35 protein-coding genes and 1 other annotated feature (1 of these 36 only partly in view) are annotated in these 41,488 nt (G+C 47.3%); of the genes, 32 read left to right on the top strand and 3 right to left on the bottom strand.

What is annotated here, in order from left to right; genetic code table 11:
* From BUA56_RS02565 to BUA56_RS02455, 23 genes are all read left to right on the top strand, one after another.
* Positions 1-897, top strand: an 897-nt coding sequence (locus BUA56_RS02565; RefSeq protein WP_072848726.1) for an ABC transporter substrate-binding protein, incomplete at its 5' end; no start/stop codon positions are given.
* 120 nt (positions 898-1,017) lie between these two features.
* A complete protein-coding gene (locus tag BUA56_RS02560) occupies positions 1,018-2,529 on the top strand; it encodes a sugar ABC transporter ATP-binding protein (RefSeq protein WP_072848725.1) in 1,512 nt (503 codons plus the stop codon).
* Positions 2,529-3,587, top strand: coding sequence for an ABC transporter permease (locus BUA56_RS02555; RefSeq protein ID WP_072848724.1), 1,059 nt, complete (start codon positions 2,529-2,531; stop codon positions 3,585-3,587). The genes BUA56_RS02560 and BUA56_RS02555 overlap by 1 nt, the downstream gene beginning before the upstream one ends.
* Entirely contained in the window at positions 3,587-4,621 is a 1,035-nt protein-coding gene (locus BUA56_RS02550; RefSeq protein WP_455428640.1) for an ABC transporter permease subunit, read from the top strand. Before BUA56_RS02555 ends, BUA56_RS02550 begins: the two co-directional genes overlap by 1 nt.
* Positions 4,622-4,805: 184 nt before the next feature.
* Positions 4,806-5,069, top strand: coding sequence for a metal-sensing transcriptional repressor (locus BUA56_RS02545; RefSeq protein WP_072848723.1), 264 nt, complete (start codon positions 4,806-4,808; stop codon positions 5,067-5,069).
* Between the two features lie 31 nt (positions 5,070-5,100).
* Entirely contained in the window at positions 5,101-7,662 is a 2,562-nt protein-coding gene (locus tag BUA56_RS02540; protein WP_072848722.1) for a heavy metal translocating P-type ATPase, read from the top strand.
* A gap of 48 nt (positions 7,663-7,710) precedes the next feature.
* Positions 7,711-8,009: a binding site (T-box leader), on the top strand.
* Between the two features lie 196 nt (positions 8,010-8,205).
* A complete protein-coding gene (gene ilvB / locus BUA56_RS02535) occupies positions 8,206-9,924 on the top strand; it encodes a biosynthetic-type acetolactate synthase large subunit (protein WP_072848721.1) in 1,719 nt (572 codons plus the stop codon).
* A gap of 13 nt (positions 9,925-9,937) precedes the next feature.
* On the top strand, positions 9,938-10,435 hold the full coding sequence (gene ilvN / locus BUA56_RS02530) for an acetolactate synthase small subunit (RefSeq protein WP_072848720.1): 498 nt from the start codon (positions 9,938-9,940) through the stop codon (positions 10,433-10,435).
* 141 nt (positions 10,436-10,576) lie between these two features.
* Positions 10,577-12,562 (top strand): sodium-translocating pyrophosphatase, encoded by a 1,986-nt coding sequence (locus BUA56_RS02525; RefSeq protein ID WP_072848719.1) that lies wholly within the window; start codon positions 10,577-10,579, stop codon positions 12,560-12,562.
* Between the two features lie 501 nt (positions 12,563-13,063).
* Positions 13,064-14,179 carry an alanine dehydrogenase gene (gene ald / locus BUA56_RS02520; protein WP_072848718.1) on the top strand — a complete coding sequence of 372 codons (1,116 nt, stop codon included), beginning with the start codon at positions 13,064-13,066 and terminating at the stop codon, positions 14,177-14,179.
* 22 nt (positions 14,180-14,201) lie between these two features.
* Positions 14,202-15,692: an alanine/glycine:cation symporter family protein gene (locus BUA56_RS02515; protein WP_072848717.1), complete on the top strand. Its 1,491-nt coding sequence runs from the start codon at positions 14,202-14,204 to the stop codon at positions 15,690-15,692.
* A gap of 23 nt (positions 15,693-15,715) precedes the next feature.
* Positions 15,716-16,972 carry a serine hydroxymethyltransferase gene (locus tag BUA56_RS02510; RefSeq protein ID WP_072848716.1) on the top strand — a complete coding sequence of 419 codons (1,257 nt, stop codon included), beginning with the start codon at positions 15,716-15,718 and terminating at the stop codon, positions 16,970-16,972.
* 155 nt (positions 16,973-17,127) lie between these two features.
* Positions 17,128-18,582 carry a histidine kinase gene (locus tag BUA56_RS02505; protein ID WP_072848715.1) on the top strand — a complete coding sequence of 485 codons (1,455 nt, stop codon included), beginning with the start codon at positions 17,128-17,130 and terminating at the stop codon, positions 18,580-18,582.
* A gap of 23 nt (positions 18,583-18,605) precedes the next feature.
* Positions 18,606-19,745 (top strand): alanine racemase, encoded by a 1,140-nt coding sequence (alr, locus tag BUA56_RS02500; protein ID WP_072848713.1) that lies wholly within the window; start codon positions 18,606-18,608, stop codon positions 19,743-19,745.
* 16 nt (positions 19,746-19,761) lie between these two features.
* Positions 19,762-20,463 (top strand): response regulator transcription factor, encoded by a 702-nt coding sequence (locus BUA56_RS02495; protein WP_072848711.1) that lies wholly within the window; start codon positions 19,762-19,764, stop codon positions 20,461-20,463.
* 206 nt (positions 20,464-20,669) lie between these two features.
* Positions 20,670-21,425 (top strand): exodeoxyribonuclease III, encoded by a 756-nt coding sequence (locus BUA56_RS02490; protein WP_072848710.1) that lies wholly within the window; start codon positions 20,670-20,672, stop codon positions 21,423-21,425.
* Between the two features lie 65 nt (positions 21,426-21,490).
* On the top strand, positions 21,491-22,537 hold the full coding sequence (gene selD / locus BUA56_RS02485) for a selenide, water dikinase SelD (RefSeq protein WP_084067575.1): 1,047 nt from the start codon (positions 21,491-21,493) through the stop codon (positions 22,535-22,537).
* 64 nt (positions 22,538-22,601) lie between these two features.
* The gene (gene selA / locus BUA56_RS02480) at positions 22,602-24,011 is read left to right on the top strand and encodes an L-seryl-tRNA(Sec) selenium transferase (RefSeq protein WP_072848706.1); all 1,410 of its coding nucleotides are present in this window, start codon (positions 22,602-22,604) and stop codon (positions 24,009-24,011) included.
* The gene (gene selB / locus BUA56_RS02475) at positions 24,008-25,918 is read left to right on the top strand and encodes a selenocysteine-specific translation elongation factor (protein WP_072848704.1); all 1,911 of its coding nucleotides are present in this window, start codon (positions 24,008-24,010) and stop codon (positions 25,916-25,918) included. The genes selA and selB overlap by 4 nt, the downstream gene beginning before the upstream one ends.
* The gene (locus BUA56_RS02470) at positions 25,918-26,823 is read left to right on the top strand and encodes a selenium metabolism-associated LysR family transcriptional regulator (RefSeq protein ID WP_072848702.1); all 906 of its coding nucleotides are present in this window, start codon (positions 25,918-25,920) and stop codon (positions 26,821-26,823) included. The genes selB and BUA56_RS02470 overlap by 1 nt, the downstream gene beginning before the upstream one ends.
* 138 nt (positions 26,824-26,961) lie before the next feature.
* Positions 26,962-28,095, top strand: coding sequence for an aminotransferase class V-fold PLP-dependent enzyme (locus BUA56_RS02465; protein WP_072848699.1), 1,134 nt, complete (start codon positions 26,962-26,964; stop codon positions 28,093-28,095).
* A gap of 55 nt (positions 28,096-28,150) precedes the next feature.
* The gene (gene yedE / locus BUA56_RS02460) at positions 28,151-29,242 is read left to right on the top strand and encodes a YedE family putative selenium transporter (protein WP_072848696.1); all 1,092 of its coding nucleotides are present in this window, start codon (positions 28,151-28,153) and stop codon (positions 29,240-29,242) included.
* Positions 29,243-29,272: 30 nt separating this feature from the next.
* A complete protein-coding gene (locus BUA56_RS02455; protein WP_072848694.1) occupies positions 29,273-29,479 on the top strand; it encodes a sulfurtransferase TusA family protein in 207 nt (68 codons plus the stop codon).
* A 9-nt stretch (positions 29,480-29,488) separates the two neighbouring features.
* Here BUA56_RS02455 and BUA56_RS02450 read toward each other — a convergent pair whose 3' ends face one another.
* The gene (locus tag BUA56_RS02450) at positions 29,489-30,751 is read right to left on the bottom strand and encodes a DNA polymerase Y family protein (RefSeq protein WP_072848692.1); all 1,263 of its coding nucleotides are present in this window, start codon (positions 30,749-30,751) and stop codon (positions 29,489-29,491) included.
* Between the two features lie 45 nt (positions 30,752-30,796).
* Positions 30,797-32,278, bottom strand: coding sequence for an aldehyde dehydrogenase family protein (locus BUA56_RS02445; RefSeq protein ID WP_072848690.1), 1,482 nt, complete (start codon positions 32,276-32,278; stop codon positions 30,797-30,799).
* A gap of 312 nt (positions 32,279-32,590) precedes the next feature.
* Here BUA56_RS02445 and prdC point away from each other — a divergent pair, with 312 nt between their 5' ends.
* The 6 genes from prdC (at position 32,591) to BUA56_RS02410 (ending at position 38,307) form a co-directional block, all read left to right on the top strand.
* Positions 32,591-34,051, top strand: a complete 1,461-nt coding sequence (prdC, locus tag BUA56_RS02440) for a proline reductase-associated electron transfer protein PrdC (RefSeq protein ID WP_084067573.1) — start codon at positions 32,591-32,593, stop codon at positions 34,049-34,051.
* 31 nt (positions 34,052-34,082) lie between these two features.
* A complete protein-coding gene (prdA, locus tag BUA56_RS02435; protein ID WP_072848688.1) occupies positions 34,083-35,930 on the top strand; it encodes a D-proline reductase (dithiol) proprotein PrdA in 1,848 nt (615 codons plus the stop codon).
* A gap of 5 nt (positions 35,931-35,935) precedes the next feature.
* The gene (locus BUA56_RS02430) at positions 35,936-36,232 is read left to right on the top strand and encodes a CBO2463/CBO2479 domain-containing protein (RefSeq protein ID WP_341443335.1); all 297 of its coding nucleotides are present in this window, start codon (positions 35,936-35,938) and stop codon (positions 36,230-36,232) included.
* The gene (gene prdB / locus BUA56_RS22535) at positions 36,229-36,954 is read left to right on the top strand and encodes a D-proline reductase (dithiol) protein PrdB (RefSeq protein ID WP_084067571.1); all 726 of its coding nucleotides are present in this window, start codon (positions 36,229-36,231) and stop codon (positions 36,952-36,954) included. The genes BUA56_RS02430 and prdB overlap by 4 nt, the downstream gene beginning before the upstream one ends.
* A 103-nt stretch (positions 36,955-37,057) precedes the next feature.
* The gene (gene prdD / locus BUA56_RS02415) at positions 37,058-37,819 is read left to right on the top strand and encodes a proline reductase cluster protein PrdD (RefSeq protein WP_072848680.1); all 762 of its coding nucleotides are present in this window, start codon (positions 37,058-37,060) and stop codon (positions 37,817-37,819) included.
* Positions 37,820-37,842: 23 nt separating this feature from the next.
* Positions 37,843-38,307, top strand: a complete 465-nt coding sequence (locus tag BUA56_RS02410; protein ID WP_072848678.1) for a glycine/sarcosine/betaine reductase component B subunit — start codon at positions 37,843-37,845, stop codon at positions 38,305-38,307.
* 917 nt (positions 38,308-39,224) lie between these two features.
* Here BUA56_RS02410 and BUA56_RS02405 read toward each other — a convergent pair.
* Entirely contained in the window at positions 39,225-39,980 is a 756-nt protein-coding gene (locus tag BUA56_RS02405; protein WP_072848675.1) for a MerR family transcriptional regulator, read from the bottom strand.
* Positions 39,981-40,171: 191 nt separating this feature from the next.
* Between BUA56_RS02405 and BUA56_RS22895 the strand changes: the two genes are divergently transcribed.
* The 3 genes from BUA56_RS22895 to BUA56_RS02395 all read left to right on the top strand — a co-directional run.
* The gene (locus tag BUA56_RS22895; RefSeq protein WP_158640969.1) at positions 40,172-40,321 is read left to right on the top strand and encodes a hypothetical protein; all 150 of its coding nucleotides are present in this window, start codon (positions 40,172-40,174) and stop codon (positions 40,319-40,321) included.
* A gap of 32 nt (positions 40,322-40,353) precedes the next feature.
* Positions 40,354-40,977 carry a hypothetical protein gene (locus tag BUA56_RS02400; protein ID WP_207650893.1) on the top strand — a complete coding sequence of 208 codons (624 nt, stop codon included), beginning with the start codon at positions 40,354-40,356 and terminating at the stop codon, positions 40,975-40,977.
* 78 nt (positions 40,978-41,055) lie between these two features.
* A protein-coding gene (locus tag BUA56_RS02395; RefSeq protein WP_072848670.1) for a hypothetical protein crosses the window boundary here: on the top strand, positions 41,056-41,488 show its 5' end (the start). The gene runs 716 nt beyond the window's last position; 433 of the gene's 1,149 nt are visible here — the first part of the coding sequence; its start codon is at positions 41,056-41,058; the stop codon falls past the right edge of the window.

Below are 41,488 nucleotides of genomic sequence, written 5' to 3'. Positions count from 1 at the left end.
GATTTAATCGTAGTTGGTTATGCACAGGTTGGTGCAGAGTCTGACTGGAGAACTGCGAATACAGAATCCTTCAAATCTACTTTTACAGAAGAAAACGGATACAAGCTCATCTTTGATGATGCACAGCAGAAACAGGAAAACCAGATTAAAGCAATCAGAAGCTTTATTCAGCAGGATGTAGATTACATAGTAGTAGCACCTGTAGTAGAAACCGGATGGGAGACAGTACTTCAGGAAGCAAAAGAAGCAGGAATCCCTGTTATTCTTTCTGACAGACAGATGGATCTTTCCGATGACTCTCTGTATACCTGCTGGGTAGGCGGAAACTTCGTAAAAGAGGGTGAGGACGCAGGAGACTGGCTGGCACAGTATCTGGAGTCTAAAGGTAAAGGCGAAGAAGATGTAAACATTGTAACCTTACAGGGAACCATCGGAGCATCTGCTCAGGTTGGACGTACCGAAGGCTTTGGAAACAAACTGAAAGAACACAGCAACTGGCATATGTTAGATATGCAGACCGGAGAATTTACACAGGCAAAGGGCCAGGAAGTTATGGAGTCCTTCCTGAAATCCTATGATGATATTGATGTAGTAATCGCAGAGAATGATAATATGGCATTCGGGGCAATCGACGCTATCAAAGCAGCAGGAAAGACCTGCGGACCTGACGGGGACATCACAATCATCTCCTTTGATGCAGTAAAAGCAGCATTCGAAGCAATGATCGCAGGCGACTTAAACTGTGCAGTAGAGTGCAACCCGTTACACGGACCCCGTGTTGAGGAGATTATTCAGAAGTTAGAAGCCGGCGAAGAAGTAGAGAAGATTCAGTATGTGGATGAAAGCGTATTCCCGGCAGATACAGCAGCTGATTTCATTGACGGACGTGCTTATTAATCTTTAAAAAGCATTCGCAACGATAGAAGGCCAAGGGCGATGAGGCAGGGGAGCCTTATGTAAGGCTCCCCTCTCACGCCTTAGAATAACAGTGATGAAAACAGGAAAGGCGGAGATGATATGGAGCAGGATATCGTATTAACCATGCGAAATATTGATAAAAACTTCCCAGGCGTAAAAGCTCTGCAGAATGTGGATTTTACTCTTAGAAGGGGTGAGATTCATGCACTTATGGGAGAAAACGGAGCAGGTAAATCTACTCTGATTAAAGTATTAACAGGCGTTGAAGAATTCGAAACAGGTGAAATAAAGATTGAGGGCATTGACCATCCCATCATCAACAAATCCCCCCAGGAGGCTCAGATTCATGGAATCAGTACTGTATATCAGGAAGTTAACTTATGTCCGAATCTGTCAGTAGCTGAGAACCTGTTTATCGGCAGGGAGCCCAAAAAGGGAGGCATGATTGACTGGAGAACTATGAACAAGAAGTCTAAGGCTTTACTGGAAGGTCTGGATATTCATATTGATGTAACTGCGGCACTTGAAAATTATTCCTTAGCCCTTCAGCAGATGATTGCTATTGCCAGAGCGGTGGATATGTCGGCTAAGGTTTTAATACTGGATGAACCTACGTCATCTCTTGACGACGGTGAAGTGGAAAAGCTCTTCCACCTGATGAACCGTCTGAAAGAACAGGGCGTTGGAATTATCTTTGTTACCCATTTCCTGGAACAGGTATATGCGGTATGTGACAGAATTACTGTACTCAGAAATGGTACGCTTGTCGGTGAATATAAGATTGAAGATCTGCCGAGAGTACAGCTGGTTGCAAAAATGATGGGTAAAGATTTTGATGATTTGGCAGCTATTAAGAAAGAAGGGGCATCAAGCGTTAAAGATGAAGTCATTATAGATGCCAGACAGCTGGGTCATAAGGGTACTATTAAACCATTCGACCTGAAGATTAATAAGGGAGAGGTGATCGGTCTTACCGGTCTGCTTGGCTCCGGGCGTTCCGAGCTTGCCAGAAGTATCTACGGAGCGGATAAGCCAGACTCCGGAGAATTGTATGTAAAAGGAAGCAAGTTCCATGCAAATACACCGCTGGATGCTATGATGCAGGGAATGGCATATCTGCCGGAGGACAGAAAGGCAGAGGGAATCATTGCAGATCTTTCTGTGAGGGAGAATATCATCATTGCCCTTCAGGCTAAGCGCGGTATGTTCAAATTGCTGAGCAAAAAGGAGCAGGAAGAATTTACCGACAAATACATAGATCTGCTGCAGATTAAGACTGCTGACCGGGAAACCCCTATTAAACAGCTCAGCGGCGGTAACCAGCAGAAGGTAATCCTGGGCAGATGGCTTTTGACCAATCCGGATTTCCTGATTCTGGATGAGCCTACCCGCGGTATTGATATCGGTACTAAGACCGAGATTCAGAAGCTGGTGCTTCAGCTGGCAGACGAGGGTATGTCTGTGATGTTCATTTCTTCCGAGATAGAAGAAATGCTTCGTACCTGCAGCCGTATGGCTGTACTTCGTGACGGCTCCAAGGTTGGAGAACTCAAAGAAGAGGAACTCTCTCAGGATTCCATCATGAAAGCAATCGCAGGAGGTGCAAATTAATGGAAAAATTAAAGAAGATTACAAGCTATCGCCTGTTTCTTCCACTGCTGTGTCTGGCTATTGTGTTAATGATTAATATTATTACAACACCTACCTTTTTCCAGATCAGTGTGAAAAACGGGGTATTATATGGTTATATTATTGACGTTATCAACCGTGCCAGCGAGCTGGTAATTCTGGCCGTAGGTATGACACTGGTTGTATCCTCATCCGCAGGAACCGACATTTCTGTGGGTGCGGTTATGGCTGTGGCGGGAGCTGTATGCTGTTTTGTTCTGGCCGGAGGCCAGCAGGCAGTAAACGCTTACTCTAATCCTTACATTCTGGGATTTTTGGCGGCTCTTGTTGTGGGTGTTATCTGCGGATGCTTTAACGGCTTTCTGGTAGCCAAGATGAAGATACAGCCTATGGTTGCCACGCTGATTTTATTTACCGCCGGCCGCGGGATTGCACAGCTGGTAACAAAGGGACAGATTACATACATCCGTGTTGACAGCTTTAAGTTACTGGGCGCTAATATTCCGGGACTGCCTCTGCCTACTCCCATATTCATCGCAATCGCAGTTGTAATTATTACCGTAATTATTTTGAAGAAGACGGCTCTTGGCATGTATATACAGTCTGTAGGTATTAACTCCAGGGCATCCCGGCTGGTGGGCCTGAAATCCACTATGATTATCTTCCTTACCTATGCATTCTGCGGATTATGTGCAGGTATCGCAGGTATGATTGCAACCTCCCGTATCTATTCAGCGGACGCGAATAATATCGGTCTGAACATGGAGCTGGATGCCATCCTGGCTGTTGCCTTAGGCGGCAACTCACTGGGCGGCGGTAAGTTCTCTCTGATGGGAAGTGTTATCGGAGCTTACACCATTCAGGCACTGACCACAACATTATATGCCATGAGTGTATCTGCAGACCAGATTCCGGTATATAAGGCAATCGTAGTTATCGTAATCGTAGCACTGCAGTCACCGGAATTTGCTAAGATTAGAAAGAAAATTGCAGGTAAATTCCACTCAGAAAAAGCAGAATCCAAAAAGGAGGTGGCATAATGGGTAATAAGAAAATGAAAAGCAAGAAGAATATAGACGGTAATGCATTCTTACTGCTGATTACCATCGTGCTGTTCTTCGCTATGTACATCATTGGAGTCATTGCATTCCATCAGCAGGGATTCGGTAAAACCCAGAACTTTTTAAATCTGTTTATATCCAATGCCGGTCTGATTGTCATTGCTGCCGGTATGACGGTAGTCATGATAACAGGAGGAATTGATATTTCTGTTGGTTCCGTGGTTGCTCTGACTTGTATGATGCTGGCCTGGATGATGGAGAATAAAGGCATGGGAGCAATCCCGGCGGCTGTCATTGTACTGGTAATGGGACTGGTATTCGGTTTTGTACAGGGATGGCTGGTGGCCTATCTGAAGCTGCAGCCCTTTATCGTAACACTGGCGGGAATGTTCTTTGCCAGAGGTATGACGGCTATTATCAGCCAGGACATGATCAGTATCAAAAATGAAATGTTCCTAAGCTGGGCAAAGTATAAAATATACCTTCCCTTTGGAGGATATGTTAACAGAAAAGGGGTAATGATATATCCTTATATTTATCCAAGCGTTATCATCGCACTGTTAGTGCTGGTAGTCGTGTTTATCATGCTGAAATACACCAAGTTCGGACGTTCCATCTACGCTGTGGGCGGTAATGAGCAGTCTGCTCTTCTCATGGGTCTGAACGTAAGAAAAACAAAACTGAAAGCTTACATACTGGCCGGATTCCTCACAGGCCTGGGCGGATTCCTGTTCTGCCTGAATACCTGTTCCGGATTCGTAGAGCAGGCAAAAGGATTCGAGATGGATGCCATTGCATCTGCCGTAATCGGCGGTACACTGCTGACCGGCGGTGTCGGTAATGTCTTCGGAAGTCTCTTTGGGGTATTAATCAAGGGTACCATCGAGGCATTTATTACCTTCCAGGGTACACTTTCCTCCTGGTGGACGAAGATTACCATTGCAGCGCTGCTGTGCTTCTTCATTATCCTGCAGAGTATCTTTGCATCTGCAAAAGCAAAGAAGAAAAAATAAATGTTAAAAAGGGGACGTGTTCTTTCTAAAAGGAACACGTCCCAAAATCGATCAGAGGTGTCCCCAATTGAGGTAAATTAAAATTGTCCGGTTACGCTTGACAGTTTTATTTTTTTGTTTTATAGTATGACTATACCCCCGGGGGGTGTATGAGGGCGATGCAAATGGGGAAAGGAGTTTGGATATGCAGGCTGATAAGAAAAAAATCACCCGTCTGTTAAAAACTGCAAGGGGTCAGATGGACGGTATCTTAAAAATGGTGGAAGAGGACAGGTATTGTATTGACATTTCACAGCAGCTGATGGCCACAGAGGCTATTTTAAATAAAGCGAATAAGGAGATACTAACGGCACATCTGAAGTGCTGTGTGGCGGACGCGAAGAGCGATGAGGAAAAAGAGGCTAAAATTGATGAATTAGTCTCTATGCTTGGTAAGATACTAAAGTAGTAGAATACGATGTAACGAAAGGAGAACGCAGATGAAAGAAAAATTTGATGTAACTGGCATGACCTGTTCTGCATGTTCCTCCAGGGTAGAAAAAAGTGTGGCAAAGTTAGAGGGGGTCCAGTCTGTGAGTGTCAATCTGCTCACTAACAGTATGCAGGTTGAATTTGATGACGGCAGACTGTCTCCGGGCGGTATCGCGGAGGCAGTGGTAAAAGCAGGTTATGGCGCCAGCGTGCATGAGGAAAAAGCAGGCAGTGTCCGGAAGACTGAAAAAACAGAGGCAGGGGAGAATCCTGTTGAGGCACAGCTGAAGAATATGAAGTTTCGCCTGTGGGTCTCTTTTGGATTTCTGATCCCGCTGATGTATGTATCCATGGGACATATGGCAGGACTGCCCCTGCCTCCCTTCCTGGCCGGACTGGAGAATGCGGTGGGATTTGCGCTGACCCAGTTTCTGCTGTGCCTGCCGATTGTCTATGTGAACCGGGTATATTATATCAAGGGCTACAAGACGTTATTCCACATGGCTCCTAACATGGACAGCTTAATCGCCATTGGTTCCACGGCTGCCCTGGTTTACGGCATTTTTGCTATCTATCGGATGGGGTACGGTCTGGGCAGCGGGGATATGGAGCTGGTAGGACAGTACCATATGGACCTATACTTTGAATCGGCGGCTATGATTCTTGCACTGATCACCCTGGGCAAATATCTGGAAACCAGATCCAAGGGAAGAACCAGCGAGGCCATTACCAAGCTGATGGATCTGGCACCTAAGACAGCTGTTGTGCAGCGGGAGAGCGGTCCGGTGGAGATCCCTGTTGAGGAAGTTGTGGTGGGTGACACGGTTCTTGTGAAACCAGGTCAGAGCATCCCTGTGGACGGGGTGATTCTTGAGGGAAATACCAGTGTTGACGAGGCAGCCATTACAGGAGAAAGCATCCCTGTGCAGAAGTCGGAAAAGGATGCTGTCATAGGGGCAACGATTAATAAAACTGGTTTTATCAGTATCCGGGCTTCGAAGGTAGGGGACGATACGACCTTCTCCCAGATTATCCGGCTGGTGGAAGAGGCCAGTTCCAGCAAGGCCCCCATTGCTAAGATAGCTGACAAAATTGCGGGGGTATTTGTCCCGGTTGTTATGGGGATCGCTCTGCTTACTGCAATTGTCTGGCTGGCATCCGGGGCGACCTTTGAATTCGCCCTGTCTTCAGCCATCTGTGTGCTGGTTATATCCTGCCCCTGCGCACTGGGTCTTGCAACCCCGGTGGCGATCATGGTGGGAACCGGCAAAGGTGCGGAGAACGGTATTCTGATTAAGTCCGGAGAGGCGTTGGAGACAGCACACAGTATACAGAGTGTGGTGATGGATAAGACGGGTACCATTACCCAGGGCAAACCAGTGGTTACCGATATTGTTCTCTTATCCGGGGACAAGGACAGACTTCTTCAGGCGGCTGCAGGTCTGGAAGCAAAGAGTGAGCATCCTCTGGCTGAGGCGATTATGGAATATGCTTCCCGGGAAGGGATTGCGGTTCCTGGGGTTACAGAGTTCCAGTCCCTGCCCGGAATGGGAGTGGAAGGCAAGGTGGAGGGAGAGCTTTACTACGCGGGGAATCTTCGGATGATGCAGGAAAAGGGAATCAACATCCAAAAGTGTGAGGAGCAGCTGTCCAAACTGGCCGACGAAGGAAAGACCCCTCTTCTGTTTGCAGACAGTAAAAAGGCAGTTGGAATTATTGGTGTGGCAGATGTTGTGAAGCCAACCAGCAAAGAGGCGATCCGCCGGTTTACGGAGATGGGAATCGAGGTTGTAATGCTTACCGGTGATAATAAGAGAACAGCTCAGGCTATTCAAAAGCAGCTGGGAATCCAGAAGGTTATCGCCGAAGTACTTCCCCAGGATAAGGAGAGGGAGATTGCCAGACTCCAGGAGGAAGGCAAGACAGTGGCAATGATCGGGGACGGCGTGAATGATGCCCCTGCCCTGGCAAGGGCTGATGTAGGGATGGCAATCGGTGCGGGTACCGATGTGGCTATTGAAAGTGCTGATGTAGTGTTGATGAAAAATGATTTATTAGACGCGGTAACGGCAGTCCGTCTCAGCAAGGCTGTAATCCGGAATATAAAGCAAAACCTGTTCTGGGCCTTTTTCTATAACAGCCTGGGAATTCCTCTGGCAGCGGGAGTCTTCTACCACTGGCTGGGCTGGAAGCTGAATCCCATGTTTGGAGCTGCGGCGATGAGCTTAAGCAGCGTGTTTGTAGTATCCAATGCCCTTCGTCTGAAGCTGTTTAAAAGCAGCAGCAAAACTTGGGAGTCTGCGGGGCAGCCGGCAGAGGAAGGGACGGAAATAATAGAGAATGAAAAGGAGAGTAAGGTCATGAAAAAAACAATTAAGATTGAGGGAATGATGTGTCAGCACTGCAGAGGTGCTGTAGAGAAAGCGCTGAATGCCATGGATGGAGTCAATGCGCAGGTAAGTCTGGAGGATAAGGCGGCTTATGCGGAGATCTCAGGTGACGTCACTGATGAAATGCTGAAACAGGCAGTCACAGAGGCCGGCTACGAGGTAGTGGAGATTTCAGACTAAAATCAACTTGACAAATACAGATATAGACTGTATACTATAAAAAATAAAATAAATGCGATGACAAGGAGGAGTACATACTCGCCAAAGTCCCAGAGAGAAGATGGATGGTGTGAATCTTCACGGAGGAAGTATGGAAGTAGCCTTTGAGCAGTGAGACGAACAGGCGGCAGGCCCAAGTAGCACTCAACGTATCTTTCCTACGTTACAGGGAAAACGGTATCGATAGCAATGTCCGTACTGATAAGTGTGAAACTGTCAGGAGGTATACTATCCGTACTGGCAGAGTGCGGGAAGCAGCAGTCTTCCTGAATTTAGGTGGTAACACGGATGAGATATTCGCCCTAAGCTTTTCAAAGCTTAGGGCTTTTTTATTACTTAGGAAACTTTGTTCCTTATGTAATAAAAAAACCTCCGGGGGATCACACTGCGGCGGAAAGGAGGATGCTGTCCGCGACAGCCCGCCGCAGGCGGAGATTGCGCTTTCGCGCAATCTTTCTTGTTGCAGTTATCAAGAAAAAACACATAAAAGGAGGGTCATTTTAAATGAAAGGAACAGAATTATTTGTAAAAGCATTGCAAAAAGAAGGTGTTGATTATCTGTTTGGCTACCCGGGCGGTTATGCCATTGATATCTTTGATGAACTCTATAAGCAGGACTCCATTCAGATGATCCTGCCCAGACATGAGCAGGGGTTGATACATGCAGCAGACGGGTATGCCCGGGCCACAGGCAGGGTAGGCGTCTGTCTGGTAACCAGCGGGCCGGGGGCTACCAATCTGGTAACCGGAATAGCTACAGCAAATTATGACAGTGTTCCTCTTGTGTGCTTCACTGGACAGGTACCCACCAATCTGATTGGAAATGACGCTTTTCAGGAAGTTGACATTGTAGGGATTACCAGAAGTATCTGTAAATATGCAGTGACAGTACGACGGAGAGAGGATCTGGGGCGGATTATCAAAGAGGCCTTTTATATTGCCAATACTGGGAAAAAGGGTCCTGTAGTAGTAGACCTTCCAAAGGATATTATGCTGGAAGAGGGAGACAGCTTATATCCGAAGCAAGTATCCATCAGAGGCTACAAACCCAGTCAGGGGGTTCACATCGGTCAGATAAAAAAGGCTACGGATCTTCTGAAAAAAGCAGAGCGTCCTCTGTTTTTAATGGGCGGAGGCGTTACGATCGCCAGGGGACAGGCGGAAGCAAGAAAGCTGGCAGAGCACACAGGGATCCCTGTAATCACAACTATAATGGGACGTGGGTCATTGCCTACGGACCATGAGCTGTACTTTGGAAATGTGGGAATGCACGGGTGCTATGCGGCGAATAAAGCCATCTCTGACTGTGACCTGCTGTTTTCCATCGGAACCCGGTTTAATGACCGCATCACTGGTAAGCTGGGAGAATTTGCCCCCCATGCAAAAATCATTCACGTAGACATTGATACGGCTTCTATCTCCAGAAACATACAGGTAGATATCCCTATTGTGGCAGATGCCCGGGATGCTATGGAGGCTATACTTAAAAATATGCCGGAGGGTGAGCACAGGGAGTGGGTTGCGCAGCTGAAGGAATGGGATCGGAAGCATCCCATTGATATGCCGGATGGGGAAGGCATCAATCCTCAGAAGATTATCCGTGAGATGAACCGGCAGTTTGAGGAGGCGATTGTAGTAACCGATGTAGGCCAGCATCAGATGTGGGTAACCCAGTATCTGGAGATGACAGAAAAGAAACAGCTGCTCACATCAGGCGGTCTGGGGACTATGGGGTATGGCCTTCCGGCTGCCCTGGGGGCCCAGCTGGGCTCTCCGGACACACCGGTCATCTGTGTGGCCGGAGACGGGGGCGTTCAGATGACCATCCAGGAAATGGCCATGGCGACGGCCTATGAACTTCCCGTGATTCTCTGTATATTTAATAACAGTTATCTGGGAATGGTACGTCAGTGGCAGCAGCTGTTCTACGATAAAAGGTATTCCTCTACCTGCACCCGGAGAAGAAAGTCCTGTGAGGGCAAGTGCAAAGGGCCGGGAACTCAGTGTCCTCCTTATGCTCCGGATTTTATGAAGCTGGCAGAGGGATATGGCGCGAAAGGGATGCGCATTGAGTGTGAAGAGGATATCAGCAGAGCATTTGCATTTGCCAGAGAGAACAGGCAGGGACCGACCGTATTAGAGTTTATAATACAGAGTGATGAGCTTGTGCTTCCCATGGTACAGGGCGGCCAGCCATTAAGCAATATGATACTGGAATGTTAGGAGGGTGAGAGAGATGAAAAAAAGATGGATTTCATTATATGTTGAAAATCAGGTAGGTGTATTGGCTAAAATATGTGGACTGTTCTCCGGAAAATCCTATAATTTGACAAGTCTCACGGTGGGAGAGACTGCAGACAAGACCGTTTCCAGGATGACCATCAGTGTGGACAGCGATGATGCAACCTTTGAACAGATAAAAAAACAGCTGAACCGCTGCGTTGAGGTTATCAAGGTCATAGACTTTACAAACATTCCTATCCACAGAAAAGAAGTGCTGTATATCAAAGTAAAGGATTGTGATGAGAGAGCGAAAACAGAGATTTTCCGGATCGCAGAGGTTTTTGGACTCAATATTGCAGATTACGGCAAAAACGCTGTATTGCTGGAATGCCTGCAGACGGAAACTAAAAATGATGACATTATCCGCCTGATTTCGGCAAATTTCCAGAGTATAGAAGTGGTTCGGGGGGGCAGTGTCGCCATTGAATCTGTTAGTATTCAGGAGAAATAGACAAATTTACTCAGAGAATTGAAATGAAGTGTTGCTTTTTGTGAATAATGTATAGTAAAATGAGAAAGACAAAACTATACACGGGAAGTGCTCCGGGGGGAAAGGGGCACTTCCTGAAAAACAAAAAGGAGTGTTAAAGGTATGGAACAAGTGGTGTATGTAGCAGTGGTTGCTGGTATACTGGCTTTAGTGTTTGCTTTCTATCTGGCCAGCAACGTAAGCCGACAGGAGGACGGCAACGACAAAATGAAAGAAATTGCAAAGGCAATAAGTGAAGGTGCCAGCGCATTTCTCTTCTCCGAATACCGGATACTGGTTATCTTTGTCGCGGTATTATTTGTTGTAATTGGATTTGGAATCGGGAACTGGGTGACAGCGGTCTGCTTTCTGGTAGGCGCGGGTTTTTCAGTTCTGGCCGGCTACTTCGGCATGAATGTGGCTACAAAGGCAAATGTGCGTACGGCCAATGCTGCCAGGACAGGCGGCATGAACAAGGCTCTGACAGTGGCTTTCCACGGCGGAGCAGTTATGGGAATGTGCGTAGTTGGTCTGGGACTGTTAGGATGCAGTCTGATTTACGTGATTACGGGAAATGTGGATGTACTCTCAGGATTCAGCCTGGGCGCGTCATCCATTGCATTATTCGCCCGTGTGGGCGGAGGTATCTATACAAAGGCTGCCGACGTAGGCGCAGACCTGGTTGGTAAGGTGGAAGCAGGGATCCCTGAGGATGATCCCAGAAACCCTGCGGTTATCGCAGACAATGTAGGCGATAATGTAGGCGATGTGGCAGGCATGGGCGCTGATTTGTTTGAATCTTATGTAGGCTCCCTGGTATCAGCGGTTACTCTCGGGATTGTTGTATATCAGGCGAAAGGTGCTGTGTTCCCTCTGGTACTTGCCGCAATCGGTATTATTGCATCCATCATCGGAAGCTTCTTTGTCAGGGGCGGAGAGAACAGCAAGCCCCATCAGGCTCTGAAAATGGGAAGTTACGTATCCGGCGGTCTGGTACTTATCTGTTCTCTGGTTATGAGCAAGGTGTTTTTTAATGATTTTAAGGCAGCTGCGGCCATTATCGCGGGTCTGCTGGTTGGAATTGTAATTGGTATTGTGACAGAGGTTTATACCTCTGATGAGTACAAGTCGGTGAAGAAGATTGCCCAGCAGTCAGAGACAGGGCCGGCAACCACGATTATCAGTGGACTGGCAGTAGGTATGCTTTCTACCTGTGTCCCTATCCTTCTAATCTGTATCGGCATCTTTGTGTCCTATAAAGTATGCGGGCTGTACGGAATTGCTCTTGCGGCAGTGGGAATGCTTTCCACCACAGGTATTACGGTTGCGGTGGATGCCTATGGACCTATCGCAGATAATGCCGGGGGAATTGCTGAAATGTCCGGTCTGGATCACAAGGTCAGAGAGATCACCGACAAGCTGGACTCAGTGGGAAATACTACAGCCGCCATGGGAAAAGGATTTGCCATCGGCTCCGCGGCGTTAACGGCTCTGGCTTTGTTCGCCTCCTATTCTCAGGCTGTGCAGCTTCAGGTAATTGATATTCTGAACTCCAATGTAATTATCGGGCTGTTAATCGGCGGTATGCTTCCGTTCTTATTCTCAGCTTTGACCATGGAATCTGTTTCCAAGGCAGCTTATAAGATGATTGAGGAAGTCAGAAGACAGTTCCGGGAGATTCCCGGCATTATGGAGGGGACAGGAAAACCGGATTATAAGTCTTGTGTGTCTATCTCCACCACAGCTGCACTCAGGGAGATGCTGATTCCCGGCGTAATGGCAGTACTGGCTCCTCTGGCAGTGGGAATTATTCTGGGTACAGAAGCCCTGGGAGGCCTTCTGGCAGGGTCACTGGTGACAGGTGTGCTGATGGCAATCTTTATGAGCAATGCGGGCGGAGCCTGGGACAATGCTAAGAAGTATATTGAGGGCGGCAATCACGGCGGCAAAGGCAGTGAGGCCCACAAAGCGGCGGTTGTAGGCGACACTGTAGGAGATCCCTTTAAGGATACTTCAGGTCCGTCTATCAACATCCTGATTAAATTAATGACAGTTATTTCCCTGGTGTTCGCACCGCTGTTCCTGAGCATCGGAGGACTTTTGGGCTGATAGCCACAAAAAGTATAAAATGTCTTCACGAAACGTTCACAACTTTTACATGGGGAGGTCATAATTGGAAGGTATGATAAATGCATAGTAACAAAACGTTACTGCAATTAATTTTCTTTTTCATACTGCCTTGCAGCAATGTGAGGCATTCCTTCCACTAATAAGTATCATCATACTTTTTATAAAACTCCTCAAAAAGGGTCCTGTTCGAAAGAACAGGGCCTTTTTGTTGTAAACATAACTTGGAAAGACGATTTTTATTGGTGGAATTTGCCAAAACATAACGAATGAAATTGTGAATTATTGACATAAAAAAGTTGACTTTTACTAAAAAGCCCGAAGAAAGTTGGGCATTGTTTTAAAAAGAGTGCAAAATCGGTAAAGAAAATGTCGAGATCAGGGATTTATTTTGCGTATGATTCTTGAGATAATATAAACATATTAAAGCTTTATAAAAACTTAATAAAGGATATCTTAAAAGCTAAGGAGGTTCTAATTGCAATGAAAGTAGGATGTGTGAGAGAAATCAAGAACAATGAGTTCCGCGTCGGTATGACTCCGGACAATGTAAAGAGCTATGTAAATGCCGGTCATGAGGTGTATATCGAAAAGGATGCCGGCGTAGGCTCTGGTTTCATGACAGACGAGTATGTTGCGGCAGGAGCAGTGATTCTTGACACAGCAAAAGAGGTTTGGGATACCGTAGAGATGATGATCAAGGTCAAAGAACCCCTGAAAGAAGAGTATCAGTACTTCCACAAAGATTTAATCCTTTATACCTATCTGCATCTGGCTGCTGACAGAGAGCTGATGGATGCTATGCTTGAGGCGGGAGTAAAAGGTGTTGCTTACGAGACATTGATTGAGCGGGACAGAAGCATTCCGCTGCTGGCACCTATGAGCCAGATCGCAGGAAGACTGAGTATTCAGGAAGGCGCGAAATATCTGGAAAAACCCTTTGGGGGATCGGGTGTGCTGCTTGCCGGCGTTCCTGGAACACCTAAGGCAAATGTTGTAATCCTGGGTGCTGGTACTGTGGGAACCAATGCATGTAAAGTTGCAGTAGGAATGGGAGCTAATGTTACGATTATTGACATCAGCCTTTCCAGACTGGCATATTTAGATGATATCTTCGGCGCAAGAATTCAGACATTGATGAGCACTGACGCTAACATTGAGAATGCAGTTGCACAGGCAGATCTGGTAATTGGTTCTGTATTGATTCCAGGAAAAGCAGCGCCTAAGCTGATGAAGAAAGCTTATCTCAAAAATATGCGTCCCGGCAGTGTAGTAGTGGATGTGGCTGTGGATCAGGGCGGATGCTGTGAGACAACAAAGGTTACATATCACGACGATCCTACCTTTGTAGTGGATGGTGTGGTTCATTACTGCGTTGGCAATATGCCTGGAGCAGTTCCAAGAACATCTACCATTGCACTGACAAATGCCACACTGAAATATGGTCTCCAGATTGCAGGAAGCGGACTGGAAGACGCCTGCAGAAAAAATGATGTATTGTATTCCGCAATTAATACCTATGAGGGTGAGATTACCTGCAAGAACGTGGCTGACAGCTTTGGTCTTCCCCATAAGGAGGCAAAAGAATTAGTTGGTTAAACCATGATGAAGGAGGTAGTATATGGATACTTTTGTAAAGATAGTTACCAAGATTAACGATTTGGTTTGGAGTTTGCCTCTGGTGCTTTTATGTTTGGGTGCAGGCATCTTCTTTACGATTATGCTGAAGGGATGCCAGTTCCGTTTGATAAAAGACATGTTCCGCTTGATCCGTTCCAAGTCTGCAGCTGAAGAGGGCGAAGGCGGAATCTCGGCATTCCAGTCTTTCGCGACTACAGTAGGTTCCCGTGTAGGAATGGGGAATATTGCAGGTGTTGCAACTGCTCTCTATTTCGGTGGTCCAGGTGCGATTTTCTGGATGTGGCTGATTGCGCTTATCGGGGCGGCGTCTTCTTTCGCAGAGTGTACATTAGCGCAGGCTTATAAAGACAAAGTAGGCACTGAGTATATTGGCGGCGCTCAACTGTTTATTACGAAAGGGCTGAAATCAAAGTCACTTGCAAAAGTAATGGCTATGCTTTTTGCAATTGCTGCGGTACTTGGCCCGGGTACTTTAATGCCTGGTCTTCAGATTTATCAGATTGCTTCTACTTTTAAGAGTGCATTTGGCACACCGCAGATGATAGTAGGTATTGTGTGTGTAGTTGCTATTGCTGTTGTTGTCTGGGGAGGAATCAAACGAATCGGAAGAGTGGCAGAGTTATTAGCGCCGGTAATGTGTGTAATCTATATTATTATGGCCATTGTTATCATTGGCATGAATATTACTGCTCTTCCTTCTGTACTGGCTACTATTGTTAGTTCTGCATTTGCGGCAAATTCTATGTTTGCAGGAATTATTGGCTCAGCGATATCCTGGGGGGTAAAGCGTGGAGTATACTCCAACGAAGCCGGTCAGGGATCCGGTGCAATTGTGGCAGCTGCGGCTGAGTGCTCTCATCCTGCAAAGCAGGGATTGATTCAGTCTTTATCAGTTTACATTGATACTATTGTTGTATGTACCGCTTCTACCATGATTATTATGGTTACTGGAAATTATAATGTAATCGATGCATCCGGTAATTTTATTGTGAATAATACAGGAAGTGAATACGGCGCTCTCTGGGCACAGGATGCAATTAATCATTCTTTAGGCGGTTGGGGTGGCAAGCTCTTAGCTATTATGATTGCACTTTTTGTATTCACCAGTCTTATGGGATATTACTATCAGGCGGAGAGCAATATGAAGTTTATTTTCAAAGGTAAGAAAGCAGGAACTTATCTCATGCGTGCAATCTTCCTGATAGCAGTATTCTCTGGGGTTATCGTAGATGGACAGACAATCTGGAGCATGGCAGACTTAGGCGTTGGCTTAATGGCTTGGGTGAATATTATAGGAATGTTGATTTTGTATAAGAAGGTTAAGGCAATCTTAGCAGACTACGAGACACAGAAGAAGGCAGGTGTTGATCCACTCTTCGATCCTGCAAAATTTGGAATCAAAGATGAATCAGGTGCCTGGGATAAATATGCAGGCTTACTGAAAAAGAGAGAAGCAGAATCAGGTAAATAAACAAAGAAAATGGAGGATATTTTATGTTAAAGTATACGAGACAATCTGACCCTGAAATTGCAGCATTGGTGGACGAGGAATTAAACCGTCAGGAGCACAACATTGAGATGATCGCTTCTGAAAGCACTGCTCCCTTAGAAGTTATGGAACTGAGCGGAAGTGTATTTACCAACAAGACTCTGGAGGGATATCCGGGAAGAAGATTCCAGGCTGGTTCTGAGATTGCTGATAAAGTAGAAAAACTGGCTTGGGAGAGAGCAAAAGAGCTGTTCGGTGCAGAGCATGTGAATATTCAGTCCTATTCCGGCTCAACGGCAAACTACAGCGTATTTGCATCCGTATTAAATCCTGGGGATAAGATTCTGGCTATGCGTCTTGATCAGGGCGGACATCTGACTCACGGTTCACCGGCAAACTGGGTTAGCAAGATTTACAACCATGTATTTTATGGGGTAGATAAAGAGACAGAGAGAATCGATTATGACGCGCTTGACAAACTGGCGAAAGAGGAAAAACCCAAAATGATTATCGCCGGTGCCAGCTCCTATCCACGTCTCATCGATTATGAAAGAATTGCAAAAATAGCTGAAGAAGTAGGCGCATACTTTATGGTAGATATGGCTCATATCGCAGGTCTGGTAGCTGCAAAGGTGATCCCGAGTCCTATTCCTTATGCAGACTTTGTAACTTCTTCTACAACGAAAACCTTCTGCAGCGCAAGAAGCGGTATGGTATTCTGTAAAGAGAAATATGCGAAAATCCTGGATAAAGGTACATTCCCCGGAAGCTTAGGCTCCCTGATGTTCCACACCATGGCTGCCAAGACATGGTCCTTCAAATATGCAGCTTCTCAGGAATTCCATGATATTATGCAGCAGGTAGTTGTAAATGCCCAGAAACTGGCAGAAGAACTGTCTGGCTATGGCTTCCGTATTGTCAGCGGCGGCACAGACAACCATCTTCTTGTGGTTGACTTAAGAGGAAAAGGAATTACAGGTACTGTGTTCCAGGATGCACTGGATGCTGTGGGAATTACAGTAAATAAAAATATGATTCCATTTGATCCTGAGAAACCGTCAGTGACAAGCGGTGTGCGTATTGGCCTTACATCCGTGACACAGAGAGGATTAAAAGAGCCTGAGATCGTAGAAATTGCCAGCATTATGAATCAGGTTGCCGAGGCACCTACAGATGAAGCAAACCTGGCAGCATGCAAGGAAAGGGCGGAGGCTCTTATCTCCAAATTCCCTCTGTATCCTGCAGGAGCATTTGAAGACTGATTTGAATCCCCATATAAAGCACCTCCGTTGTACCGGTAATTGCCCAGGCAGTTACAAAGGTTAATGTGCGAGGACATGAGCGCCGCAGCAAGGTGATATTCCCCTGTTGTGGCGCTTGTGCTTTTTGTGGAAGGCGGCTGGAAGGAGGTGTGGCCATGAAGATTCAGAAAACAGACTGGGGGTATATTGAGTGGATTCAAAGGTCTGAGAACCAGCCCTCTATGAATATCGGAAAAGTTGTCTGCTATCCGGGAAAACAGATGTACCCGCACATTCACTATGAAGAACAGTTTATCTATGTGCTGGAAGGATGCGGGACTGGCTGGGCAAACGGAACCCTGCAGAAAATTGAACCCGGCGCCATGTATTTTATGGAGTGCGGGTGCGAGCATTCTATGAAAAATGAAGGGGACGGCCCTATTATTCACCTTTTGGTTTCCAACCCGGTACAGGTAGAGATGGACAGCTTTATTGACAAAGAGGAAACCTACAAAGAGCTAAGCAGCGAGGAACTCATAGTGGCCATAGAGGCGGTCAGAGGGCAGTTTTTGGACAATCTCCACTCAGCATACGTGATTTTTACAGAGAGTGGGAATCTGTTATATCAGGGCAGTTATTTTCCCACGTACTGCAGAAGAACATGTAGCCCGCAGGAGCACCCGGGGGAATGCCGGTGCATGAAGAACTGGATACATTTTCTGGAGACGACAGAACAAACCATAGAATGTCCCTATGGCCTGCTGGTCTACAGAATCCCTATCTTTTTTAATAAAAGAGTGGTAGGATATATACTGGGCGGTTACATCAGGATATCATCGGAGGAAGAAGCACCCATTGAAGGCGTTTATGATACCCCGGAAAGTACCGCGGAGGGTCTGAAAAGCCTTCTGCGGAAAGCCTCCAGAGCGATACGGACCTTCTGTGAATTCAACCAGTTCAAAAATGCACTGTTTGAAAAAGAGGCGCTTCTGGAGGACAGCAAAAATTCCAGGGAGGCGCTTCTGCACAACCTGAAGATGGCGGAGAATACGGTAACGGACCTGAAAATCAATCACCATTTTCTGTTTAATACCCTGAACCAGATGGCATCTCTGGCGCTGGAGGGAGGAGGAGTTCCTCTGTACGAATCCATTATCCATCTGGCCAGAATGTTTCATTACTCGTCTCAGACGCAGGGAAGCCTGGTATCCTTAAGAAATGAACTGAAGTATGTGGATGCCTATCTGCAGCTTCAGAAGTTTCGATATAAAGATTCTCTGGATTTCCGCTACGATATAGATGATGAGGCCCAGGATACTATCGTCCCGTTTAATTTCCTTCAGCCTTTGGTTGAGAACGCTTTTGTCCATGGCTGTGATGAGGAGGAAAGTAAATATCTGGAGATAGAAATCAAAGCCAGAAAGGAATATGTTGACATATGGGTAAAAAACCGGGGGAAATGTCTTACTTCCCAGGACTGTTACCGGATTAATGTAGGTATGAGAGGAAATACAGCCCACGGACTGGGAATGATCTATCATAAGCTGGGGTCTATCTATAAGGGCGGATTTACTATGAAAATAGGCACCAGGGAGAATTCTACGGTTCTGTATGTCAGATTACCAAAATAATTAAGAAAAAGAGGCAGATACAAATGAAGGACAAAGAGCAGCAGCACAGAAGAGTATGCGCGTATGTGGATCTGGATGCCATTGTGTGGAATCTGGAGCAGATACATGCCAATGTAGCAGAGCAAACCCAGGTGGTTGCCGTGGTTAAGGCGGACGGGTACGGTCATGGAGCGGTTCCTATTGCCCGTAAAGTAGAGCATTTACCCTATATCTGGGGATTTGCCTGCGCCACGGTGGAGGAGGGAGTAAGCCTTCGCGAGGCGGGAATCCAGAAGCCTGTATTGATCCTGGGATATACTTTTGAAGAACATTATGATATTATGTGTAGCATGGACATTATTCCTGTGGTATTTGAGACGGATATGGCAAAAAAAATGTCAGATACTGCGGTAAAGCTTGGGAAAAAGATGGAGGTTCATCTGGCTGTGGATACCGGCATGGGAAGAATCGGTTTCCGGGATGATGAATCTTCCATTCCTGACTGTGTAGAGATCTCAAAAATGCCCGGAATACTCATATCAGGCTTGTTTACCCATTTTGCAAGGGCGGATGAGTGGGACAGCACCCCGGCCAAAAGACAGATGGAGCGGTATCTGCACTTTGTGGGATTTTTGGAGGCGGCAGGCATCCGGATCCCTTATAAGCACTGCTCTAACAGTGCAGGGATTATGAATCTGCCGGAGGCTAATATGGATCTGGTGCGGGCAGGCATTATCCTGTACGGTCTGTTTCCCTCCGATCAGGTGTATACAGATAAAATCAAGCTGAAACCGGCGATGTCACTGAAAAGCCATGTGGTTTATGTAAAGGACATAGAGCCGGGTACCCCGGTAAGCTACGGGGGGACCTATGTAGCTGAGAAACCCAGACGGGTTGCTACCATACCTGTGGGATATGGGGACGGGTATCCCCGTTCTCTCTCGAACAAGGGATATGTATTGATCCATGGAAAGAGGGCAGACATTATAGGAAGAGTGTGTATGGATCAGTTTATGGTGGATGTCACAGATATTCCGGATGTTAAGACAGGAGATGAGGTTACTCTGATTGGCACTGACGAGGGAGAAACCATTACGATAGAAAATATGGGAGATATAAGCGGCAGATTTAATTATGAGTTTGCCTGCGATTTGGGAAAACGAATCCCCAGAGTATACTTATAAGAAGGGACGGAAGCGTGTGATTAGATCGGTTATCTGCGATGATGAGGCGGCAACAGTAAATATTATCCGGTATTATATAGAATCCAAGAATTTTCCCCTGGAGATCATTGGAACGGCGGAAAATGGCAGGGATGCATTGGCTTTGATTCAGAAAACCAAGCCCAATCTGGTCTTTATGGATATCCATATGCCGTATATGGACGGATTCCAGGTAATACAGAGTATAGAAAACTGTAAGGTGATCATCGTAACAGCGTATGATTCCTTTGAGTATGCCCAGAAGGCTCTCAGGGCGGGTGTCTGCGACATCATTGCGAAACCGATTGACTTCGAACAGCTGGAACAGGCGATTTACCGGGCGATTGGGTGGAGAGTGACACCCAATGAGAGCGTTAATGCTATCATAGAATTTATTAATTCTCACTATAAGGAAAAGATTGAGCTGGCGCAGCTGGCACAGCTGACCTTCAGTACCCAGAGCTACATTACAAGACTGTTTAAAAAGCATATGAATATGACAATAATTTCGTACGTGCACATGGTGAGAGTGGAAAAATCAATAGAATTGGTGGAAAGTAAGAAGATGAGTCTGCAGGAGGCTGCGGAGGAAGTGGGCTATGGAAATCTGAAAAATTATTATAAGTATTTTAAGCTGTACAAAGGGCAGACACCCGCGGCTTATTTTCGGGAGCTAAACAATAAGGGATTTGAAAAGTAACAAAAAAGGGTACGGGCAGAAGCGCGGGAGCGGCGCTGCTGTCCGTACCCTTTTCCTGTAATTCCCCTATTTTAAGGAAAAAGAATATGATATAATGAGTGTTAGCGAGCCATGGGGAGCTTTGCTCACTTTTGGCGAGCGGCGAATGGCGATCATGCCGAAGGCATGATCTAATGAACAGGATTTAAAATACAAGGAGGACATGTATGAAGTTTATTTCTTGGAATGTGAACGGGCTCAGAGCCTGTGTACAGAAAGGTTTCACAGAGTTTTTTAACGGGATAGATGCTGACTTTGTTTGTATTCAGGAGACAAAGCTTCAGGAAGGACAGATCGATTTGTCTTTGGAAGGATATGAGCAGTACTGGAATTATGCAGTTAAGAAAGGATATTCCGGAACGGCAGTCTTTACCCGGCATACCCCCCTGGAGGTCCGCTATGGAATTGGAATCCGGGAGCATGATCAGGAGGGCAGAGTAATTACTCTGGAATATGAGAACTTTTATCTGGTGACGGTATATACCCCCAATTCCCAGAGTGAGCTGGCCCGCCTGGAATATCGAATGAAGTGGGAGGATGATTTCCGGGCATATCTGGCAGAACTGGATCAGAAGAAGCCTGTAGTGATGTGCGGAGATTTGAACGTTGCCCACAGGGAGATAGATTTGAAAAATCCCAAAACCAACAGAAGGAATGCGGGATTTACGGATGAGGAGAGAAATAAATTTACTGAACTGCTGGAGGCCGGGTTTACAGATACATTCCGCTACTTCTATCCGGAGGCAGAGGGGATTTATTCCTGGTGGTCCTACAGGTTCCGGGCCAGGGAAAAAAATGCAGGGTGGAGGATTGATTATTTCTGTGTGTCAAAGCGGCTGGAGGAGAAGCTGGTCTCTGCGGCAATTCATACCGAGGTTTTCGGATCGGACCACTGCCCCGTGGAAGTACAGATAGACTTGTAAATGGATTGTATTGAGGGACAAGATCTGATAGAATAGAACCATTGAGATGAGAAAGGAGGATCCCCATGAATGGAAAAGAAGATGTAAGACTGACGCAGATGACAAAAACAGCAGGGTGAGCGGCCAAGATAGGTCCTGAGACCCTTGCCCAGGTTTTGGGCAAGCTGCCTAAGTTTTACGATGAGAAGCTGCTGGTGGGGGTGGAAACCTCCGATGATGCGGCAGTGTATCAGATTACAGATGAGATTGCTATGATACAGACGGTAGATTTTTTTACGCCTGTAGCTGACGATCCCTTTATTTTTGGCCAGATTGCGGCGGCCAATTCCTTGAGTGATGTTTATGCTATGGGAGGTGAGCCCAGGATTGCTCTTAATATCGTAGGATTTCCCAATTGTCTGGATTCGGAGATTCTGGGAGAAATTCTGGCCGGCGGAGCCTCTAAGGTGCAGGAGGCCCAGGCTGTGCTTGTGGGCGGTCACTCGATTCAGGATGACGAGCCGAAATATGGTCTGTGTGTGACAGGATTTGTACATCCTGGCAAACTGTGGAAGAATTATGGAGCGATGCCAGGGGATGTGCTTATCCTGACAAAGCCTGTGGGAAGCGGTATCATCAACACTGCTGTAAAAGCGGGAATGGCTTCCGGAGAGGCGGAACAGGCAGTGATCAAGGTGATGACCACACTCAACAAAGCGGCGAAGGAGGTTCTGGAACGGTATCCGGTACATAGCTGTACAGATATTACCGGATTCGGTCTGGGGGGCCATTGCCTAGAGATGGCAAAAGCAAGTGAAGTTACATTGGAAATTGATACCCGGAAGATTCCTCTGATCCCGGAGGCAGATGTGTATGCCCGTATGGGGTTGGTACCCGCGGGGGCTTATCAGAACAGAAACTATGCAAAAGAGGATGTGATGCTGGCGGAACTGCCGGAATATCTGGCGGATCTTGTCTTTGATCCCCAGACTTCAGGGGGGCTTCTGGCATCTGTGGAGGAGAAGTATGCGGAGGACATCCTGCACGGATTTGCACAGCAGGGACTTGCTGCGCAGGCCGCTGTGATTGGACGGGTACTGCCGAAAGATGAAAAGTATCTTCATTTGTTATGACATGAGAGAACCGGACAGCTCCAGTAAGGGGGCGTCCGGTTTTTTAGGAAGTGAGTAAAAGTGTATGGATAAAGGTAAATATTTCCGAAGAATACCTAAAGTAGATATTCTGCTGGAAGAGGCAAAGACGGAAGGACTTTTGACTAAATATGACAGAAATCTGGTTGTGGCGGGTATTCGCCAGGTGACGGATGAACTGCGGAGCTTTCTCGGAGGATGTGAAGATGAGCAAGCGGCGGCAGGAAGACTGGATACGGTTATGGAACAGTTGAAAGAGAGACTTGAGGAACAGGACAGATGCCGGGTACAGAGAGTAATCAATGGTACAGGAACGATCCTTCACACGAATCTGGGAAGGGCCCCTATCGGGGAAAGGCATGCAGAGTACCTGGGGCATGTGGTCACCGGGTACTCAAACCTGGAATATGATCTGGACACCGGGAGACGGGGGGAGCGGTACAGCCATTTTGAGGACTTAGTATGCCAGATTACCGGGGGAGAGGCGGCTGTGGCGGTGAATAACAACGCGGCAGCAGTTCTGCTGATACTAAGCGCTCTGGTAAAAGGAAAGGAAGCCATTGTTTCCAGGGGAGAGCTGGTAGAAATCGGCGGCAAATTCAGAATACCCGAGGTCATGGAGCAGAGCGGGGGAATACTGAGAGAGGTGGGAACCACCAATAAAACACGTCTGGAAGATTACAGAGCAGCCATGGGAGAGAATACAGGGGCGATTCTGAAAGTCCATACCAGCAATTACCGGATTACCGGGTTTACGGAGAGTGTGGGGATTGAGGAACTGGCGGGCCTCGGAGTGGAATTCGGGGTGCCTGTGATTGAAGATCTGGGAAGCGGCGTGATGGTGGACTTGAGCGCTTATGGGCTTTCTCATGAGCCGATGGTACAGGAATCTATACGGCGCGGCGCCGATATTGTCTGCTTCAGCGGTGATAAGCTGCTGGGAGGACCACAGGCGGGGATTATAACAGGAAAAAAAGAATATATTGATAAGATGAAGAGACATCCTCTGATGAGAGCCATGCGGATAGACAAGTTTACAGTGACTGTGCTGGAACAGATTTTTAGGGAATACCGTACTCCCTCAAGGCTGGAACAGAATCTTCCGGTATTTGCCATGCTGTCCCAGAGCGGGAAGCGGCTGAAGGAGAAGGCTGCCCGGCTGGCAGGTTCTCTGCACATTCCCGAGAAGGATGCTGTGATACAGCTGGAGTCCTGCGATTCCCAGGTAGGAGGCGGAGCGCTGCCTGGAGAGGTGATTGAGAGCTGCGGGGTTACGGTACGGGGGAAAACTATTGCCTGTGAGGAACTGGAAGAAAAGCTGAGAAAAGGGAAACCTCCTGTCATCTGCCGTGTGGAGAAAGATAGGATTTGGCTTGACATGAGAACCATTCAGGACGAGGAGATTCCTCAGGTTGCTGAAAGGCTGAATAAAATATTTGGAGACATGCACATATGAAAAATATAATTATAGGGACTGCCGGACATATTGACCATGGAAAGACGACGCTGATCCGTGCGCTGACAGGGAGGGAAACGGATCGCCTGAAAGAGGAAAAAAAGCGGGGAATTACCATTGATTTGGGCTTCACATACTTTGACCTGCCGGATGGAAGCAGGGCAGGCATCATTGATGTGCCCGGCCATGAGAAGTTTGTCCATAATATGGTGGCCGGAGTGGCAGGGATGGATATGGTCCTTCTGGTCATTGCAGCTGACGAAGGAATTATGCCCCAGACAAGAGAACATCTGGATATTCTGGAACAGTTGGGAGTTGAGAACTATATTGTTGTCCTGAATAAATGTGACTTGGCGGAGCCTGACCGGATGAACGAAATAAAAAGTCAAATCCTGGAGGAACTGTCGGATTCCAGAGCTGCCAGTGCACCCATGGTGGAAGTATCGGCCGCCACAGGTTTCGGAATCCAGGAGCTGATCCAGGTGATTCAAAAGACGGCAGCCCTGCTTCCGGAGAGAGACAGAGACACGATCTTCAGGCTCCCCGCGGACCGCGTGTTTTCTGTGGCGGGCTTCGGAACTGTAGTGACAGGAACGGTTCTGTCAGGAACGCTCAGCAGAGGAGAACAGGTGGAATTGTTTCCCAGGGGGACGGTATGCCGGGTCAGAAGTATTCAGGTGCATGGAGAGGACTGCCAAAGCTGCAGTGCAGGGCAAAGGGCGGCCATTAATCTTTCAAATGTAAAGAGGGAAGATGTTGCCAGGGGTAACGTCCTGGCGGCCTGCGGGAGCATGAAGAAGACTATGATGCTGGATGTGCGTCTGCATATGCTGCCTTCCTCTTCGAGAGTTTTGAAAAACAGATCCAGGGTACATCTATTTACGGGAACCAGCCAGGTTCTATGCCGTGTTGTGCTGTTAGAGACAGAGGAACTAAAACCCGGCGAGTCTGCACTGGCGGAACTTCGGCTGGAAGAGGAAATCGCGGTGAGAAAGGAGGACCGGTTTATCATCCGTTTCTACTCACCTGTAGAGACGATAGGGGGCGGCATCGTCATTGAGGCAAATCCCAGAAAAAAGAAGCGGTTTGAAGAGAAGGGACTTGAGGAGCTGAGAGGAAGGGAGCACGGATCTCTGCCTCACATATTGGAGCTTCAGGTGAAAAGCCATTGGGATACGGGAATCACTCTTCAGGAGCTTGCACAGATAGCCGGAATATCGGAGGAGGAGGCGGAGGAGGGAATTTGTGTTCTGGAAAAACAGGGCAGTATCCTCCGGTTTCCTATGAAAAATCAGGTTTATTTGTGGCACAGAAGCTATGCACAAGAGCTTTTGGAGAGGATACAGGATAATTTGCAGGAATTTCACGAGAGGAATCCTTATAAACCAGGGGTGAATAAATCCCAGATAAAAATGAATACGGCTGCTTCTCAAAAAGCTGGAGTGTTTGACTTATTTATTGAGAGAATGGAAGGGGAGAAGCAGCTGGCAAGAGACAGAGAGTTTCTGCGTCTTTATGAGTTTCAGTTGGAAAAGGATTCCAGGTATCAGAGAGTCAGAAGGAAGATGGAGCGTGTTTTTCTAAAGGCACAGTTCGATCTTGTCCGGTTCTCCGAAATTGTGTTTACGGAGACAGATCCTGAGGTAATCGCAGATGTTCTGGCTCAGGAGATGGCAGAAGGGCGCATTGTAAAGGTGGCAGAGAATCTGTATACCTTGTCGGGAATTATGGAGAAGGCCAAGGCGGCAATTCTTGAAAAGCTGGACAGGGACGGAACAGTGACTATAGCGGAGGTCAGGGACCTTTTAAATACCAGCCGGAAAAGTGCTAAGCCTATTCTGGAATATATGGATGCACTTCACATTACAAGAAAAGAAGGCAGGGAAAGCGAGAGGGTGGCTTACTGATGAATCTTATACAACTGGAGGCTTTTATCCGGGTGGCTGACAGCGGCAGCTTTTCCCAGGCGGCAAGAGAACTCTTTCTTACACAGCCTACCATCAGTTCCCACATCTTGGGTTTGGAAAAGGAACTGAACGCCAGACTTTTTGTCAGAACAACAAAAAGTGTTTCTTTGACGGATCAGGGAAGGATTCTATACCGGTATGCATATAAGATATTGGAGCTGGAGAAGAAAATACTGCAGGAGTTTTCTTCCGATGAAGAAGAGAGCAATTCCCTGACCATTGCAGCGTCTACGATCCCGTCTCAGTACATACTGCCCCGGGTACTGCCGGCATTCAGCGCCAAATATCCCCAGGTACAGTTTTCTCTTCTGGAGAATGACAGCGAGGGAGTTGTCAAAAAGATTTTGGGAGATGAGGCTGAGATAGGGATCACGGGAACAAGGCTTCCCGGGTATCCCTGCCAGTATCAGATGCTGTGCCGGGACAGGCTGGTGATTATTACACCTGACACAGAAAGGTTCCGGGGATTGAAGGAAAAGGGGGTTTCTCTGGAAGAGCTGATGAGAGAGCCTGTGATTATGAGAGAAGAGGGATCCGGAACCAGGAAAGAAGCCGAGAACTATCTTGTATCCCAGGGGATCCCTCTTTCTGAAGTCAGAGTGATCGCAAGCATCAGCAACCAGGAGACCATTAAGCAGTCTGTACGAAACGGACTTGGGATTTCTATTATTTCCAGCTGGGCAGCCCGGGAGGATGTACAGGAGAGGCGTATTCTGGAATTCAGTCCCAGAGAAGAGATGTACCGGGAACTTTACCTGGTTCGCAGGAAGGGACGCAATCTGCCCAAAAGTGCCAGGGCGTTCTGGGACTTTATCAGAGATTTTTTTCAAAGTAAAAGTGTATAGAGATATTTATCGATAAAATCTATAAGTGCAGGAGCCTTATAGATTTTATTGATTTTACAATAAATTTGTTTGTTGATATAGTTAGGGATAGAAAAATATTGTCAAATTTAGTAAGAGCAGGGAAGGAACTGTAAAATTATGATATATCTGGACAATGCAGCAACCACTCTTAATAAGCCGGATTGTGTTGTGGAAGCTGTCTGCGGTGCTATGAGCCATATGGGGAATTCCGGCAGAGGCAGCCACGGAGCTTCTCTGGACGCTTCCAGGACAATTTATGAAGCACGGGAGGCGGCAGCCCGTTTTTTTGGATTTGAAGATCCCACCCGCGTGGTGTTTACTTCCAATATAACAGAGAGCCTTAATACAGTGATCGGGGGACTCTTTCGGGCAGGCGATCATATCATTACCACAGCGCTTGAGCACAATTCTGTTCTCAGGCCTTTATACCGTTTGGAAGAGCAGGGACTGAATCTAACCATTGTGCCGGCCGGAAAGGACGGTACTATCTGCTGCGGGGATATTGAGAGGGCGGTACGCCCCGAGACAAAGGCGGTTATATGTACGCATGCCTCTAATCTTACAGGAAACCTTGTGGACATCCAAGAGGTGGGCAACATCTGCAGGAATCATGGCATTCTGTTTATTCTGGATTCTGCACAGACAGCGGGGGTTTTCCCCATTCATATGGAAAAAATGAAGATCGATGTTCTCTGTTTTACCGGGCATAAGGGACTGTACGGTCCCCAGGGTACAGGGGGGATCTGTGTTCGTGAAGGGATAGAGATATGTCCGCTGAAAGTAGGGGGAAGCGGTGTACACACGTATGACAGAAGACACCCCTCTGTGATGCCTACGGCACTGGAAGCGGGAACCTTAAACGGCCATGGAATTGCCGGACTGCTTGCGGCCATACGCTGGCTGGAAGAGACGGGGATAGACAATATCCGTAAAAAGGAAGATGCTCTGATGAGGCGTTTTTATGAGGGGGTACGCTCTATACCAGGTATTAAGATATATGGTGATTTTACGCAAAAAAACCGGGCAGCAATTGTAGCTCTGAATCTGGGGGACTATGATTCCGGGGAAGTGAGTGACGAGCTGTCCTGTCATTACGGAATCTTTACCAGACCGGGGGCCCATTGCGCGCCCCTGATGCATCAGGCCCTGGGGACCGTGGATCAGGGAGCTGTCAGATTCTCTTTTTCTTATTTTAATACAGAAGAAGAAACGGACAGAGCTGTGGAGGCGGTCAGGGAGTTGGCGTGCTAGATGAAGACGGGGATTCCCGATTCATATATATTTTATTTTTTGGAGGAGAAAGAAAATGAATGTATGCAGCTCAAAAAAAACATTGCTGTTCTCAGGAGTGATTCTGGGAGTGATCGCGGCGCTGCTGGCCTATTTTGGAAACCCTAAAAATATGGCTATCTGTGTAGCCTGCTTTATCAGGGACAGCGCCGGAGCTATGAAACTTCACCAGGCACCTATTGTCCAGTACTTTAGGCCTGAGATTGTAGGATTTGCAGGGGGCTCTTTTCTGATTGCCATAGCCACTAAAGAATACCGATCGACAGCAGGATCCTCCCCTATGATACGCTTTTTGTTAGGGATTATTATGATGATTGGGTCTCTGGTGTTTTTAGGATGCCCTCTTCGCATGGTACTGCGTATGGCGGCTGGGGATCTCAATGCTTATGTAGCCCTGGTGGGATTCGTCCTTGGGGTGGCAACCGGAAGCCTGGCGCTGAAGAAGGGCTTTAGCCTGGGAAGAGCTTATGAGACAAAGGCGGCAAGCGGGGCAGTTTTACCCATTGTTCTGGGGGGCCTGCTTATTCTCAGTGTTACCACCTCATTATTTGCAGCCAGTACAGAGGGGCCTGGAAGTATGCATGCTCCAATTCTGGTATCGCTTCTCGGGGCACTGCTTTTCGGGGCTGTGGCCCAGAAGAGCAGGACATGTTTTGCCGGCAGCATCCGGGATATTGTCCTCATGAAGAACTTTGACTTACTTACAATTATCGCGGGTCTTTTTGTTGTCATGCTGCTGTACAATGCAGTCACAGGAAATTTTGTTCTGTCGTTTACCGGACAGCCGGTTGCACATTCCATGCATGTCTGGAATCTTCTGGGAATGTATGTTGTGGGCTTTGCCGCAGTTCTGGCTGGGGGCTGTCCTCTCAGGCAGCTGGTTTTAGCCGGCCAGGGTTCTTCGGATTCTGCCGTTACATTTCTGGGGATGCTTGTGGGTGCCGCCGTCTGCCACAACTTTAATCTGGCGGGAGCAGCGGCAAAGGCAGCCACAGAGACTGAGGCAGCGGCAGCCGGAGGTCCGGCACTTCCCGGCAAGATTGCGGTCATTGGATGTATCGCCGTACTGCTGTTTCTGGGATTCTGCAAAAGAAAAAAACAGGAGTGAGAAGTCTAAGAATAGAAAAGAGGTATTGTTATGATAGAAGTTGATGCAAGAGGGCTATCCTGTCCGGAGCCTCTGATGATGACCCAGGCAGCCCTGAAAAAATGCAAAGGTGAGGCTGTTAAAGTACTGGTAAGTGAGGCGCACACCAAGAGCAATGTGGAAAAATACGGAAGGGCCCAGGGAAAAGAGGTAACGGTTACTTCCGTGGGGAATGAATTTGAGATCGTGCTGAAATAGGGCTGGGGTTTATTCTACAATTTCCCGGGTATAATCTACCTTTCGCTTTTCCTTTGAGATACCGCCGGCCATATGCTCTACCGGCTGCTGCAGGAATGAGGCACGCATCACGGCATCAGTTCCGAACTTTTTTCGTATCTCATCCACTGCCCGGTCCATTTTCTCCAGCTTTTCATAATCCGTATGATCAAACAGGGAGATCTGTCTTGCCGCATCATCTTTGGAGAGTTTTCCGGTATGAATGCCTAGATGACGGATAGGGGTGCCGTCCCACAGCTCATCGAACAGCCGGCAGGCAGCCTGATGTATTTCTGCGGTGATGTTGGTGGAAGAGGGGAGCACCATCTGATGAGATACTGTATTCAATTCAAAATCTTTAATAGCTACAGACACCAGTTCTGCCCGAATACTGTCTCTCCGAAGTCTGGCAGAAACTGTCTCTGCCAGAGAGAGGAGAATCATCCGGGCTGTGCCTCCGTCTGTAACATCAAAGGCTATGGTAGTGCTGTTGCCATAGCCTTTATTATCTTCAGGGACTGCCTCCACCACAGACATATCCCTTCCATTGGCAAAATTCCAGATAACTTCCCCATATTTTTTCAGATGGTGCCTCAGAATATCGGGATCTGTATTGGCCAGCTCTCCTATGGTGTAGATTCCCAGAGTATTTAACTTCCTTTCCGTGGCTCTGCCGATAGAAAACATTTCCTTTACCGGGAGGGGCCACATCTTTTGGGAAATCTCTTCCGGAAAGAGGGTGTGAACCAGATCAGGCTTCTTAAAATCAGATGCCATCTTAGCCAGCAATTTATTGGAGGAAACTCCGATATTCACAGTAAATCCCAGTTCCTCCCGTATACGGTCTTTTAATGCATGAGCAAATTCTGTTAAATCTCCCAGAAGTCCTTCCATTCCTGTCATATCCATGAATGCTTCGTCAATGCTGTACTGTTCCACTGCCGGCGAGTATTCTCTCAGAATGTCCAAAAAGGCTTTGGAACATTTTTTATACAGTTCATAGTGCGGGGGAACCAGCTTCAGCTTTGGACACTTCTTAAGGGCATTCACCACAGGTTCGCCTGTTTTCACACCGTATGCCTTTGCGGGAATGGATTTGGCCAGTATGATCCCCCGGCGTTTTGCCATATCACCTCCTACCGCAGCAGGAATGGTCCGCAGATCCAGCGTCCCTTCCAGATTGCGCAGCCTGTATACTGCCTCCCAGGACAGAAATGCGCTGTTAACATCAATATGAAAAATAACTGTCTTCACTCATACCACCTCTGTTTTGCTCGTTCGATCCCGGAGGGAATTCTTTTAGCTGTTCACATACCATCCCACAGGTCCCGGATTCAGATTCATGTGAATCTGTTTTACCTCCTGATATTCTTCCAAACCGTAGATTCCCAGCTCACGCCCTGTACCGCTCATCTTGTAGCCGCCCCAGGGTGTCTGGTTATACCCCAGATTATAACAGTTGATCCATGTAATGCCGGCACGTATCTCTTTAATGACCCTCATTGCTTTTGCACTGTCGGAAGTGAATACGGCGCCTGCCAGCCCGTAACAGGTATCATTTGCCATGGCAACTGCCTCTTTTTCAGAAGAGAAGGACTGTACTGTGGCTACAGGACCAAAGATCTCTTCCCGTACGATACGCATATCGGGGGAACACTGATCAAAAATGGTGGGAAGGACAAAATATCCGTCTGCGCATTCCCCGTCGGTATACCGTTCCCCTCCGCATACTACCTTTGCACCCTCATCTCTTCCTATTTTAATGTATTCCAGAACACGGTCCATATGTTCTTTTGTCACAAGAGGCCCCATATCCGGATCCTTCATAGGATCACCTAAAGTCAGAGCTTTTGTTTTCTTTACAAACTTTTCCATAAATTCATCTTTCACGGAATCTTCCACAAAGATCCTGGAGCCGGAAGAACATACCTCCCCCTGATTATAAAAGATTCCCATCATGGCCCACTCTACGGCGCCGTCAATGTCAGCGTCGGCAAAAATAACATTGGGGGACTTGCCCCCCAGTTCGAACCCCAGCTTTTTCATATTCCCGGCGGCCAGCCGCTGAAGGCTCTGTCCTACTTTTGTACTCCCTGTAAAGGTCAGCATATCCACGTCCATACTTTCCCCAAGCTCACATCCTATCACGGATCCGCCCAGAACCAGATTGGCCGTTCCTTTCGGAAGTCCTGCCTCCTCTAACAGCTCAAAGAGGCGGATGGTAGTCAGAGGGGTCTTGTGGCTGGGCTTAAACACAACCGTATTCCCCGCGGCGAGGGCGGGAGCCAGCTTCCAGGCAGCCATGGTAAAAGGATAATTCCATGGGGTGATCTGTGCACAGACGCCTACGGGCTCGCGGACAGTGATGGAATGAATCTCTCCCGAGCTCTTGCTGACACTGCAGACACCTCCCTGGGGGGCCTGGATAAGGCCGGCATAGTACCGGAAGGTTCCGGCGCCGTCTGCTATATCAATCAGGGACTCTCTCAGAGGCTTTCCCATGTTCTGTGTCTCCATGGCAGCCATTTCTTCCTGATTTTCCTCTATGAGCTCTGCAACCTTAAGCAGAACCCTGCTTCTTGCCTCCACATCCATATCCCGCCATTCACGGGTGGTGTAAAACGCGTTTTTGGCGGCTTTGATGGCCTCCCTGGTATCTTCAATACTGCTTTCCCAAATCCTGCACAGAATGTCTCCGTTAAACGGATTCACTACATCAGATGTGGTTCCCGGACTTCCCTGGGTCCACTGGCCGTTAATATACATTTTTTTGATCTCCATAAGAATAGTTCTCCTTTTTTACTAATAGTTTCTGTTTAAAAAACCCCGCTTCGTATCTTTTATTGTAACAGAACATCTGTTCCTTGTAAATATGTATTCATAACTAGACTGTATTCTAGACTAAAGTTCACTTTTTTGCCAAAATCTATTGTAATTCGTATGCGTTTCTGCTATAATCTTCAAAGAAACAGGGGATAGGACATTCCCCGGAACATAATTTGGCGAGGGATTTACGAGGATGTAAGTGAATAGTGTCTGAGAAGCGCTATACACTTTTTTTCATATCTAACAAAATACAAGGAGTGAAAAGAAATGAGCATGCAAACAATTTTGCTAAAGCAGCACATTGGCGCACCGTGTGAACCAGTGGTTGCGGCAGGGGATCAGGTGCAAAGAGGAACGCTGATTGCAAAGCCTGCGGGACTGGGAGCCAATATCCATGCAAGTGTGTCCGGAAAAGTAGCAGCTGTCACAGAGACAGCCATTCAGATTGAAGCGGATGCAGAACAGCCGGATGACTTTGTATCCATTGAAGGAGAAACGAATCTTGAACTGCTGAAAGCAGCAGGTCTGGTAGGCATGGGGGGAGCAGGATTTCCAACGGCTGTCAAGCTGAATGTAGATTTGAAAGGCGGCTATATTCTTGTGAATGCCGCAGAATGCGAGCCGGTTCTGGAACATAATATGCAGCAAATCCGGACAAAGGCTGATATGACAGTACGGGGCATCAAGTATATCATGGAGATCTGCAATGCAGATCACGGCGTCATTGCGATTAAAGCAAAACATGAGAAAGAAGTGGCAATCTTAAATGAGGCAATAAAGGGTGATGATAAATTATCCATTCACCTGCTTCCGGACTTATACCCCATGGGAGAAGAGCGTGCGGTTGTCCGGGAAGTCCTTGGAACCTTGTTAGATCCAACCCAGCTTCCGTCAGCCGCAGACGCTGTAGTTATTAATGTTGAGACTGTGCTCAGAGCGGCTGAGGCGATTGAGCTGCACAGACCTGCCATTACTAAAAATATTACGGTAATCGGCAAACTGAAGGGCGGTCCTCAGGCCCATGTGTTTATGGATGTCCCTGTGGGAACTACTGTTGGTGAATTGATTGAACGCGCAGGCGGTATCGACGGAGAGTATGGAGAAATTATTCTGGGCGGGCCGTTTACCGGTTCCGCAACTACACTGGATACGCCAATTACTAAAACCACAGGCGGTATTATTGTGACACAGCCCTTTGAAGATTTAAAGGGAAAGAAAGTTGGACTTCTTGTGTGTGCCTGCGGCGGCAATGAAAACAGAATGCGTGACATTGCAGCAAAAATGAACGGAGAAGTAATTTCCGTGCAGAAATGTAAGCAGGCTGCAGAGATTAAGGGCGCGCTGAAGTGTGAAAATCCAGGCAACTGCCCGGGACAAGCTCAGAAATGTATTAATTTCAAGAAGGACGGATGTGAAGATATTATTATCGGAAACTGCAGTGACTGTACCAATACGGTTATGGGATCTGCACCGAAGCTGGGTCTTGCCGTACATCATCAGACCGACCATGTACTTCAGACTGTGGGCAAGGAAGTGATGCGTTATCTCACTACTTCCAAAAAGCTGGAAGAAGCACCTGCAGAAGCTCCGGCACAGGAGTCTCCCGAGCCACATAAGGCAGAGGCGGAAAAGCCCGCTGTGAAGTATACAGCTACTGTTAACGATGGAATGTTAAGAATTCATATTGAAGAGGGAAAAGACATCAATATTGAATTTCCGTTCCATTGATATATAAAAAAGAAAAAGGAGGATTATCATTATGTCTATTACAGCCGAAACTGCGCAAGAGCATAAGAATGACCCGGCAGTCCTTTGCTGCCGTCTCGAGGCCGGGAATCAGATTCAGCCAGCTAACCTGGAAGATCCTGCTATCTTTGATGACCTGGTAGATTCCGGACTGTTAAATTTAGATGGATGCCTGAAAATTTCCCAGGTATTAGGGGCTACGCTCACCAAAACCTGTGATTCACTCTCACCGATTACCGCGGATGCTGTGGATAAGATACAGGAAGAGGAGGAAGAAGCTCCTGCTTTAGAAGCTGCACCGGAAGAAGCCCCGGCACCTGCGCCTGCTGTATCAGTAGCCGGCCCTGTGAGCGGCGGAACACTGAAAATCCATATCGGAGAGGGAAAAGAAATCAATATTGAAATCCCTATGGGTTTTAGCGGGGGAAATGGCGTGGCGGTGGCTCCTGTGGCGGCACCTGCAGAAATGAAGGATGAGCAAAATGCAGAAGAACCTGCAAAAGTAGTCCGCAGTGTAACAAGAAAGCATTATGCCATTTCCGAGGTAAAAAGAGGCCCTGAGACAAAGATTGACGGAACGGTCCTTTACATCCGGGAGGGAATCGAGGAGGAAGCGGTAGCTTCTCAGGAACTGGTACATGAGTTAAAACTGGATATTATCACCCCTGACAAATACAATACATATTCTGAAACGATTATGGATGTACAGCCCATTGCTGCAAAAGAAGGGGAGGATGAAATCGGAAGCGGTGTTACCCGCGTTCTGGACGGTGTCATTATGATGGTTACCGGTACGGACGATAATGGGGTACAGATCGGAGAGTTTGGTTCTTCAGAGGGTATTCTGGAAGAAAATATTATGTGGAACCGTCCCGGCGCTCCGGATAAAGGCGAAATTTTTATTAAAACAGAAGTTACTATTAAAGAGGGCACCAATATGGAACGTCCTGGTCCTCTGGCTGCACATGCTGCCACAGATGTGATCACACAGGAAATCCGTGAAGCTCTGAAGAAATTAGAAGACGACAGCCTTGTGGTGAATACGGAAACCTTTGAACAGGTACGCCGTCCCGGCAAAAAGAAGGTTGTCATTGTAAAGGAAATTATGGGACAGGGTGCTATGCACGATAATCTGATCCTTCCGGTTGAACCGGTGGGCGTTCTTGGAGCAAAGCCAAACGTTGACCTTGGCAATGTACCTGTTGTAGTATCTCCTGTTGAGGTGCTGGACGGATGTATCCATGCTTTAACCTGTATCGGACCCGCTTCCAAAGAAATGTCCCGTCATTATTGGAGAGAGCCTTTAGTGCTGGAAACACTGCACGATCCGGAAGTTGATTTATGCGGTGTTATCCTGGTGGGCAGTCCGCAGATTAATTCTGAAAAATTCTATGTGTCCAAGCGTGTGGGTATGACCTGCGAGGCAATGGACGTAGACGGAGCATTTGTTACCACCGAAGGGTTCGGCAACAACCACATTGACTTTGCCAGCCATATTGAACAGATCGGCATGAGAGGAATCTCTGTGGTAGGAATGTCCTTCTGCGCAAAACAGGGCGCACTGGTAGTGGGAAATAAATACATGACAAATATGGTGGATAATAATAAATCTGAAGGCGGTATTGAAAACGAAGTGCTTGCCTGCAATACCTTATGTCATGAAGACGCTATCCGCGCGCTGAATATGCTGAAGGTGCAGATGAACGGCGGCAAAGTTAAAGCAGCCGAAAAGCAGTGGAACCCAAATGTAAAGGCCAATAACGTTGAATTAATTTCTAACGTGACAGGTAAGCCCATTGAATTGGTTCCCAATGAGACGTCTCTTCCTATGAGCAAGAAACGCAAAGAAAAATACAGCTAGAAGGTATATGCATGAAATATGATGATAAGCTAATAACTATGGAAGGTGTCATAGTAGAAGTACATGACGGCTGTGTAGGCATTGATCTGAAGGGCCGTCTGGGATATTTGAAGATTCCCATGCGTATGCTAATTACTGACTATGAGATTAAGGTGGGTCAGGAGGTTGGCTTTAAAATGAGTTTTGTAGAGCAGCTGGGACCTGAACCTAACCTTAAATATATCAGCAATCAACAGACTTATCAAAAAAGACAGGCAGAAAAACAGGCTGCCAAAGAAACTGGAAAGGAGGAAACAAAGTGAGTTTAACTGTAGTAGATGGATTACAATCCGAGATTTATGTACCCATCACTCCACCGCCGGTATGGGCTCCAGTGACAAAACCATTAAAGGATATGACAGTGGCAATCGCTACTGCTGCCGGAGTTCATCACAAAGAAGACAAGCGGTTCAATCTGGCTGGAGATTTTACCTTCCGTAAAATCTTAGATACTATGCCGTCTGATGAACTGATGGTGTCCCACGGTGGATATGACAACGGAGACGTTAATAAAGACATCAACTGTATGTTCCCAATTGACCGTCTTCACGAACTGGCTGCTGACGGAGTTATCGGCAAAGTGGCCCCAGTACACATTGGTTTTATGGGAGGCGGCGGTAACCAGGAAAAGTTTAAAAACGAAACTGGTCCGGAAATCGCCCGTATATTAAAAGATGAGGGTGTAGATGCTGTCATCCTCACCGCTGGCTGAGGTACCTGTCACCGCTCTGCAGTTTTAGTGCAGAGAGCCATCGAAGCCGCAGGAATTCCGACTGTGATTATTGCTGCGCTTCCGCCTGTTGTGAAACAAACAGGCACCCCAAGAGCTGCTGCCCCATTGGTACCAATGGGAGCAAATGCCGGAGCTCCTAATGATAAAGAAATGCAGTATAATATTGTAAAAGAATCCTTAGAGCTCTTAGAAACCCTGGAATCACCTGGTAAGGTAATTCCATTAAACTACGAGTATGTAGCAAAGGTTTAAGGGAAATAAATTAGGGACGTGTTCTTTGCACAAAGAACACGTCCCTAATTGAGTTCAACCTGTCCCATTTTACGATAGGCCTGTCCCTAAATGGAGGTATTGCATGGAAGAGATTATATTACGGCGCCTTGTGATCAAGGCATTTCATATAAACCAGGTGATGTTTGGGGAAAGAACCCGGATGGATCCTGGGGGAACACTTATAATAGCCCGGGATTTTTTGCCATCCCTGACGGAATCGGAACCTTTGATTGAAAAGATTGACATGGAAATTATTTCTCCCGGCGATCGTGATCGCTGGACAAATACAATTATGGATGTTATTCCTGTCTCTGCCAAGGTGCTGGGAAAAATGGGGGAAGGCATTACCCATACACTCACGGGCGTTCGGGTGCTTCTGACCGGCGTGGACGCGGATGGTGTTCAGATTGCTGAGTTTGGCTCTTCAGAAGGCTGTTTAAAGGAACAGATCTTCTACGGCCGCCCAGGAACCCCTGAGAACAATGACATTTTAATTTCTTTTAATGTAACACTTGCTCCCAGAGCAGGCGCATCCCGTCCGGGGCCTACGGCTGCCCACCGGGCCTGTGATGTTTTCTGTCAGATCCTGAGAGATGAGTTAAAAAAGATGAATGGAAATTTATGCACAGAGCGGCATGAGTACTTTGATAAATCCAGGCCGGGAAAAAAACGAGTGGTTCTGATTAAGCAGGTAGCAGGGCAGGGAGCGATGTATGATACCTGCATTTTTCCCCGGGAACCTTCTGGTTTTAAGGGCGGCCGTTCTATTATTGATATGGGAAATCTCCCTGTACTTATCACACCAAATGAATACCGTGACGGCGCCATCCGGGCCATGTATTAGCAGGAAAGGAGACACTTTTTATTATGGGAATCGGACCATCCACAAAAGAGACAACGCTTCACCACTTCAAGGATCCCCTGGTGGATATTCTTTCCGGGGAAGAGGAATTTGACTTTCTGGGAATTATTGTTGTAGGTACTCCCCAGGACAACGAGGATAAATTGTTTGTAGGTACAAGAGCAGCAGCCTGGGCCGAGGCTATGCGGGCCGACGGAGCAATTATTTCCGCAGACGGTTGGGGAAACAGTGACGTGGATTTTGCGAATACCATTGAACAGCTCTCTGTCAGAGGGATACCAACTGTTGGGGTAAATTTTGTCGGTACAGTAGCTGGATTTGTGGTAACCAATGAATATATGGACACAATTGTAGATATGAATAAAAGTGCGGAAGGCATTGAGACAGAGGTATTAGGGGAAAATAGCGTGACAGAACTGGATGCCAGGAAGGCGGCGGCGTTTTTGAAGCTGAAGATGAGAAGAAAATGATAGTTTTTTGTATGTGAAGTTCGGGGTGAAATAGTCGGCCAGCGGAGGGTCGCAGACGGACGGTAAAGGGGGGAGGTCTTGGGGCCAGAGGTACTGCGTGGATCTGCTTGCTGCTGCGTTTCTCCTCAGCTAACTGCCAGGCCGTTCACTAAGAAGCTCAGGAAAGCCTTCGCTCCGAAGTGACCGCCGGCAGTGGATCTTCGGACGCACTCCGCAGTCTGCGCAGATCCACCCAGTACCTCTGGCCCCAAGACCTCCTCCCTTTACCTGGCAGAGACTCACTTCACATTCACGGAAAACGGGCGGGGAAGGTCGGGCGTTGTACATTTTCATCTCATTTAGCACCATTATCGGCTAGATGTGATGGATAAACAACTAAACCTGTTTCTGTGAAGGATATCATTCCCCTTCTTAGCAATCTACTCCCCGGAACTTCCCTATACTCAGGTGAGAGGAATCTTGCGGCGGCGGGCTGGTTCAGACAGGAGAGAGGCTTAAGTTCCGGGACACCTCCGTCGCGAAGAGAGTCTAAGACAAAACCGAAATCCCCGCTGGAGCACCGTTCGTATGGTCAAAGAATGCTTTAGATGCATTCTCTGCCCATTCTCACTTTTTTTCGGCCTGGACTGCCGAAAAAATCTCCAGCGGAAATCCCGGTTTTGCCTAAAACTCTCTAGTTGCTCCAGCGGAATCGTCCGCGGAACTTAAGCCTCTCTCCTGTCTGAACCAGCCCGCCGCCGCAGGGTTTCTCTCACCGTCCCCCCGCCACCTCAACTTTCCGACTTGGAGCACCTTGAGTCGAAGCTCAAGCGATTGCATTAAATCCCAATTTTGAAAAACAATTCTATATTACCCATACCCACGCACAACCTCCGCCATGGCGTTTGGTTTTTCTGTTTGGGATTGAACGGGGCTTTCTAGGCAAATGCAGCCACTGCGTCATGAAGAAACTGGGTACAGCCGCTTACTGTACGGTCGTAGTAAGCAGTGAAACGTGGATCGCTGACATACATGGCGGCCAGCCCTTTATGAGCCTCAGGAGTATAAGAGGGCCAGGTGTAAGAGAGCCATTCTTTGTGAAGGAGCGCTATTTCCCTGCCGGCTGTGCCGTTGGGGGACAGGCTGTTTGATACTGCTTCTTCCAGTTTGGAGAGAATTGTTTCACCGAGCTGCTCCATGGCCTGGAACTGCTCTTCTGTCAGGTTCATGAGTTTGGCATTGCTTGACTCTACGGTGTCTTTTCCGTATTTAGAGCGGATTTCTTCCCCGTACATATCTTCGTTTTTCTGTATCATTTCTCTTTTAAATCCTTCAAATTTTTCTTTATCAGTCATATGATATTCTCCTTTTTCTTTCTGAATTGTTTTTGTCACATTGGTTATCAGGAGATCCAGCTGCTCTCTGCGGTTCACCAGTTCCCTAAGATGGGAAGTGAGAACGGAAACGGAATCAAAGCCCGGGGAGAGAAGAAGCTGCCGGATGGTTTCCAGGGGAACATCCAGTTCCCGGTAAAAGAGGATATGCTGCAGCTTGTCGACTTCCTCTTCTGTGTAGATGCGGTATCCGCTTTCCGTGCAATGATGAGGGGGAAGCAGCCCGATCTCATCATAGTAGCGCAGGGTGCGGGTAGTTATTTGGGCCATCTGGGCCATCTGCCGGATCGTATATTCCATGATTTGCCTCCTGTCAGGTTACTCTGTATACAGTATTGTCTTATGCGCATTTTCTTAAGACAATTGTAGTATACAGGTTAACGCTGCGGCAAGGTCAATAGAAAAAATAAATTTTTGAATGCAACAGAATCTTATAAGATGTACACTGTAATAGATACGAAAGAGTACATAGGAAGAGGAGGTTGCTGTATATGATAGGAAAAATAGCAAGAGCAGGAAGGACAGTTGTTTTGCTGTTGGCCGCGGGTATGCTGTGTTTTACCGGATGCTCCGGTGACAGGCAAGAGCCAGAGATGCCGGGGCCGGATTCCCAGGAGAATGTATACCAGGAAAAATTATAGAAAGTAAGGGGGATATGCTCCTGCTGTCCGGTGTGAGTGAAATCTCCGCCAGTCTGGTAACTCTGTCCGTGAAGGAGACTCTTGTTACGGATCAGAACGGAAAGAAGACAGAGGCCTCCGGGCTTAAAAACGGAATGGTGATTGATGTAGTAATGGGAGAAGATGCATCCATTGCCGAATCTTATCCGGGACAGATACACGGGCAGAAAGAGATTCGCATAGTAGGCCAGGAGAATGATGTTACAGGCATGTATCTGGATGCACTAAAAGAGATTTATCAGATCGATCCCGGTTTGAACAGCGGAGTGAAGATTATGGCATTGGATCTGTCTATGTCTGTCAATATGAGTGAGGCAGAGAAGAGCGCCCTTGCGTATCAGTGGGACAGCTGGCTCAGAAGCCAGTCTCAGGATATGGATGTATATCAAAAGTCATATGATGAATTAGTGGAAGAGGGGATGATTGATACGGAGAAGCTTTATTTTCCGGAGGGAATGCTGATAACTATTGAAGACAAAGAGATTAAAGGGGACAGCTTTGTATTTTCAATCTCCAAGTGGTGTTCCGGTTTGGGGGCTGATGGTCTGGATAACTGTAAGGCTGTATTCGAGGACGGTATTGGAACCTATACAAAGGGAACTGCCTGGATCTCCTGAGTACGGAAAAAAATTCCAATTGGAGCCCGCTGATGGTATAATAAGGACAATACCAGAGGTTGGGGGGAATGCAGACAGATGAAGCCGGAAGATATTTTTTCTGCGGGGAGTGGTTTTCTGCTCTCGGTCCTGGCGGAAAAAGCGAATCGTGCAGTCGATTCAAAAAAAGCGGAAGCCAGGCTGAGGGAGATGGAAGCAAGGATAGACAAAAAACTTGCAGCAGTTACCCAGTCAGACATACGGGAACAAATGCAGAGTTATATACTGGAATATTTTAAATCCCATACGGACTCTTGCCTCTCAGGCAGTCAGGTGAAATTGAAGAATTTTCCTGAGGATTTTCGCAGAAAAAAGGGATGTTATCTAAATAGGGAAAATGCCGGAATTTTGGAAGAATGCCTGGAAGAGATAGAACAGGAATTCAAAAGTCTTTTGGATCCCGGGCACATGATTATGTACCAGGAGATTCAGGATATTAAGCAGATTGTTCAGGAGAGCAATGACAACAGTG

The sequence above is a fragment of the Lactonifactor longoviformis DSM 17459 genome (genome assembly GCF_900129135.1).
In the GTDB taxonomy this organism is placed as follows: domain Bacteria; phylum Bacillota; class Clostridia; order Lachnospirales; family Lachnospiraceae; genus Lactonifactor; species Lactonifactor longoviformis.
The sequence above is the reverse complement of the archived record's forward strand: the minus strand, read 5'-3'. Positions and strand labels throughout refer to the sequence as shown.

Excerpts from the sequence above, each read along its gene's own strand:
- BUA56_RS02560 (WP_072848725.1), top strand. The coding sequence starts at position 1,018 with ATGGAGCAGGATATCGTATTAACCATGCGAAATATTGATAAAAACTTC.
- BUA56_RS02555 (WP_072848724.1), top strand. The coding sequence starts at position 2,529 with ATGGAAAAATTAAAGAAGATTACAAGCTATCGCCTGTTTCTTCCACTG.
- BUA56_RS02550 (WP_455428640.1), top strand. The coding sequence starts at position 3,587 with ATGGGTAATAAGAAAATGAAAAGCAAGAAGAATATAGACGGTAATGCA.
- BUA56_RS02545 (WP_072848723.1), top strand. The coding sequence starts at position 4,806 with ATGCAGGCTGATAAGAAAAAAATCACCCGTCTGTTAAAAACTGCAAGG.
- BUA56_RS02540 (WP_072848722.1), top strand. The coding sequence starts at position 5,101 with ATGAAAGAAAAATTTGATGTAACTGGCATGACCTGTTCTGCATGTTCC.
- ilvB (WP_072848721.1), top strand. The coding sequence starts at position 8,206 with ATGAAAGGAACAGAATTATTTGTAAAAGCATTGCAAAAAGAAGGTGTT.
- ilvN (WP_072848720.1), top strand. The coding sequence starts at position 9,938 with ATGAAAAAAAGATGGATTTCATTATATGTTGAAAATCAGGTAGGTGTA.
- BUA56_RS02525 (WP_072848719.1), top strand. The coding sequence starts at position 10,577 with ATGGAACAAGTGGTGTATGTAGCAGTGGTTGCTGGTATACTGGCTTTA.
- ald (WP_072848718.1), top strand. The coding sequence starts at position 13,064 with ATGAAAGTAGGATGTGTGAGAGAAATCAAGAACAATGAGTTCCGCGTC.
- BUA56_RS02515 (WP_072848717.1), top strand. The coding sequence starts at position 14,202 with ATGGATACTTTTGTAAAGATAGTTACCAAGATTAACGATTTGGTTTGG.
- BUA56_RS02510 (WP_072848716.1), top strand. The coding sequence starts at position 15,716 with ATGTTAAAGTATACGAGACAATCTGACCCTGAAATTGCAGCATTGGTG.
- BUA56_RS02505 (WP_072848715.1), top strand. The coding sequence starts at position 17,128 with ATGAAGATTCAGAAAACAGACTGGGGGTATATTGAGTGGATTCAAAGG.
- alr (WP_072848713.1), top strand. The coding sequence starts at position 18,606 with ATGAAGGACAAAGAGCAGCAGCACAGAAGAGTATGCGCGTATGTGGAT.
- BUA56_RS02490 (WP_072848710.1), top strand. The coding sequence starts at position 20,670 with ATGAAGTTTATTTCTTGGAATGTGAACGGGCTCAGAGCCTGTGTACAG.
- selA (WP_072848706.1), top strand. The coding sequence starts at position 22,602 with ATGGATAAAGGTAAATATTTCCGAAGAATACCTAAAGTAGATATTCTG.
- selB (WP_072848704.1), top strand. The coding sequence starts at position 24,008 with ATGAAAAATATAATTATAGGGACTGCCGGACATATTGACCATGGAAAG.
- BUA56_RS02470 (WP_072848702.1), top strand. The coding sequence starts at position 25,918 with ATGAATCTTATACAACTGGAGGCTTTTATCCGGGTGGCTGACAGCGGC.
- BUA56_RS02465 (WP_072848699.1), top strand. The coding sequence starts at position 26,962 with ATGATATATCTGGACAATGCAGCAACCACTCTTAATAAGCCGGATTGT.
- yedE (WP_072848696.1), top strand. The coding sequence starts at position 28,151 with ATGAATGTATGCAGCTCAAAAAAAACATTGCTGTTCTCAGGAGTGATT.
- BUA56_RS02455 (WP_072848694.1), top strand. The coding sequence starts at position 29,273 with ATGATAGAAGTTGATGCAAGAGGGCTATCCTGTCCGGAGCCTCTGATG.
- BUA56_RS02445 (WP_072848690.1), bottom strand. The coding sequence starts at position 32,278 with ATGGAGATCAAAAAAATGTATATTAACGGCCAGTGGACCCAGGGAAGT.
- prdC (WP_084067573.1), top strand. The coding sequence starts at position 32,591 with ATGAGCATGCAAACAATTTTGCTAAAGCAGCACATTGGCGCACCGTGT.
- prdA (WP_072848688.1), top strand. The coding sequence starts at position 34,083 with ATGTCTATTACAGCCGAAACTGCGCAAGAGCATAAGAATGACCCGGCA.
- prdD (WP_072848680.1), top strand. The coding sequence starts at position 37,058 with ATGGAAGAGATTATATTACGGCGCCTTGTGATCAAGGCATTTCATATA.
- BUA56_RS02410 (WP_072848678.1), top strand. The coding sequence starts at position 37,843 with ATGGGAATCGGACCATCCACAAAAGAGACAACGCTTCACCACTTCAAG.
- BUA56_RS02405 (WP_072848675.1), bottom strand. The coding sequence starts at position 39,980 with ATGGAATATACGATCCGGCAGATGGCCCAGATGGCCCAAATAACTACC.
- BUA56_RS22895 (WP_158640969.1), top strand. The coding sequence starts at position 40,172 with ATGATAGGAAAAATAGCAAGAGCAGGAAGGACAGTTGTTTTGCTGTTG.